This window comes from Klebsiella sp. 28, from assembly GCF_018223905.1.
Lineage (GTDB): Bacteria > Pseudomonadota > Gammaproteobacteria > Enterobacterales > Enterobacteriaceae > Klebsiella > Klebsiella pneumoniae.
The window spans coordinates 1-57671 of record NZ_JAGRQY010000011.1; the positions used below are offsets into that span (position 1 = coordinate 1).

Here is a 57671-nt window from a genome sequence, read left to right on the forward strand (position 1 = left end):
CGGGCAGGACTCGACGCAGATCGGCTTTTTCCCCTCGGCGACGCGCTCGTGACAGCCATCGCACTTGGTCATATGGCCTTTGTCGGCGTTGTACTGTGGGGCGCCGTACGGGCAGGCCATATGGCAGTAGCGGCAGCCAATGCATACCTCTTCGTTGACCACCACAAAACCGTCTTCGCGCTTATGCATCGCGCCGCTCGGACAGACCTTGGTGCAGGCCGGATCTTCACAGTGGTTACAGGCGATGGAGAGGTAATAGGCAAACACGTTCTGCTGCCAGACGCCGTTGTCCTCCTGCCAGTCGCCGCCGGCATATTCATAGATGCGGCGGAAGCTGACCTCCGGGGTCAGGTTCTTGTAGTCCTTACAGGCCAGTTCGCAGGTTTTGCAACCGGTGCAACGGGCGGAATCAATAAAAAATCCATACTGAGTTGTCATCGGTTACTCCTTACAGCTTCTCAACCTGAACGAGGTTGGTATGCGACGGGTTTCCCTTCGCCAGCGGCGACGGACGCTGGGTGGTCAGCACGTTGATGCTGCCCGCCTGATCCACACGCGAGGCGTCCGGGTTGTACCAGGCCCCTTCCCCCAGCGCGACGACGCCCGGCATCATGCGCGGCGTCACCTTCGCTTCGATATGCACTTCACCCCGATCGTTGAAGATGCGAATACGATCGCCGTTGGCAATGCCGCGCTTGCGGGCATCGATCGGGTTAATCCACATCTCCTGCCGACAAGCGGCCTTCAGCACATCGACGTTGCCGTAGGTCGAGTGGACGCGAGATTTATAGTGGAAGCCGGTGAGCTGTAGCGGGTATTTCGCTGTCAGCGGATCGTTGTAGTTTTCGAAACCCGGGGTGTAGATCGGCAGCGGATCGATAACATCCCCTTCCGGCAGCTCCCAGGTGGCCGCGATTTTCGCCAGATCCTGCGAGTAAATTTCGATCTTGCCCGAAGGCGTGGTCAGCGGATTAGCCTGCGGATCCTCACGGAAGGCTTTGTAGGCCACATGATGACCTTGCGGATCGCGCTGCTTATAGATGCCCTGCTGACGGAAGGTGTCGAAATCCGGCAGGTCGGGAATCGCTTTGCGCGACTGCTCATACAGATAGCGCATCCAGCCTTCCTGGGTACGGCCCTCGGTAAACTGCTCTTCGACGCCCAGACGCTTTGCCAGTTCGCTGGTCATCTCATAGATGGTTTTGCATTCAAAGCGCGGCTTGATGGCCTGATCGGCAAAGATAACGTAGGACATGTTGCCGCAGGAGGCATCCAGCGCGAAATCCATCTGCTCGGAGGCGGTACAGTCCGGCAGCAGAATATCAGCGTATTTCGCCGAGGAGGTCATATGGCAGTCAATGACCACAATCATCTCGCATTTCTTGTCGTCCTGCAGGATTTCGTGGGTCCGGTTGATCTCAGAATGCTGGTTAATCAGACAGTTGCCCGCATAGTTCCAGATCATTTTGATCGGCACGTCGAGCTTATCTTTACCGCGTACGCCGTCGCGCAGAGCGGTCATTTCCGGGCCGCGCTCAATCGCATCGGTCCACATAAACATCGAGATACTGGTCTCAACCGGATTCTCCAGCGTCGGCATACGCTCAAAAGGCAGACTATACGAGCCCTCGCGCGCCCCGCTATTGCCGCCGTTGATCCCGACGTTACCCGTCAGAATGGCGAGCATTGAGATGGCGCGGGTGGCGATCTCACCGTTGGCGTGACGCTGCGGACCCCAGCCCTGGCTAATATAGGCCGGTTTGGCGGTGGCAATTTCGCGCGCCAGTTTAACAATGCGTTCGCGCGGAATACCGGTAATTGTCGAGGCCCACTCCGGCGTTTTGGCGATACCGTCAGTGCCCTGGCCAAGAATGTAAGCTTTGTAATGACCATTGGCTGGCGCACCGGCGGGCAGCGTTTTCTCGTCGTATCCCACGCAGTATTTATCGAGGAAAGGCTGGTCGACCAGATTCTCGGTGATCATCACCCACGCGAGGCCCGAAACCAGTGCCGCATCGGTCCCAGGACGAATCGGGATCCATTCATCTTCACGCCCGGCGCCGGTGTCGGTATAGCGCGGATCGATGATTATCATCCGGGCATTGGATTTCTGCCGCGCCTGTTCAAGGTAGTACGTCACCCCGCCGCCGCTCATCCGCGTTTCGCCGGGGTTATTGCCGAACAGCACCACCAGCTGACTGTTTTCAATATCCGATGGGCTGTTGCCGTCCGCCCAGCCGCCGTAGGTGTAATTCAGACCGGCAGCAATCTGCGCTGATGAATAGTCGCCATAATGGTTGAGATAGCCACCGCAGCAGTTCATCAGACGGGCAATCAGCGTTTTCCCCGGCGGCCAGGAGCGGGTCAGCGTCCCGCCGAGCGTGCCGGTGCCGTAGTTCAGATAGATGGATTCGTTGCCGTACTCTTTAATCAGCCGCTGCATATTGCTGGCGATGGTATCCAACGCCTCTTCCCAGCTGATTTGCTCGAACTTGCCCTCACCGCGTTTACCAACGCGCTTCATCGGGTACTTCAGACGGTCCGGATTATAGACCCGGCGGCGCATTGAACGCCCACGCAGGCAGGCGCGGACCTGGTGCAAACCGTCATAGTTATCATCACCGGTATTATCGGTTTCGACGTATTTAATCGCGCCATCCACCACGTGCATGCGCAGCGGGCAACGGCTACCGCAGTTGACGGTGCAGGCGCTCCAGACCACCTTCTCACTGGCGGGCGCCGGCGTATCGGCAGCATGCGACAGTCGGGTAAAGGGTAACGTTAGTGCGTTGCTGGCCAGCGCCAGGCCGCCTATTGCCGTGGTTTTCATCAGACCACGGCGGCTTACCTCAGCAGCCAGTAAAGCATCAGGGGCTTTAATTTTCATGGATACTCGCTTTGGTTGCTCACAATAAACTGACAAGCGTTATATAGACATATATATAATGCTTTGCGATATTATTGGTTTTTTATGCTGGTTTAATCCAAAGGGAGTATCACTGTATTCGCGAAAAGGATTATTGCCCGGTATCAATAAGGGCGTAAAAAAAGCGCCCGCAGGCGCTTTTAAAAGAAGGAGTGAGAAGTTTAGCCGATATATTCGAGGCCGCGCATATACGGGCGCAGCACTTCCGGGATCTCGATACGGCCATCAGCCTGCTGATAGTTTTCCATCAGCGCCACCAGGGTACGACCTACTGCCAGGCCAGAACCATTCAGGGTATGAACGAGACGGGTCTTCTTATCGGACTTGCTGCGGCAGCGAGCCTGCATACGACGCGCCTGGAAATCCCAGACGTTGGAGCAGGAGGAGATCTCACGATAAGTGTTTTGCGCCGGAACCCATACTTCGAGGTCATAGGTTTTGCAGGCGCTGAAGCCCATATCGCCGGTGCACAACGCGACCTTACGGTACGGCAGGCCCAGCAGCTGCAGCACTTTCTCGGCGTGACCGGTCATCTCTTCCAGCGCGGCCATAGAGTCTTCCGGGCGGACGATCTGCACCATTTCAACTTTATCGAACTGGTGCATACGGATCAGACCGCGGGTGTCGCGGCCATAGGAACCGGCTTCAGAGCGGAAGCACGGCGTATGGGCGGTCATTTTGATCGGTAGGTCGTCTTCATCGATGATTTCATCGCGCACCAGGTTGGTCAGCGGCACTTCCGCCGTCGGGATCAGCGCGTAGTTGCTGCTGTCAGCCTCTTCTTCCAGCGGACGGGTATGGAACAGGTCGCCGGCGAATTTCGGCAGCTGGCCAGTGCCATACAGGGTGTCCTGGTTTACCAGGTACGGGACATAGTTTTCGCTGTAGCCATGCTGTTCGGTGTGCAGATCCAGCATGAACTGCGCCAGGGCGCGGTGCAGACGGGCCAGCTGCCCTTTCATCACCACGAAGCGCGAGCCGGTGAGCTTAACGGCGGCGGCAAAATCCAGCCCCCCGTGCATTTCACCCAGCGTCACATGATCGCGCACCTCGAAATCGAACTGACGCGGCGTACCCCAGCGGCTAACTTCAACGTTGTCGTTTTCGTCGCGACCAACCGGCACATCATCATGAGGAATATTCGGGATCGCCAGCGCGATATCGCGAATTTCCGCCAGCAGCGTTTCCAGCTCGGATTTTGCAGCATCCAGTTGTTCGCCAAGCTTGTTAACTTCCAGGCGTAATGGCTCGATGTCTTCCCCGCGCGCTTTCGCCTGGCCAATGGATTTCGATCGGGAGTTACGCTCCGCCTGCAGGTTTTCCGTTTGCACCTGCAGAACTTTACGACGCTCTTCAAGCGCGCGAAGTTTATCTACATCCAGCTTAAAGCCCCGGCGTGCCAGTTTTTCTGCGACTGCGTCTGGCTCGGTACGCAGCAGATTGGGATCGAGCATGCTTATCCTGTGCTTATCGAATTAAAAAAGAAAAGTGGCCGCAGACTACGACCACGGAAATAGTGTAATAACCTTACCGCAACGCCTCAATTAGCGGTAGCGTTTTATCGGGCTATTTTGATCCTGTTCAGCGAGCCAGGCGAGCTTTTCGCCAATTTTACCCTCAAGCCCCCGGTTTGTCGGGTGATAATAGCGCGTTTGCGCCATTTCCTGCGGGAAATACTGCTCGCCGGCGGCATAGGCGTTGGGTTCGTCATGAGCGTAACGATACTCCTGGCCGTAGCCCATCTCTTTCATCAGCTTCGTCGGCGCATTGCGCAGATGCACCGGAACGTCGTAGTCAGGACGATCCCGCGCGTCGGCCAGCGCCGCTTTGAAGGCGGTGTACACCGCGTTGCTTTTCGGCGCGCAGGCCAGATAGACGATGGCCTGGGCAATCGCCCGTTCGCCTTCCGCCGGCCCGACGCGGGTAAAGCAGTCCCACGCCGAAATGGCGACCTGCATCGCCCGCGGGTCGGCGTTGCCGACATCTTCCGAGGCAATCGCCAGACAGCGGCGGGCAACATACAGCGGATCGCCGCCGGCGGTGATGATCCGCGCGTACCAGTAAAGTGCCGCATCCGGCGCGCTACCGCGCACCGACTTATGCAAGGCGGAAATCAAATCGTAGAACCGGTCGCCTTTGTTATCAAAGCGCGCGCTGCGCTCGCCAGCGATCTCGGTCAGCAGTTCCGCCTTCAGCACCCGCTTGCCCGAGTCATCGCTTTCGGCCATATCGGCCATCATTTCCAGGGTATTCAGCGCTCGCCGCGCGTCGCCATTCACTAGCTCGGCAATGGCCCTGCGGGTCTCATCCGGCAAAACGATATCCTGGCCGCCGTAGCCGCGGGTTTTGTCGTTCATCGCCTGGTCAAGCACCCGCTCGATATCGTCGGTGGTGAGCGATTTCAGTAAGTAGACGCGAGCGCGGGAGAGCAGCGCCGAGTTAAGCTCAAAGGAGGGGTTTTCGGTGGTCGCGCCAATAAAAGTAATGGTGCCGTCTTCAATATGCGGCAGAAAGGCATCCTGCTGGCTTTTATTAAAGCGATGCACTTCGTCAACAAACAGGATGGTTCGCCGGCCGGCGTTGCGATTTTGCCGCGCGCGCTCAATAGCCTCGCGAATCTCTTTCACCCCGGAGGTTACCGCTGAGATCCGTTCGACATCGGCGCTGGCGTAGCGGGCAATCACTTCCGCCAGAGTGGTCTTGCCGGTACCCGGCGGCCCCCAGAGGATCATCGAATGCAGGTGCCCGGCCTCAATGGCCCGCGGCAGGGGTTTACCCGGCGCCAGCAGGTGCTGCTGGCCAATATACTGCGCTAAATTTTCTGGCCGCATGCGAGCGGCCAGAGGTTGAAACGAGTTGTCGGAAAAATCGAGCGACAGATTGCTCACTTTCGCCTCTACTTACGTTGATCGTCCACCGTCACCCCTTTCGGCGGCGTAAAGGTGAACTTAGCTGCGTCGACGGCGCCGTTCTGCTGCGATTTCAGCTGATAGCTGCTGCGCTGATCATCCTGCTCGACGGCGCTGAACTGATGGATAGTGCCGTCCCGACCGACGTTGATCGTGAACTGCTTGAGGTTGCCGCTGCCGCTTTTTGGCGTCAGCACAAAATCATCGCCATTTTGCTTGATATTATATTGCTGCCAGTCGCTGGACTGGTTGCGGGCAATCAGCATAAACGGCGTGTTGCTGGTGGCGTCTTTCAGCCAGGTCGCCGTGGCCTGCTCGACGAACGGGTTATAGAACCACAGCGTTTTACCATCCGAAACGAGGACGCTCTCATCCGGCTGGGTCATATGCCAGTTAAACAGGTTCGGGCGTTTCACCCACAGGTCTCCCTGCCCGTCCTGCACGGCGTTACCGCTACCGTCGGTGACTTTTTGCGTGAAGCTGGCATGGAAGCTGCTCACTTTATCAAGACGGCTTTTTAAGTCGCTGGCCGCATCTGCCCAGACCTGGCTGACGACCATACCAGACAGTAATGCACAGGTGATTGCGAGTTTTTTCATTGTTCTTCCTTAATGTGCGTCACTCCCGACGCGGGAGCCTCTTCTGCCCCTACTGTAGGACCGCCGGCGGCGGCGGGACAGAAGAATTGGCTGATTTTGCGCTTATTTACCCAACTTTGCACTCATTCAAAGGGCGGCGGCGCCAGCACTTCGCGGTTACCGTTATGGCCCTGCTCGCTGACGATACCCTGCGCTTCCATCTGTTCGATAATACGCGCGGCACGGTTATAGCCGATGCGGAACTGACGCTGAACCCCGGAAATCGACGCTTTGCGCTTCTCGGTCACAAAGTTGACTGCCTGATCGAACAACGGATCCAGCTCTTCCCCGCCGTCGAAGCCGCCACCGCCGCCTTCGCTTTCGCTGTCGGAGGTAATGCCATCCACATATTGCGGGCGACCGCGGGCTTTCCAGTCCTGAACCACGGCGTGGACTTCCTGGTCGCGCACAAACGCCCCGTGGACGCGCACCGGCGTGGTAGAGTTCGGCCCGGAGTAAAGCATATCCCCCATACCCAGCAGCGATTCCGCGCCGCCCTGATCGAGAATGGTACGTGAGTCAATTTTACTCGACACGGTAAAGGCGATGCGCGTCGGGATGTTGGCCTTAATCAGGCCGGTAATAACATCTACCGACGGACGCTGTGTCGCCAGCACCAGGTGGATCCCCGCCGCGCGCGCTTTCTGCGCCAGGCGAGCGATCAGCTCTTCCACCTTTTTGCCGACAGTCATCATCAGATCGGCGAATTCATCCACCAGCACCACGATGTACGGCAGTTTTTCCAGCACCGGATGTACGGCGTCCATGCTGTCGCCAGGCTTCCAGTACGGATCCGGGATCGGACGTCCCATGCGCGCGGCTTCGGCGATCTTCTCGTTGTAGCCCGCCAGGTTACGCACGCCCAGCGCCGACATCAGCTTGTAGCGGCGCTCCATCTCATTGACGCTCCAGCGCAGCGCATTGGCGGCGTCTTTCATGTCGGTGACCACTTCCGTCAGCAGGTGCGGAATTCCTTCGTAGACCGACAGCTCGAGCATTTTCGGGTCGATCATAATGAAACGCACATCTTCCGGCTGCGCCTTGTAGAGCATGCTGAGGATCATGGCGTTGACGCCAACAGACTTACCGGAACCGGTGGTACCGGCCACCAGCAGATGCGGCATTTTCGCCAGATCGGCTACTACCGGATCGCCAGCGATGTCTTTACCCAGCACCACGGTGAGCGGAGATGGGTTATCACGGAACTTGGCGTTGTCGAGCACTTCACGCAGGTAGACGGTCTGGCGTTTTTTATTCGGCAGCTCAAGCCCGACATACGGTTTGCCCGGGATCACCTCCACCACGCGCACGGCGACCGTTGACAGCGATCGCGCCAGGTCCCGTGACAGGTTAGAGATCCGTGCGGCCTTAACGCCAGGCGCCAGATTCAGTTCGAAGCGGGTGATCACCGGCCCCGGTGAGTAGTTCACCACATCCGCTTTAATGCGGAAATCGGCGAGTCGCGCTTCCACCAGGCGTGCCATCTGCTCGAGAGCAAAGGTATCCACCGGCTCGACTTCACTCGGCGGCGGGGTAAGCAGATCCAGCGACGGCAGTGGCGTGGTCGGCTTTTGCAGCGGTCGACTATCGCCATTGCGCATCAGCAGCGGGTGGATCAGGCTCTCCTGCGGCTCAGGGGCGGCAGGCTGATGCCCCTGAGGGGCAACCGGTTGTTGCGGCTGTACGGGCTGCGACGCAGTCGGATAGGACTGCGGCTGCGGCGGCACAGGCTGATGGTGTATCGGCTGATGCTGCGCAGGCTGATAACTCTGCTGCGGAGCGGCCGCCGGTTGTTGATAGCGCTGGGCCGGCTGCTGCGGCTGGACTTCCGGCGTCGGCGTAAACAGCGGTTCGCTCGGGCCGTCATTGACCAACGTTTTCATCGGCGAGAATTCATAATCTGCCGGCGAGAACGGGTTGGCGCCCGGCGGCTGCTCGGTAGCGTACCGCTGCTGCTGGGTAGCGGCAAACTGACGCGCCAGCTCCGCTTCCGCCGCGGCGTCGGCCTCATCGTCATCAGTCGCCTTATCGTCTTCCCAGCGATGACCGTAGCGCTGCTGCTGGGTGGCGGCGAACTGGCGAGCCAGTTCATCCTGCTCCATAGCATCCGCTTCCTCATCCGAGAGCAGCTCATCATCATAATGCGGATCGCGCTCCGCCTGCCGCGCGCGCTGTTCCGCCTCCCGCTGCGACGGTAGCTTGATGCCGTAGGAGGCCAGTTCCCGACGCGTAGGAACACGCACGCGATTAGGCCGCGGTAGTTTTGGACCGATGCCCTCTTTCACCTGAACCCGTGGGCCGCTGGACGCCGGGCTGAACAATGGCGTAGCCGCAGCGGATGCGGCAGTGGACGAGGTTGCTGCCGCCGCGCCGCCGCTGGCGGCGGTAGCCTGATGCACCCCAGCCGCTACCGCAGAGACTACGGTTGTCTCCACTGGCGGTTTGGACGCAGTGGTCGGCGGCGTCAGCGGTTTAGTGGCAATCGGACTTTCCGGCTCAGGAATTGGCTGATACCAGGAGGCCAACAGCTCGCGTTCGCGCGCCCGCTTCTCTTCCACTTCCTCGAAATAATAGAGCGGCGGACGTTTCACTTCCTCCTGCACAACCTCGGGCTCTGGCTCCGGTGGGGGAACTGGCGCGCTTTGCGGCTGATACGCCGCTGGCTCCGGCTGATACGGCTGCGGCGCGGGCTGGCCGGCATGCGGGTCGTAAGCCGGCTGCTGGTAGGTCTGCGGCGCGGGCTGACCGGCATTCGGATCGTAAGCCGGCTGCTGATAGGTCTGAGGCGCAGGCTGACCGGCATAGGGATCGTAAGCCGGCTGCTGATACGGCGCTGGCTCAGGCTGATAGGCCTGCGGCGCAGGTTGACCGGCATCGCGGATCGTAAACCGGCTGTTGATACGGCGCTGGCTCAGGCTGATACGCCTGCGGTGCGGTTTGCCCCGCTGGCGGCTGATAAGCAGCCTGCTGGAACGGAGCGGGTTCAGGCTGATAGGCCTGCTGCGGCGGATAGCTGGCTTCCGGCTGATAAGCTGGCGCAGCGCCGTGATGGCCCACCGGTGATTCTGCCCACGCCTGCGGCGCGGCAGTAGCCGCCGCCGCTGCGCTTACCGGCTCAGCGATACTGTGGCCATTCAACAACGGATCGTAAGGGTCGAAATCGCCCGGGCGCACGGCGCTGGCGCCGGAGAACAGCACATCATCCTCTGCGGGACGCGCGGCGCTGGCGCCGGAAAACAGTACATCGTCGGCGGCAACAGGGGCCCCGCTGGCGCTGTATTGCACCACCTCTTCGCCGTCATCCATCCGTTTGCCGGAGAAAAGCGCAGCGTCGGTTTTACGCCCCATAGGGTTGGTAAACTTCTCGGCCAGACGCTTACGCCGCGCCAGCGCGCTGCGTAAGATACGGGCGCGACGCGATTCCTGCGGCCTGGCCGCCTCTTCGTCGTCGTACTCTTCCTCGTCGTCTTCGTATTCGCCTTCATCGACCCAGGTATCATCCCGACGGGTACGGTTGCTGGCAAAGGTGAGAACGGACAGGATGCCGCCGCCCAGCTTTTCCGCAATGCTGACCCACGACCAGCCGGTGAACAGCGTCAGCCCGGCCGCCCAGATACACAACAGGGCGATGGTGCCGCCGCTGCTGTGCAGCAGGGGTTGCAGCGTGGTGCTCAGCAGGCTGCCGATCACCCCGCCGGAGGCGAAGTACCAGATATCATCGGCGTTAATCGCCGCCAGACCACAGGAGGTCAGGATCAGGGCTAACGCACCGATGAGGCGAAGGGAAACGGCAAAATAATCAATGTATTCGTCGTTTTCCTGATGCCGCCAGGCAAACCAGCATCCGCCGATGATGATCACCGGGATGGTGTAGGCCATGACGCCAAAAATGAAAAAGAGGGTATCGGCAAGCCACGCGCCGGGGGCGCCGCCTAAATTATGAATAGGCTCATGCCATGCCGTTTGCGACCAGCTGGGGTCCGAGGGGTTAAAGCTCAGTAGTGCCGCCATCAGCCAGATGGCGAAGAGGGAGCAAAGGATGAGCATCGCCTCAAGGAGTCGGCGCCCGCTGCTGAGTTTGGTTAGTTTGACTTCTTTGTCTTCGGTGTATTCCTGGCTCAAGAAAGGCTCTCCAGGTATCAGGCTGTTTCCTGCCTGCTGCTAAAACGGACAACAGCGCCGGGTCTCCCCGGCACTGTTGCTGTATGGATTAACAGGAGTGTAATCAAACTACGTCGAGTTTGCACCTGTTCCGTGTTAGCGCGTCTTAATAACCAGACGATTACTTTGCTTGACTTCTTCCATTACCACGTAGGTACGGGTGTCGTTAACGCCCGGCAGGCGCAGCAAGGTCTCGCCCAGTAATTTACGATACGCTGACATATCCGGTACACGGGTTTTCAACAGATAGTCGAAATCACCGGAAACCAGATGACACTCTTGAATTTCTTCAAGTTTTTGCACTGCGGCGTTAAATTGCTCAAACACATCCGGTGCGCCACGATTCAGAGTAATCTCAACAAATACCAGAAGTGATGCATCCAGATAATGCGGGTTGAGCAGCGCCGTATAGCCCTGAATAAAACCCTGTCTTTCAAGACGACGCACACGCTCAAGGCAAGGCGTCGGAGAAAGTCCCACCCGTTTAGAAAGCTCGACGTTAGAAATTCGCCCATCTTTTTGCAATTCATTCAGGATGTTACGATCAATGCGGTCGAGATCTTTGCCAGGGCGCTTCTTGCTATCTACCATTATTATTGTCTCTCTGTATTCCTTCCCTACTCCTGTTCCGGCTCTGAGCCTTCACTGCCAGAGCCCATCCTGTTATCACCCGTACGACATTGGGTAACCCAGGGGTACGTGAGAAGCCCGTTGCCTGACGGCAGTCACCGACATCACGCATGGCGTCTGTCCACACCATGCGTAGATTTCGTTAACCCGGATAAAAATGGCATTTGCGTGCATGAAAATTCGCCGCACGCTAAATACTGCTTTTCTTCTTCCTTGAATGTTTTCGCAAAAGCACAGGTGATTGTCAAAGCAAAACATCGATTTTTAGTACAAGATGCCAGATATTCATCATCCGCCCTGGTTGATTCTCATTTTTTCGTCTTATAATTGTCCCGCCGACAGTAGAAATAGTTATATTCCTTGCCGGGAAAATCACCAATTCATTGGCAGCTTCTATTGCACACATCGTTAACAAAATCGCTGTGCTCTTTTTTTACGACAACAAATTCCCTACAATCCCAGCCCAATGTATGCCAATTATTATGGGGATCTCATGGGCACAGCCAAACACAGTAAACTGCTTATCCTTGGTTCTGGACCTGCGGGATACACCGCGGCGGTCTATGCCGCACGCGCCAACCTGCAGCCGGTGCTGATCACCGGGATGGAAAAAGGCGGTCAGCTGACCACCACGACGGAAGTGGAAAACTGGCCAGGCGATCCGAACGATCTCACCGGTCCGCTGCTGATGGAGCGCATGCACGAGCATGCCGCAAAATTCGAAACCGAGATCATTTTCGACCATATCAGCCGCGTCGATTTGCAAAACCGCCCGTTCCGTCTGACAGGCGACAGCGGCGAGTACACCTGTGACGCGCTGATCATCGCCACCGGCGCTTCCGCCCGTTACCTGGGCCTGCCTTCCGAAGAAGCCTTCAAAGGCCGCGGCGTTTCCGCGTGCGCTACCTGCGACGGATTCTTCTATCGCAACCAGAAAGTGGCGGTGATCGGCGGCGGCAACACCGCAGTGGAAGAGGCTCTGTATCTGTCGAATATCGCCTCTGAGGTACACCTGATCCACCGTCGCGATTCCTTCCGTGCGGAAAAAATCCTCATCAAACGCCTGATGGATAAAGTGGCAAGCGGCAACATCGTGCTGCATACCGATCGTACCCTCGAAGAGGTGACCGGCGACCAGATGGGCGTCAGCGGCCTGCGCCTGCGCGATACCAAAAACAGCGACAATGTCGAGTCCCTGGAAGTGGCTGGTTTATTTGTCGCCATCGGCCACAGCCCGAACACCGCCATCTTTGAGGGCCAGCTGGAGCTGGAGAACGGCTACATCAAAGTGCAGTCCGGTATCCACGGCAATGCGACCCAGACCAGCATCCCGGGCGTGTTCGCCGCCGGCGATGTCATGGACCATATCTATCGTCAGGCCATCACTTCTGCGGGCACCGGCTGCATGGCGGCGCTGGATGCGGAGCGTTACCTCGACGGTTTGGCTGACGCTTGCAAATAATCTTTACAAGTCAGTAACAAAGGTAAAGAAGGCGACGAAAAGTCGCCTTTATTTTTGCTGCGATGTAACATTGCCGTGCCCAATACTCCGATAACGACACCTGCAAAGCGCGCAATGAATAAAACCCGTCAACAAGAGTTAACCCGCTGGTTAAAACAGCAAAGCATTATCTCCCGTCGCTGGTTGATGATTTCTCGCCTGCTTGGCGTGGCGAGCGGTCTGCTGATCGTGGCGCAGGCCTGGTTCCTGGCGCGGATCCTGCACCGGATGGTGATGGAGAATATTCCAGCGACCGCCCTGCTGCTGCCGCTCACGCTGCTGGTGCTGATCTTTGTACTACGCGCCTGGGTGGTCTGGCTGCGTGAGCGGGTCGGCTTTCAGGCCGGGCAGCATATTCGCTATGAAATTCGCCGCCAGGTTCTTGACCGCCTCCAGCAGGCAGGCCCGGCGTGGATCCAGGGCAAACCGGCCGGCAGCTGGGCAACGCTTATTCTTGAGCAAATCGACGACATGCACGACTATTATGCCCGCTACCTGCCCCAGATGACGCTGGCGGCCTGCGTACCGCTGCTGATCGTTATTACTATTTTTCCGATTAACTGGGCCGCCGCGCTAATCCTTCTCGGCACCGCCCCGCTGATCCCGCTTTTCATGGCGCTGGTCGGGATGGGCGCCGCCGACGCCAACCGGCGTAACTTCCAGGCGCTGGCCCGCCTCAGCGGCCACTTCCTCGACCGCCTGCGCGGCATGGAAACCCTGCGTATTTTTCATCGCGGTCAGGCAGAAACCGATAATATTCGCGACGCCTCGCAGGATTTTCGCCAACGCACCATGGAAGTCCTGCGTCTGGCCTTCCTCTCCTCCGGGGTTCTGGAGTTTTTCACCTCCCTCTCCATTGCGCTGGTAGCGGTGTATTTTGGCTTTTCTTACCTTGGCGAGCTGAACTTCGGCCACTATGGCGCGGGCGTCACGCTGATGGCGGGATTCCTGACGCTGATCCTCGCCCCGGAATTTTTCCAGCCGTTACGTGACCTGGGTACCTTCTACCATGCCAAAGCTCAGGCCGTGGGCGCCGCAGACAGCCTGAAAACGTTTATGGAAACGCCGCTGACCCAGGTAGAGCGTGGCGAGAAAACGTTAAATGACAACGATCTGATTAGCGTGGAAGCGCGCGACCTGGTGATCAAATCTCCGGAAGGTAAAGTTCTGGCGGGGCCGCTTAATTTTGCGCTGCCCGCCGGCGCTCGCGTGGTGCTGGTCGGCCAGAGCGGATCCGGGAAAAGCTCTTTGCTGAATACACTGCTCGGCTTTCTGCCCTATGAGGGGTCGCTGATGGTCAACGGCGTAGAGCTGCGCGAGCTGGACGCTGAGCGCTGGCGCCGCCTGCTGAGCTGGGTAGGACAGAATCCGCAGTTGCCTGCCGCCACGCTGCGGGAAAACGTGCTGCTGGCGTGGCCCGAAGCTAGCGAAGCACAGCTTCGGCTGGCGCTGGACAAGGCCTGGGTCAGCGAGTTTATCGCCCTGCTGCCGCAGGGGATCCATACCGCCGTAGGCGATCAGGCGGGTCGTCTGTCGGTAGGCCAGGCGCAGCGTATCGCGGTCGCCCGCGCGCTGTTGGTGCCGTGCCGCCTGCTGCTGCTGGATGAACCTGCCGCCAGCCTTGACGCCCATAGCGAACAGCGAGTCATGCAGGCCCTGACCCACGCCTCCAGTGAGCAAACCACGCTGCTGGTCACCCACCAGCTCGAGGGGCTGGCCGACTGGGACGACGTCTGGGTGATGCAGGACGGACAGATTATCGAACAAGGCGACTACGCCACGCTGGCCCGTGCTGGTGGGGTCTTCTCGGCGCTGCTGGCCCATCGTCAGGAGGAGATTTAAATGCGCGCACTTTTACCCTATCTGGCGCTCTATAAACGCCATAAATGGATGCTGCTGCTTGGCGTCGTGCTGGCCATTGTGACCCTGCTGGCCAGCATCGGCCTGCTGACGCTCTCCGGCTGGTTCCTCTCCGCCTCAGCGGTGGTGGGCGTCGCCGGGATCTACAGTTTTAACTATATGCTGCCTGCCGCGGGCGTTCGCGGCGCGGCAATTATCCGTACCGCCGGGCGCTACTTTGAGCGGCTGGTCAGCCACGACGCTACCTTTCGCGTGCTGCAGCACCTGCGCGTTTTCACCTTCAGCAAACTGCTCCCCCTCTCTCCGGCGGGGCTGGCGCGCTTTCGCCAGGGTGAGCTGCTCAACCGGGTGGTGGCCGACGTTGACACCCTGGATCATCTCTACCTGCGGGTCATTTCGCCGCTGGTCGGCGCGCTGGTGGTGATTGTGGTCGTCACCTGCGGATTAAGTCTGCTCGACGTCACCCTCGCGCTGACGCTCGGCGGTATCATGCTGGCGACCCTGCTGGTTATGCCGCCGCTGTTCTATCGCGCAGGTAAGCCAGCCGGCGAAAGTATGACGCAGCTGCGCGGCCAGTATCGCCAACAGCTCACCGCCTGGCTGCAGGGTCAGGCGGAGCTGATGGTATTTAACGCCAGCGACCGCTACCGCGCACAAATGGAAAAGACCGAGCTGAGCTGGCAGGATGCACAGCGGCGCCAGGCCGAGCTGACCGCGCTTTCGCAGGCGGTAATGCTGTTAATCGGTGGCATCGCCGTGGTGGCCATGCTCTGGCTGGCCTCAGACGGCGTCGGCGGCAATAGTCAGCCCGGGGCGCTGATCGCGCTATTCGTATTCTGCGCGCTGGCGGCTTTTGAAGCCCTGGCGCCGGTTACTGGCGCTTTCCAGCATTTAGGCCAGGTGATCGCCTCCGCGCGACGGATCTCGCAGATTACCGACCAGCAGCCGGAGGTCACCTTTGTCGATGATGAAGCCAGTTCGCCAGCGCAGGTGGCCCTAACGCTTCAGGAGGTCACCTTCCGCTATCCTCAGCAGCCCTCCCCTGCCCTGGAGAATATTTCCCTGCAGATTGCCGCCGGAGAGCACATCGCCATTCTTGGCCGGACCGGCTGCGGAAAATCGACGCTGTTGCAGTTGCTTACCCGCGCCTGGGACCCGTCACAGGGAGAGATTCTGCTCAACAATCAGCCGCTCTCCGGCCTCAGCGAAGCCACTCTGCGGCAGGCAATGAGCGTAGTGCCGCAGCGCGTGCACCTGTTCAGCGCCACCCTGCGCGACAACCTGCTGCTGGCGGCGCCTGAAGCGGATGACGCTCATCTCAGCGCTACCCTTGAGAAGGTGGGCCTCGAAAAACTGCTACAAGATGGTGGTCTTAACGGCTGGCTGGGCGAAGGCGGGCGTCAGCTCTCCGGCGGCGAACTGCGCCGACTGGCCATTGCCCGCGCGCTGCTCCATGATGCGCCGCTGATGCTGCTCGATGAACCGACAGAAGGTCTGGATGCGGCCACCGAAAGCCAGATCCTGCATCTGTTGGCAGATGTCATGCGCGACAAAACCGTGCTGATGGTGACCCATCGCCTGCGGGGCCTGGCGGGTTTTAATCAGATAATAGTCATGGACAACGGCCAGATAATTGAGCAAGGTAGTCACGCGGAGCTGCTCGCTAAACAGGGCCGGTACTTCCAGTTTAAACAGCGTCTGTAGGCTATTCTATTATCTAATTTTTGCTGATGCGTATTGAGGTTAAAATGCGTCTGGTTCAGCTCTCCCGGCACTCTATCGCCTTCCCCTCTCCGGAAGGCGCCTTGCGAGAACCTAATGGCCTGCTGGCGCTCGGCGGCGATCTGAGCCCCGCGCGGCTGCTGATGGCCTATCAGCGTGGTATTTTCCCTTGGTTTTCCCCTGGCGACCCGATCCTCTGGTGGTCGCCCGACCCCCGGGCGGTACTTTGGCCAGAGCAATTCCATCTCAGCCGCAGCATGAAGCGCTTTCATCAGCGTTCGCCCTACCGGGTCACGCTCAACCACGCCTTTGGCGAAGTGATTGAGGGCTGCGCCAGCGATCGTGACGAAGGCACCTGGATAACCAGCAGTATCGTTCGCGCCTATCACCAGCTGCATGAGCTGGGTCATGCCCACTCCATTGAAGTCTGGCAGGAGAATACCCTGGTGGGAGGAATGTACGGCGTAGCGCAGGGAGCGCTGTTTTGCGGCGAATCGATGTTTAGCCGGGCAGAAAATGCCTCCAAAACCGCGCTGCTGGTATTTTGCCAGGACTTTGCGCACAGCGGCGGTAAATTAATTGACTGCCAGGTACTGAACAACCATACCGCGTCATTAGGCGCAGTGGATATTCCCCGCCGCGATTATCTGGACTATCTGTCGGTATTACGCGGCTACCGACTGCCCGAGCGATTTTGGGTGCCGCGGGTGCTATTTCCTGGCGGATAATAAAATGTTTTCAGCACATTTTGCGTCAGGATGGTATAATTGCGCGGTAGAGTAGCTTCTGCCTGTTGCCCCGCCGCCGTTTGGGAATAATAAGAGTCAGATAACGCCCATCGTTCTGTCACTCCCCTTTACGTTTGCGCCTGTCACGCGGCATGGCCGTGTGTGTCCCGGGCAATGCGCCAAAACTACTTCGGCGATTCATACCCGTCATATTTCCGTAGCCGCTGCGCTGACTATGCGCCTTGCGGCAAGGTGAATGATTCAGGGTAGATACGTAAAACTTTACTTACATGATGAACTTCGGCATTATCTTGCCGGTTCAAAACTACGGTAGTGATACCCCAGAGGACTAGATGGCCAAAGAAGACAATATTGAAATGCAGGGCACCGTACTTGAAACGTTGCCTAACACTATGTTCCGCGTAGAACTGGAAAACGGTCACGTGGTAACCGCGCATATCTCCGGTAAAATGCGTAAAAACTACATCCGCATTCTGACGGGCGACAAAGTGACTGTTGAGCTGACCCCGTACGACCTGAGCAAAGGCCGCATTGTCTTCCGTAGTCGCTGATTGTTTTCGCCCCTAAGGCGTCAGATGCTGAAGGCCGGGATAATTCCCGGTCTTTTCATTTCTGCCGTCATCTGCCGTCAGCAAAAAAAAACCGGCCCCTGGCCGGTTTTTTTACATTGAAGATATCGCCTTAGTGGGCCGCTTCCGGTTTGTGCTTCGGCGCGCTCTGGAAGTCGTAAGTCAGCGTATTTTTGTCGCTGTCCAGAGAGACAGTGACCTGACCACCGTCGACCAGCGAGCCAAACAGCAGTTCGTTCGCCAGCGGTTTTTTCAGGTTGTCCTGAATGACGCGTCCCATTGGACGTGCCCCCATCGCCCGATCGTAGCCTTTCGTCGCCAGCCAGTCGCGCGCTTCCTGACTCACTTCCAGGGAGACGCCTTTCTGGTCCAGCTGGACCTGCAGCTCGACGATAAACTTGTCGACAACCTGATGGATCACCGTGGTAGACAAATGATCGAACCAGATGATGTTGTCGAGGCGGTTACGGAACTCCGGCGTAAAGATCTTTTTGATCTCATCCATCGCATCCGGACTGTTGTCCTGCTGAATAAGGCCAATCGATTTACGCTCGGTTTCCCGCACCCCGGCGTTGGTGGTCATCACCAGCACCACGTTGCGGAAGTCCGCTTTACGGCCGTTATTATCGGTCAGCGTCCCGTTATCCATCACCTGCAGCAGCAGGTTGAACACGTCCGGATGCGCTTTTTCGATCTCATCAAGCAGCAATACCGCGTGCGGATGTTTAATCACCGCATCGGTCAGCAGCCCACCCTGATCGAAGCCGACGTAGCCCGGAGGCGCCCCGATCAAACGGCTGACGGTATGACGTTCCATATATTCGGACATGTCAAAGCGCAGCAGCTCAATACCCAACGCCTTCGCCAGCTGGACGGTCACTTCGGTTTTCCCGACCCCGGTCGGCCCGGCGAACAGGAACGATCCCACCGGCTTGTGCTCATGGCCCAGCCCGGCGCGCGCCATTTTAATAGCCTCGGTCAGCGCCTCGATGGCTTTATCCTGTCCAAAGACCAGCATTTTCAGACGGTCGCCCAGGTTTTTCAGCGTGTCGCGATCGCTGCGGGAGACGCTCTTCTCAGGGATCCGCGCAATGCGCGCCACCACTGATTCGATATCCGCCACGTTAACCGTTTTCTTACGCTTGCTGACCGGCATTAAGCGCGCCCGCGCGCCCGCTTCGTCAATGACGTCAATCGCCTTATCCGGCAGATGACGATCGTTAATGTATTTCACCGCCAGTTCTACCGCCGCACGCACCGCTTTGGCGGTATAACGCACATCATGGTGCGCTTCGTACTTCGGCTTCAGGCCGTTGATAATCTGGACCGTCTCTTCCACCGACGGTTCGGTAATATCGATCTTCTGGAAACGGCGGGCCAGCGCACGATCTTTTTCAAAGATGTTGCTGAACTCCTGGTAAGTGGTGGAGCCGATCACCCGGATCTTGCCGCTGGAAAGCAGCGGTTTGATCAGGTTAGCCGCATCGACCTGGCCGCCAGACGCCGCCCCCGCACCGATAATGGTGTGGATTTCATCAATAAACAGGATGCTGTTGGTATCCTGCTCCAGCTGTTTGAGCAACGCTTTGAAGCGTTTTTCAAAATCGCCACGATATTTGGTCCCTGCCAGCAAAGAGCCAATGTCGAGCGAGTAGATAGTGCAGTCGGCCATCACTTCCGGCACATCGCCCTGCACAATACGCCAGGCAAGGCCTTCGGCGATCGCGGTTTTACCGACGCCGGATTCCCCCACCAGCAGCGGGTTATTTTTCCGCCGACGGCACAGGACCTGAATCGCGCGCTCCAGCTCTTTTTCACGGCCGATCAGGGGATCAATGCCGCCGACGCGAGCAAGCTGATTGAGGTTGGTGGTGAAGTTTTCCATACGTTCCTCCCCGCCGGCTTGCTCTTCATTGCCAGGCTGGCTTCCGCTGTTATCGGAAGACTGGCTCGGCTCGTCTTTGCGTGTACCATGAGAAATGAAGTTCACCACATCAAGACGGCTCACTTCATGTTTACGCAGCAGGTAGGCGGCCTGCGACTCCTGCTCGCTGAAAATCGCCACCAGCACGTTGGCGCCGGTCACTTCGCTGCGGCCAGAAGATTGTACGTGGAAGACGGCGCGCTGCAGCACACGCTGGAAGCTTAGCGTCGGCTGGGTGTCGCGCTCTTCTTCCGTGGCTGGCAGAACGGGTGTGGTTTGTTCGATGAAGGCTTCAAGTTCCTGACGCAATGCCACCAGGTCCACTGAACACGCTTCCAGGGCCTCACGGGCCGAGGGGTTGCTTAGCAGAGCCAGCAGCAAGTGCTCGACGGTCATAAACTCATGACGGTGCTCGCGCGCTCTGGCGAAAGCCATATTTAAACTGAGTTCCAGTTCTTGATTGAGCATAGGCACCTCCCCCAATTTTCATGCCTGTATTCAGGCTTTTTCCAGCGTACACAGCAATGGATGCTCGTTCTCCCTCGCGTACTGATTCACCATAGCGACTTTGGTCTCCGCCACTTCCGCGGTAAACACGCCACAAATCGCCTTACCTTCATAGTGAACCGTGAGCATCAGTTGCGTTGCACGTTCAACATCATAAGAAAAGAATTTTTGTAACACGTCAATAACAAACTCCATCGGAGTGTAGTCATCATTGACCAATATCACTTTATACATAGATGGCGGTTTAATCGCATCACGAACTTCGTCGTCAACCAGGTGCTCGAAGTCCAGCCAATCTCTCTTACTCATCGTCAGTGTTCATCATCGGTTGCTGTTGCCAACAGGCGGAGGCCTGTCGATGACCAGAGGTTATGCTCATCACAAATCTACAATAGATCATAGATAACTATCATCTATCGCTTCTATCCGCGACGGCTGTCACATTCCCCGGCAATAGCGTTAACTGCTTCAAATTTTGACGCATTTTTCGCCGTTCCCCCTCCTCAATCGCTTGACGCGTTTTCGTATTTCTCTAAATTGTAGTGGCGAGAGTTGGCGAGCAATTGAACAACTCGTCACTCCACCACCGGTTCATTCCATCTTACTAATAAAGATTTACGAAGGATGTCGAAGTATGGAAATGGGTACTGTTAAGTGGTTCAACAATGCCAAAGGGTTCGGTTTTATCTGCCCTGAGGGCGGCGGCGAAGACATTTTCGCCCATTACTCCACCATCCAGATGGATGGTTACAGAACGCTAAAAGCCGGACAAGCCGTTCGGTTTGATGTTCACCAGGGGCCAAAAGGCAATCACGCCAGCGTGATCGTCCCTGTGGAAGCGGAAACGGCTGCATAACTCTTTTGCTTCATTGTGTACATCCTGCTAATAAAATGCCAGTCCTTCTGACTGGCATTTTTATTTCTCGCCCCGCCTATTCTCGCGCCAGGGCATCCACCGGATCGAGCCGCGCCGCGTTGCGCGCAGGCAGCCAACCAAACAGCACCCCGGTCAGCGTCGAACAGAGAAACGCCGTCAGCAGCACCAGCGGAGAAAAACCAATCTCCCAGCCGGGGAGAAACAGCTGTAAAATAAAGGCGATCATCAGCGACAATGCTACGCCCAGCGCGCCACCGACCAGGCAAACCAGCACCGCTTCAATGAGAAACTGCTGCAGCACATCGCTGGCCCGGGCGCCAACCGCCATGCGGATGCCGATCTCCCGGGTTCGTTCGGTCACCGACACCAGCATAATATTCATTACGCCAATCCCGCCGACCACCAGGGCAATCACCGCCACCAATGTCAGGAACAGCTGTAAGGTATGTGTGGTCCTTTCGGCGGTTTTCAAGACGCTGTCCATATTCCAGGTGAATACATCTTTTTTACCATGCCGCAGCTCCAGCAGACGCAGCAGCTGTTTCTCTGCGGTTTCACTGTCGTAGCCTTCATGAACGCGCACAGTGATGGAGTTCAGCCACGACTGGCCCATTACTCTTCCCGCCATGGTGGTGTAGGGCAACCAGACGCGGAGAATTTTGCTGCTGCCGAACATCGACTGCTTTTCATCCGCAACGCCAATCACCGTGGCCGGCATATTGCCCACCAGAATCACCTCTCCCACCACTTTCGCTTTATTGGGAAACAGCTGCCGACGGGTATTGCTGTCGAGCACTACCACCTGTGCCCGACTGTTGAGCTGCAGTTCATTGAAGGTATTACCTTCGCTAAAGGTCATGCCGTAGACATTAAAATACTGCGGACCGACCCCCTCCGCGCTGGCGGCAACGTCAATATTGTTGGCGCGCAGGCGCAGGCTTTTTGAAACCGCTGGCGTGGCGGAGCGCACCCACGGCTGCTTCTGGATCGCCAGCAAATCGTCATACTTCAGCGCCTGCTGATAGCGCGGGTCGTCGTCGCCAAAATCCTTACCAGGATATACATCAATGGTATTGGTGCCGATGGCGCGAATATCTGCCAGCACCATCTGCTTGGCGGCATCCCCCACCACCACGATCGACACCACCGAGGCAATACCGATAATAATGCCGAGCATGGTCAGCAGGGTACGCATTTTATTCGCCGCCATCGCTCGCCAGGCCATCACCAGCGCTTCGCGAAAGCCGCTGGTAAACTGACGCCACGCCGAAGGCTCCGCCTGCGGACGGGCGCGCAGTCCGCCGCCCTGGCGGCTGGCGGGCGGGTTGCGGACGATCTCGCCATCGCGGATCTCGACGATCCGCTCCGCCTGAGCGGCGACCTGCGGATCGTGGGTCACAATGATGACCGTGTGCCCCTGCGCTTTTAGCTGGTGCAGGATCGCCATTACCTCTTCGCCGGAATGGCTGTCCAGCGCGCCGGTCGGTTCATCAGCGAGGATCACCTCCCCGCCATTCATCAGGGCGCGGGCGATACTGACCCGCTGCTGCTGACCGCCAGACAACTGTGACGGTTGATAGTCGGCGCGCTCGCCCAGCCCCAGCCGCACCAGCAGCTCATGAGCGCGCGCCAGGCGCGCGCGCCGTTCACTGCCGGCATACACCGCCGGCACTTCGACATTCTGCGCGGCGGTCAGATGGGACAGCAGATGGTAGCGTTGAAAGATAAAGCCAAAGTGTTCCCGCCGCAGACGGGCCAGCGCATCGCCATCCAGCTGCGCGATATCGGTTCCCGCCACCCGATAGGTGCCGCTGGTGGGTTTGTCGAGGCAGCCAAGGATATTCATCAGCGTCGATTTTCCCGAGCCGGAGGCCCCGACGATCGCCACCATCTCACCCGCATGGATGCTGAGGGTGATCCCCTTCAGGACCTCAACGCTGCCGTCGCCGGAAGGATAGCTGCGACGTATATCTCGCAGCTCAAGCAGCGCCGTCATTTTGCCGCCCCGCTCGCGCTCTCGCCGACGATCACTTCGTCGCCCTCTTCCAGACCTTGCACCACTGCGACGTCGGTATCATTGCGGGCGCCAATGATAACCTCACGCTCTTTGACCTCACCGGTGCGCAACAGTCGAACGTGGTAGCGGTTATCGCCTACCGCGTCGCCCAGGGCGCTCAGCGGGATAGTAATCACGTTCTTCACCTCAGCCAGCTGAATGTGCACTTGCGCGGTCATGTCGAGGCGCAGGATCCCCTGCGGGTTCGGTACCTCGAAGCGGGCATAATAGAAGATGGCGTCATTCACTTTTTCCGGCGTCGGCAGAATGTCTTTCAGTTTACCTTCATAACGGGTAAGCGGGTCGCCCAGCACGGTAAACCACGCTTTTTGCCCAGGTCTGAGGTGGATGACATCCGCTTCAGAGACCTGCGCTTTAACCAGCATGGTGCTGAGATCTGCCAGCGTCAGAATGTTAGGCGCCTGCTGGGCGGCGATCACTGTCTGTCCCTGCAGGGTGGTAATTTGCGTCACTTCGCCGGCCATCGGCGCCAGGATCCGCGTGTAATCGAGGTTGGTCTTCGCCGTATCGAGCGTCGCCTGGTTACGCTTTATTTGCGCTTCAATAGTGCCGATCTGCGCCTGTTTCACCGCCAAATCGGTGGCCGCGGTATCAAGGTCCTGCCGCGAGACCAGTTGGCGCTGCGCCAGCTGCTGCTGACGGGCCAGAGTCACTTGCGCCAGTTTGCTCTCCGCGCGCGCCTGATTGAGCTGGGCGCGCAGCTCCATGAGCGTCGCTTCCACCTCTTTAATCTGGTTTTGCGCCTGCTCCGGATCGATAACCCCCAGCAACTGATCCTTTTTAACCTTATCGCCAATATTGACGTGCAGCGTTTTCAGCTGTCCGCTGACCTGGGCGCCGACGTCAACTTTTCGCAGGGCATCCAGTTTGCCGGTGGCCAGCACGCTCTGCTGGAGATCCCCTTTGCGAACTACCAGCGTCTGGTAGTTCGGCAGCGGCGCATTGAGGATCCGCCATCCCCAGATAGCCAGCCCCAGCACAACGATCGCCAACAGCCACCAGACGGTCCTGCGTTTTCCCTTCACTTTCATATTCCGATTCCTGCTGTTTCCCTGCCGCTCCAGGCGGTGATTCTATCGAAACCCGTTGGCAACAGGACACCCATTTTTCTCGTCAATGAGGTTTTGTTTAGCTGCCGGAGAGCTTTGTGCCGCCGTAAATGACGACGGCGGTGAGATTAATCGGCACGACCGCGGGCTAGCCACAGCACCCGTGAGAACATTTTCTTCAGCAGCGTCGGCACAGCGTCCACGCCACGGCGGCCGGCCTCCATCGCCACCTCAATCGCCAGGTCCGGCTTGGATGAGCGATGGATGGCTTTAGTGATCACCCGCCGCATATTCATCGGGACATTATCCGGGATCTGCGCCACCCGATGATAAACGTCATCAAATCCCTGACGATACATAAAGTGTTCCATATCCAGCGCCGGCAGACTGGTCAGATGGTCGCGCTCCAGCTCGCGATCGTTATTAAGCAGACCTCGTACCGTCGCGGCATATTTTTTCCCCGCCTCATCGCCGTCCACCAGCACGTGCCACTGGATCCCCATCCGGCGGGCAAATTTGATCAATGGCTTCAGGCCGGACTGGGCGAATTCGATCACCTTAACCCCTTCAGCATCAAAATGATGACCGCACTGCCGGGCCAGTTCGTTGATAACCCAGGTTTCCGTCTCTCCCTCCACCAGCAGCCAGCAGCGGGCGAAGAGCGATGAGGCGCGATTGAAGCGGATGTGAAAAGCAATGCGCCGGCTCTCTTCGGCATTCATTCCGCCCGGCCCCAACCGCCACGCCGATACCCGCGTCGACTCACGCACCAGCCGGCAGACCTGCTCTACCGGCGTCAGGGACAGCAGCTCTCCGGAGTTGGTGGTGGTCACACGCTGCAGCGGCAACAAATTCAGCAGGTGCCAGGCGACGGAAAGCATGATCGGATGCAGACGGGTCTCGGGATCTTCAATCAACAGCAGCGGTCGCGCGTCGCGATCGAGGCGCACCGTCCCTTTCGCCTGCAGGAGGGTGGCAAACAGCCCCAGCAGGATCACCCGATGGCTGCGCCCGCCGGGCTTGTCGATCATCCGGTTGATAATATCCAGATAACGCCAACTGCGCTGTTCATCATGGGAGCGCCGCCGCATCAGGCGATGCCGCGTCTGAGCGCTGCTTTGCTCGGCAAAGTAATGCTCAAGCAGTTGCACCATGGCCGATAGCCCCTGACGGATCTGACCGTCCGATAAATTTTGCGGATGGCTGACCAGTTCGCGGGAGAGAAAATCCAGCTGACGGGCGGTGATCTCTATCTGCGGCGAGTGCGGTACCGTCCCGTTATGGATGCGGCGCATAAAGCGCGCATCGCGCAGGCGCAGCACCGGCATCAAACGCACCAGGTGTCGGGCCAGCTCATCAATCTCCTCCAGCACCAACGCTTCGCCTTCACCATCGATAAAGCTCCGCAGGGTCATCACGCTGTCATCTTCGGCGAGCTCGCCCTCCAGGCGATAGAACACCCGGTGATACCCGTCATCGCAAGGCACCCAGCAGCGCTGAAGCGGACGGAAACGCCGGACCCGATGGCGGCCTGGCTCCGTTTCGCGGAAGGTCAGGATAATATGCAAATGGTGTTCGCGCCCCTGGATGTCGCCCGGGGGAAACCAGAAATCATCGCGAACAAAGTGATAAAGATCGAACTCCGGCGACAAAAGCAGGGTCAGCGCATCAAGCAGACTGGACTTCCCCCACGCGTTCTCCCCGATCAGGACGTTATTTTGCTCCAGCATCAACGACAAACGATTGATACCGCGAAAACCGACGATTTCTACGCGCTCAAGAAGCATATCCCCTCCGCTACACCACCACTCTCCTTCAGTAATCAACAGTATAGCGAGGGCGGAGGCAAGATGACACTCTGCTTAATCGCATCCGTGGCTCATATTCAGCGGATTAAATATATTCATAAAATTACTCACTTATCGCCTATTACCGACTGTTGATTATTCATCAAGCAAAATAGTTTTATTTCAGGCGTTATGATCTACACTATTGATAATCTTCCATGGATAAAGGAAAGGCTAAACTGGCAAAAGGAATCCACTCACCTTGCCCTAAATCAAATAATATCAATATATTTAACTGGCTCCGGGATGGCGATTATCTCTAGAATAACGCCGCTTTATTTTTATCGTCATCCCTTATCACGATAAATAAAGACCGGCACGGTCCGCTCGTGCGCGTAAACAATTTAATTGAGGTGGTTATGTTCAGAAAATTAGCAGCCGAATGCTTCGGCACCTTCTGGCTTGTATTTGGCGGCTGCGGTAGCGCCGTGCTCGCCGCGGCTTTCCCCGAGCTTGGTATTGGTTTTGCCGGCGTCGCGCTGGCATTTGGCTTAACGGTATTAACCATGGCGTTTGCGGTCGGCCATATTTCCGGGGGGCATTTCAACCCGGCGGTCACCTTAGGCCTGTGGGCCGGCGGCCGTTTTCCGGCAAAAGAGGTCATTGGCTATATTATCGCTCAGGTGGTCGGCGGAATTATTGCCGCGGCGGTGCTGTACGTGGTTGCCAGCGGTAAAGCCGGCTTTGATGCCGCCGCCAGTGGCTTCGCCTCCAACGGCTATGGCGAACACTCCCCGGGCGGCTTCTCCATGCTGTCGGCTATCGTCATTGAAATTGTCCTGACCTGCGGCTTCCTGCTGGTTATTCATGGCGCGACCGATAAACATGCGCCGGCGGGCTTTGCCCCCATCGCCATCGGCCTGGCGCTGACCCTCATCCATTTGATCAGCATTCCAGTCACCAACACCTCGGTCAACCCGGCGCGCAGCACCGCGGTGGCAATTTTCCAGGGCGGCTGGGCGCTGCAGCAGCTGTGGCTGTTCTGGGTCATGCCAATCGTCGGCGGGATCCTCGGCGGCGTGCTGTATCGCACCCTGCTGGAAAAACGCGATTAACGCTTTTCAAAGCCCGGGTCTCCGGGCTTTTTCTTTCTGGCGACAGCTTTACTCGGCCCGGTGATTTGGGTAGTGTCATGGGCGCTATTCTCATCATGCAAGGGCTGCATCGTTCATGTTTTCGGGACTCTTTATTATTCTGTTGCCGCTGGTCGTCGGCTATTTACTGCCTCTTCGTCACTCCTCCGCGCTAAAGCTGATAAACCGCATGCTCAGCTGGATTGTCTATGTAATCCTTTTTTTTATGGGTATCAGCCTGGCGTTCCTCGACAATCTGGCCAGCAACCTGCTGGCAATATTGCATTACGCCGCGGTGAGCGTGGTTATCATTTTACTGTGTAATATCGCCGCCCTGCTGTGGCTGGAAAGTAAAATGCCATGGCGCAGTCAGCATCGTCAGGAGAAATTACCCTCGCGCCTGGCCATGGCCCTGGAATCGCTGCAGCTGTGCGGTGTGGTCGTGCTCGGTTTTCTGCTCGGTCTGACCAGACTGCCTTTTTTACAGCACGCGACAGAAGCCAGCGAATATACGTTGATCTTTCTCCTGTTCCTCGTCGGTATCCAATTACGCAATAATGGAATGAGTCTGCGACAAATAGTCCTTAACCGCCGGGGAATGATCGTCGCCGTGGTGGTTACGGCCAGTTCATTACTCGGCGGGATACTTAACGCCTTTATTCTCGGTCTGCCGTTAAAGACCGGTCTGGCAATGGCCAGCGGTTTCGGCTGGTATTCGCTCTCCGGTATTTTACTCACCGAATCCTTTGGCCCGGTCATCGGTAGCGCGGCGTTCTTTAACGATCTCTGTCGCGAGCTGCTGGCCATCATGTTAATTCCGGGCCTTATTCGCCGCAGCCGCTCCACGGCGCTGGGGCTGTGCGGCGCCACCTCGATGGACTTCACCTTACCGGTACTGCAGCGTTCCGGCGGCGTCGAAATCGTCCCTGCCGCCATCGTGCACGGTTTTCTGCTTAGTTTGCTGGTCCCGATCCTGATCGCCTTTTTTACCGCCTGAGCACCCGCTGGCGGCAGCCCTCCTGCCGCCAAATTTGCGCTAAATCAATCTCCCTTTAAGTTGTCTGAGAAATACCTTTTCACCCGTTGCCGCGCGGCATAACCTTAAACATGTATATCAAATATAACTTTAAAGGTGTGACCATGTTTTGTGTGCAATGTGAACAAACCATTCGTACCCCAGCCGGCAACGGCTGCTCTTACGCGCAGGGGATGTGCGGTAAAACAGCGGAAACCTCGGACCTGCAGGATCTGCTGATTGCGTCACTGCAAGGCCTGTCCGCCTGGGCGCTTAAAGCGCGCGAATATGGCATTATCGATCATCAGGTCGACAGCTTTGCCCCCCGCGCCTTCTTCTCCACCCTGACTAACGTTAACTTCGATTCCCCGCGCATCGTCGGCTACGCCCGCCAGGCAATTGCCTTGCGTGAGGCGCTGAAAGCGCAATGCCTGGCGATCGATGCCAGCGCCGCGGTCGACAGCCCGGTCGCCGACCTGCAGCTGGTCAGCGACGATCTGGGCGACCTGCAGCGTCAGGCGGCGGACTATACCCCGAATAAAGATAAAGCCGCCATCGGCGAAAATATTCTCGGTCTGCGCCTGCTGTGCCTGTACGGTCTGAAGGGTGCGGCGGCCTATATGGAGCACGCCCACGTGCTCGGCCAGTACGACAACGCTATCTATGCCCAGTACCATAAAATCATGGCATGGCTGGGCACCTGGCCTGCGGATATGAATGCGCTGCTCGAATGTTCGATGGAAATCGGCCAGATGAACTTCAAAGTGATGAGCATCCTCGACGCCGGTGAAACGACCAAATACGGCCATCCGACGCCGACTCAGGTCAACGTTAAAGCCACCGAAGGGAAGTGCATCCTGATCTCCGGCCACGATCTGAAGGATCTGTCTAACCTGCTGGAGCAGACGGAAGGCACCGGCGTCAACGTCTATACTCATGGCGAAATGCTGCCGGCTCACGGCTATCCGGAGCTGCGTAAATTCAAACATCTGATTGGCAACTACGGCAGCGGCTGGCAAAACCAGCAGGTGGAGTTCGCCCGCTTCCCGGGCCCCATCGTGATGACCTCTAACTGCATCATCGACCCGACCGTCGGCGCCTACGACGACCGCATCTGGACTCGCAGCATCGTCGGCTGGCCGGGTGTGAACCATCTGGAAGGCGAAGACTTCTCCCCGGTCATTGCCCAGGCGCAGCAGATGGCGGGCTTCCCGTACAGCGAAATCCCGCATCTGATCACCGTCGGCTTTGGCCGTCAGACCCTGCTTGGCGCGGCGGATACGCTGATCGATCTGGTCAGTCGTGAAAAACTGCGCCATATCTTCCTCGTCGGCGGCTGCGACGGCGCCCGCGGGGAGCGTAACTACTTCACCGATTTCGCCACCAGCGTGCCGGATGACTGCCTGATCCTGACCCTGGCCTGTGGCAAATACCGCTTCAACAAACTGGACTTTGGCGATATCGAAGGGCTGCCGCGCCTGGTCGACGCCGGGCAGTGTAATGACGCTTACTCGGCGATTATTCTGGCGGTCACGCTGGCGGAGAAACTGGGCTGTGGCGTCAACGATCTGCCGCTGTCGCTGGTGCTCTCCTGGTTCGAACAGAAAGCGATCGTCATCCTGCTGACGCTGCTGTCGCTGGGTGTGAAAAACATCGTCACCGGTCCGACGGCGCCTGGTTTCTTCACCCCGGATCTGCTGGCGGTCCTCAATGAGAAGTTTGGTCTGCGTTCCGTGACCACCGTGGAACAAGATATGCAGCAGCTGCTGAGCGCTTAAGGAGTCCCTGATGACTATGCCAACCTCCCAGTGCCCGTGGCGGATGCAGGTTCACCACATTCACCAGGAAACCCCGGACGTGTGGACCCTTTCGCTGCTGTGCCACGATTACTATCCGTACCGCGCTGGCCAGTACGCTCTGGTTAGCGTGCGTAACTCGGCGGAAACGCTGCGCGCCTATACCCTCTCCTCGACGCCGGGGGTCAGCGAATACATTACGCTGACCGTTCGCCGTATTGACGAGGGTACGGGTTCGCAGTGGTTGACCCGCGAGGTCAAACGCGGCGATTACCTTTGGCTGTCCGATGCGATGGGCGAGTTTACCTGCGACGATAAAGCGGAAGATAAATTCCTGCTGCTGGCCGCCGGTTGCGGTGTGACACCGATCATGGCGATGCGCCGCTGGCTGGCTAAGCATCGACCGCAGGCCGACGTACAGGTGATTTATAACGTGCGTTCGCCGGAAGATGTAATCTTTGCCGAAGAGTGGCGCAACTACCCGGTCACCCTGGTAGCGGAGCACAACGCGACGCACGGTTTTGTCGCCGGCCGTCTGACCCGGGAGCTGCTGCAGAGCGTGCCGGATTTAGCCAGCCGCACCGTGATGACCTGCGGCCCGGCGCCTTATATGGAGAAGGTCGAGCAGGATGTTGCCGCCCTGGGCGTCACCCGCTTCTTTAAGGAAAAATTCTTCACCCCGGTGGCTGAGGCCGCCACCAGCGGGCTGAAATTTACTAAACTGCAGCCGGCGCGCGAGTTTTACGCGCCGGTGGGCACTACGCTGCTCGACGCGCTGGAGAGCAATAAAGTGCCGGTGACCGTCGCCTGCCGCGCCGGCGTCTGCGGCTGCTGCAAAACCAAAGTGGTTTCCGGGAAGTACAGCGTCACCAGCACCATGACGCTGACCGACGCCGAAATCGCCGACGGCTATGTGCTGGCCTGCTCCTGTCATCCGCAGAGCGATCTGGTTCTCGCCTGAGGTCAAAATCCCCGGTGGCGCTACCGCTTACCGGGGCTACAGCGCTGTGCGATTTGGTAGCCCGGATAAGGCGCAATGCGCCTTATCCGGGAAAATCCCTGCGCCACCAGGCATTCAAGCACCTTACAGCTTGGCAAATACCCGACGCGCGGCGTCGATGGTGTTGTCGATATCTTCTTCGCTGTGGGCCACGGACATAAAGCCGGCCTCAAACGCTGACGGCGCGAGGTACACGCCTTCCTCCAGCATCAGATGGAAGAAGCGCTTGAAGCGTTCAACGTCGCACTTCACCACGTCCTGATAGCAGGTGACGGTTTCGGCATCGGTAAAGAAGATGCCGAACATGCCGCCGACGTTATTGACCACCAGCGGGATCCCGGCGTCACGCGCCGCATCCAGCAGGCCTTGCGCCAGCTGGTTAGTCAGTTCAGTCAGGGTTTCATGGACCCCCGGCTGCGCCACTTCGTTCAGGCAGGCGAAGCCAGCCGCCATGGCGATCGGGTTGCCGGAGAGGGTGCCCGCCTGATAGACCGGACCGGTGGGCGCCAGAGCGTCCATCACCTCACGGCGGCCGCCGAAGGCGCCTACCGGCATCCCGCCGCCGATGATTTTCCCCAGACAGGTCAGATCCGGCTCCACGCCGTAGTAAGCCTGAGCGCCTGCCAGCGCCACGCGGAAGCCGGTCATCACTTCGTCGATAATCAGCAGGGCGCCAAATTCGTCGCACAGGGCGCGCAGGCCCGGCAGGAATTCCGGCTGCGGCGGAATGCAGTTCATATTTCCGGCCACCGGCTCGACGATGATGCAGGCGATCTCCTGCGGATACTGCTCGAACGCCGCGCGCACCGAGGCGAGGTCGTTATAAGTGCAGGTCAGGGTATGTTTGGCGAAATCGGCCGGGACGCCCGGCGAGTTCGGCTGGCCGAGGGTCAACGCGCCGGAACCGGCTTTCACCAGCAGGCAGTCGGCATGGCCGTGGTAGCAGCCTTCGAACTTAATGATTTTGTCGCGCCCGGTGAAGCCGCGCGCCAGGCGAATGGCGCTCATGGTGGCTTCGGTACCGGAGTTCACCATCCGCACCATATCCATGGTCGGCACCAGCTCGGTCACCAGGGCCGCCATTTTCACTTCCATTTCGGTCGGCGCGCCAAAGCTCAGGCCGCGGGATGCCGCCTCGATCACCGCATTGCGGATAGCCGGGTGGTTGTGGCCCAGCACCATCGGACCCCAGGAACCGACATAATCGATATAGGCTTTCCCATCCACGTCATAGAGGTAAGCGCCATCCGCGCGTTCGATAAACAGCGGTGTGCCGCCGACGCCGGTGAAAGCGCGCACCGGCGAGTTAACGCCGCCGGGGATCAGTTCGCGCGCAGCGTGATACAGATTTTCAGATTTGCTCATGGCCAGGGTCCTGGTTCGTGAAAAATGTTTTATCGGCTATTCTAAGTTATTCCAGGATGGTTATGAAAGTTTTGCCCAATTGAAACAATGTGCCGCAATGGCATTTTTTTGACGACGCAGCGCGCCGGGACGGCTAAAATGCCGCTCTCTTCATTTGTATTACCAATAATTGATAACGGCATGAAAGCAGAAACTCCCTCTTTTGAAGCACATCAGTTTGTGCGGGTGCGTCGCGGCGATGCGGTGCGCCGTCTGATTCAACGCGATAAAACGCCGCTGGCAGTGCTGTTTATGGCGGCAGTGGTCGGCACGCTGGCGGGGCTGGTGGGCGTCGCCTTTGAAAAGAGCGTGAACTGGGTGCAGAACCAGCGGATCGGCGCGCTGGCGCAGGTGGCGGACCACTGGTATCTGGTCTGGCCGCTGGCGTTTATCCTGTCGGCGCTGCTGGCGATGGTCGGCTATTTTCTGGTGCGTCGCTTTGCGCCGGAAGCCGGCGGCTCCGGGATTCCGGAAATTGAGGGCGCGCTGGAGGAGCTGCGGCCGGTGCGCTGGTGGCGCGTGCTGCCGGTGAAATTCGTTGGCGGCATGGGGACCCTTGGCGCCGGGATGGTGCTGGGTCGTGAAGGACCGATGGTACAGCTTGGCGGCAACATTGGGCGCATGGTGCTGGACGTTTTCCGCATGCGCAGTCCGGAAGCGCGGCATACGCTGTTGGCGACCGGTGCGGCGTCGGGGCTTTCGGCGGCCTTTAATGCGCCGCTGGCCGGTATTCTGTTTATCATCGAAGAGATGCGCCCGCAGTTCCGCTACAACCTGATCTCCATTAAAGCGGTGTTTACCGGCGTGATCATGTCGAGCATTGTGTTTCGCATTTTCAACGGCGAAGCGGCGATCATTGAGGTGGGTAAACTAAGCAACGCCCCGGTAAATACCCTATGGCTGTATCTGGTGCTGGGCATGCTGTTTGGCTGCTTTGGCCCGCTGTTTAATTTTCTGGTGCTGCGCACTCAGGATCTGTTCCAGCGCATCCACGGCGGCAACATCAAAAAATGGGTGTTGATTGGCGGATTAATCGGCGGGCTCTGCGGTCTGCTGGGGCTGATGCAGCCCTCCGCGGTGGGCGGTGGCTTTAACTTGATCCCTATCGCCGCTGCCGGTAACTTCTCCGTCGGACTGCTGCTGTTTATCTTTATTGCCCGCGTGGTGACCACGCTGATCTGCTTCTCTTCCGGCGCGCCAGGGGGCATTTTCGCGCCTATGTTGGCGCTCGGCACGCTGCTGGGCACGGCGTTCGGCATGGCGGCTATTCCGCTGTTTCCGGCCTACCATCTCGATGCCGGCACCTTCGCGATTGCCGGTATGGGGGCGCTGCTCGCCGCCTCGGTGCGTGCGCCGCTGACCGGGATCGTGCTGGTGCTTGAGATGACCGATAACTATCAGCTCATTTTGCCAATGATTATTACCTGCCTTGGCGCAACACTACTGGCGCAATTCCTCGGCGGTAAGCCTTTGTATTCGACCATTCTGCAGCGTACTCTGGCGAAGCAGGAAGCCGAGCAGGCGGCAAAAGCGCAGCAGGCTCCCCGGGAGAATACTTGAACGATTTACCAGGGTATTAGATAATGGCTCAAAAGGTCCGGTTATTCTTTAACCGGCCGGAAGTATCAATGGGAGCAGAAAATGAGTGATGACGTAGCGTTGCCGCTGGAGTTTACCGAAGCCGCAGCCAATAAAGTAAAACACCTGATTGCGGATGAAGATAATCCGAACCTGAAACTGCGCGTGTATATCACCGGCGGCGGTTGCAGCGGTTTCCAGTATGGCTTCACCTTTGACGATCAGGTGAACGAAGGGGATATGACCATTGAGAAACAGGGCGTCGGCCTGGTGGTTGACCCGATGAGCCTGCAGTATCTGGTCGGCGGCTCTGTCGACTATACCGAAGGGCTGGAAGGTTCGCGCTTTATCGTGACCAATCCGAACGCGAAAAGCACCTGCGGCTGCGGCTCCTCGTTCAGCGTTTAAAGCGAGTTCTCCCCCAGCGGGAGGGAGCAAACCCTAAAAACGGTAACCTTAAGGTTACCGTTTTGCTTTTGTTACCGACCGTTATCGTCCAGGGCAAACGTCGGCAGCTTCAGATGCCAGCGAATAGCCGCCAGACGAATTACCAGGGTGACCACCATCCCCATCATTGCCGAATTCTCCAGCGGGAGATGAAAGGTGTCGTGTGCCGTGGCGTGGACAATACCGCCGACGATACAGGCGGTGGCGTAGATTTCGGTACGCAGAATCATAGGAATTTCCCGCGCCAGCACGTCGCGAATAATCCCGCCGCCGACGCCGGTCACCACCCCCATGCACACCGCGACCAGCGGGCCGCTGCCAGCAAGAAAAGCTTTATTGACGCCAATGCCGACAAACACCGCCAGACCGACGGCATCAAGAACGGGCAGGATCCATTTCGGCAGCCGGCGAGGCTGGCGGACCAGCAGGATGGTCAGCATGCTGGTGACCATCGCCACCACCAGATCGGTGGGATCTTTGACCCAGAATACCGGGCCATTCGCCAGCGCCATGTCGCGGATGGTCCCGCCGCCTACCGCCGTCACTACCCCTAACACCAGCACGCCGAATGGGTCCATACGCAGTTTTCCGGCTAGCAGTACGCCGGAGATCGCGAAGACAGCTGTGCCAATAATATCCAGCCAATAGACAAGCATCGTTGATTCCCACTGAACATCCGGTGTGCCGGATGATTATTTTACCTGGTCAAGCGCCGCACAAAGTTGTTTGGCGGCGAGGATAATACGTGGGCCGGCGCGTTCAAACCAGTCGCTGTGTAACGCAATCAACGAAATGGTGAGCTGATGTTGCCAAAAGCGCTGCGCTTCGGCAATGCGGCTGGCATCCCCGGTCACCACGATCGCCTGCGGCTGGCGGGCCAGCACCTGTTCGCGGCTCACCTGCGGCCAGGGAACGCGGCTGGTGGCGAAGATATTCTCGCCGCCGCAAAGCCTTAGCACCTGATCCTGAATCGAACCGGGGCCGCTGGTGAACAGCGGTGCGGAGCCGAACTGCAGGAAGACGCGTTTCTTCGGCGCGTTGGCATAGCGCGCTTTCAACGCATCGTATTCCTGCTGCATCGCCTGCGCCGCCTGCTGCGCTTTTTCCGGCTGCGGGCTCCACTGCGCCAGCTCACGCAGGGTAGCGATGATCTCTTCTATGGTCGAGGTCTGTACCCACAGGACATGAATACCCAGAGACTGCAGCTGGTTAACCTGGCGTTCGGCATTGCCCCCGCGCCAGGCCAGCACCACGTCTGGCTTGAGCGCCACGATGCGTTCCAGGTTCATTCCCTGCCAGCTGGCAACCTGTTCGATCGTTTTGGCCTGCGAAGGATAATCGGAATAGCTGCTGACGCCGACCGGCGTGATCCCGGCGGCAAAGGCCAATTCGGTATTGGCGGGGGAGAGGGTGATCACCCGCGGCGCGGCCAGCAGCCACGCCGGGGCGAGTAACAGCAGCGCGGCAAGCGCGAAGGATAGCGACTTAGCCACGTGCCAGGTTCTGTACCAGATTCTCCACCATCAGGGTGGACTGTCTGGCGGCGACCGCAAGGAACTCCTCAAAGCTGAGGTGGGACTGCTGGTCGGCCACGTCGGAGATAGCGCGAACCACCACGAAGGGAACCTTAAAGTTATGGCAGACGTGGGCGATGGCGGACGCTTCCATTTCCACGGCGATCGCCTGCGGGAAGTTATGGCGGATCTTCGCCAGACCGACAGAGCCGTTAATGAAGGCATCCCCGCTAACGATGAGGCCGCGAACGGCGTTGAGATCTAACGCTTTAATGCAGCTCTCTGCGGCGGCCACCAGTTTTTCATCCGCCTTAAAACCCGCCGGGCAGCCAGGGAGCTGGCCGTATTCATAGCCGAAGGCGGTGACGTCGGCGTCGTGGTAGCGCGCTTCATCGGAGACGACGATATCGCCGACCTTCAGCGTCGACGCCAGGCCGCCGGCAGAACCGGTATTAATGATCACGTCAGGCTGGCAGCGCTCCAGCAGCAGGGTCGCGCCCATCGCCGCCGCTACTTTTCCGATACCAGACTTCAGCAGAGCGACGTCAACGCCGTGAAGTTGGCCGGTATAGATTTCGCTTCCGCCAATGGTGATGGTCTGGCGGTTTTCGATTTTGTCGCGCAGAAGGGTAACTTCCTCTTCCATAGCGCCAATAATGCCAATTTTCATAGATTTACTCGCGATGTGTCAGGTTTAGTTGCATAGTCTATCATGCGCTTAAGGGGAAGCGTATTGCTCGCGCGGGAGAGGCTATGGCAAAGATTGATTTTCGCAACAAGATAAACTGGCGTCGACGCTTCCGTTCGCCGCCGCGGGTGGAGACGGAGCGCGACATCCTGCGGATCTTTGAAAGCGATCGGGGACGGATCGTCAACTCGCCGGCAATCCGCCGCCTGCAGCAAAAAACTCAGGTCTTCCCGCTCGAGCGCAACGCGGCGGTGCGCACTCGCCTGACCCACTCGCTGGAGGTGCAGCAGGTGGGGCGCTATATCGCCAAAGAGGTGCTGAGCCGGCTGAAAGAGCTGAGGCTGCTGGAAGAGTATGGCCTGGAAGAGCTGACCGGGCCATTCGAGAGCGTGGTGGAGATGGCCTGCCTGATGCACGATATCGGCAATCCCCCGTTTGGCCATTTTGGCGAAGCGGCGATTAACGACTGGTTCCGTCAGCGCCTGGCGCCCGGCGATGCGCTCGGGCAGCCGCTGACCGACGATCGCTGCGAAGTGCAGGCCTTACGACTGCATGACGGAGAGACATCGCTTAATGCGCTGCGCCGTAAAGTGCGCCAGGATCTCTGCAGCTTTGAGGGCAACGCGCAGGGCATTCGTCTGGTCCATACGCTAATGCGTATGAACCTGACCTGGGCGCAGGTGGGATGTATCCTGAAATATACTCGTCCGGCGTGGTGGTCTGAGGAGACGCCGGCCAGCCACAGTTATTTAATGAAGAAACCTGGCTATTATTTAGCCGAAGAAGAGTATGTCGCGCGTTTGCGTAAAGAACTGGATCTCGCGCCTTACAATCGGTTTCCATTAACCTGGATTATGGAGGCTGCGGATGACATCTCATATTGCGTCGCGGATCTCGAGGACGCGGTGGAAAAACGTATTTTTAGCGCAGAACAGCTCTATCAGCATCTTTACGAGGCCTGGGGCAGTCATGAAAAAGGCTCGTTATTTTCGCAGGTAGTAGAAAATGCCTGGGAGAAATCGCGAGCCAATTATCTGAAGCAGAGCGCGGAAGATCAGTTTTTTATGTATTTGCGGGTGAATACGCTGAATAAGCTGGTGCCCTACGCGGCGCGCCGATTTATTGACAACCTGCCGGCAATCTTCACCGGGGACTTTAATCATGCGTTGCTGGAGGACGACAGCGATTGCAGTCAGCTACTGGAACTCTATAAAAATGTGGCGATGAAACAGGTCTTTAGCCATCCGGATGTTGAGCAGCTGGAATTGCAGGGCTACCGGGTGATCAGCGGCCTGTTGGATATCTATCAGCCGCTGCTGAAATTATCGCTGGAGGATTTCAGCGAATTAGTAGCGCAGGAGCGGGTACGACGTTTACCCATTGCCTCCCGGCTGTATCAGAAACTTTCGACCCGTCACCGGCTGGCCTATATTGAAGCGGTAAATAAACTGGCGCGTACGGCGCCCGAATTTGCGCTGATGGAATACTATTATCGCTGCCGTCTGATTCAGGACTATATCAGCGGGATGACGGATTTGTATGCGTGGGATGAATATCGGCGACTCATGGCGGTGGAATAGGCTGGAGTTTTGTAAAGATGGACAATAAATTTTTACTTTTTCCAGAAACTTAATTCCGGAACTTAGCGTTATAAAATGACTCTGATAGTCACGTACACAGCAACTTTCGTTACCTGATATTGAGATTGAAACTGATGAAAAAAACCACGTTAGCAATGAGTGCACTGGCTCTGAGTTTAGGTCTGGCGTTGTCCCCGCTCTCTGCGAGCGCGGCAGAAACGGCATCTTCGGCCACTAATGCACAGCAGATGCCAAGCCTGGCCCCGATGCTGGAGAAGGTGATGCCGTCGGTGGTGAGCATTAACGTTGAAGGTAGCACCACCGTTAATACCCCACGGATGCCACGTAACTTCCAGCAGTTCTTTGGCGATAATTCGCCGTTCTGCCAGGATGGGTCTCCTTTCCAGAGTTCGCCGTTTTGCCAGGGCGGCGGACAGGGCGGTCAGCCTGACGGCGGCCAGCAGCAGAAATTTATGGCGCTGGGCTCCGGCGTCATCATTGATGCCGCCAAAGGGTATGTGGTGACCAACAACCACGTCGTGGACAACGCCACCACGATTAAGGTTCAGCTGAGCGATGGCCGTAGGTTTGATGCCAAAGTCGTCGGCAAAGATCCGCGCTCTGATATCGCGCTGATTCAGATTCAGGATCCAAAAAACCTGACGGCGATTAAGCTTGCCGACTCCGATGCGCTGCGCGTCGGTGATTACACCGTGGCTATCGGCAACCCGTTCGGTCTGGGCGAAACCGTGACCTCCGGGATTGTCTCCGCGCTGGGCCGTAGCGGCCTCAATGTGGAAAACTACGAAAACTTTATCCAGACCGATGCGGCGATTAACCGCGGGAACTCCGGCGGTGCGCTGGTGAACCTCAACGGCGAGCTGATCGGTATCAACACCGCCATTCTGGCGCCGGACGGCGGCAACATCGGTATCGGTTTTGCTATCCCGAGCAACATGGTGAAAAACCTGACCGAGCAGATGGTGAAATATGGCCAGGTGAAACGCGGTGAGCTCGGCATTATGGGCACCGAACTGAACTCTGAGCTGGCGAAAGCGATGAAAGTCGATGCCCAGCGCGGGGCCTTCGTCAGCCAGGTAATGCCAGGTTCGGCGGCCGCGAAAGCGGGCATTAAAGCCGGCGATGTCATCACCTCCCTCAACGGGAAAGCGATCAGCAGCTTCGCCGCGCTGCGTGCCCAGGTCGGCACCATGCCTATCGGCAGCAAAGTTGAGCTTGGTCTGCTGCGCGACGGCAAACCGGTGACCGTGACCGTCGAACTGCAGCAGAGCAACCAGACCCAGGTTGACTCCAGCACCATCTTCAACGGGATTGAAGGGGCGGAAATGAGCAATAAGGGTCAGGATAAGGGCGTGGTGGTCAATAATGTGAAAGCCGGTACCCCGGCGGCACAGATTGGCCTCAAGAAAGGCGACGTCATCGTCGGGGCGAATCAGCAGCCGGTGAAAAACATCGCCGATCTGCGGAAAATCTTCGACGCCAAACCGTCCGTACTGGCGCTGAACATTCAGCGCGGCGACGCCTCTATCTATCTGCTGTTGCAGTAACCGCCAGCACTCGCTTCCCAGCCCCTTCCCTCGCCGAGGGCAGGGGCTTTTTTCGTTCTGTGACCGCCCCCACAACTCCACATATCTCACCCCGGCTTAGTGCAAATGCACAATGCAGCGCGACGATGACTCTTTTATGCTGGTGCCCAGCAAAGGGGAGGACTACATGGCTGGCTGGCATCTTGATACCAAAATGGCGCAGGATATTGTGGCGCGGACCATGCGCATCATCGATACCAATATCAACGTGATGGATGCCCGCGGGCGGATCATCGGCAGCGGCGATCGGGAAAGGATTGGTGAATTGCACGAAGGCGCGCTGCTGGTCCTCTCCCAGGGGCGGGTGGTGGATATCGACGACGCGGTCGCTCGCCATCTGCACGGGGTTCGCCAGGGGATTAACCTGCCGCTGCGCCTGGAGGGGGAGATCGTCGGGGTGATCGGCCTGACCGGCGAGCCGGAGTCGCTGCGAAAATATGGCGAGCTGGTGTGCATGACAGCAGAGATGATGCTGGAGCAGTCGCGGCTGATGCATCTCCTGGCCCAGGACAGCCGTCTGCGCGAAGAGCTGGTGATGAACCTGATTCAGGCGGAAGAGCATACCCCGGCGCTGAACGAATGGGCTCAGCGTTTAGGCATCGATCTCAATCAGCCGCGCGTGGTGGCGATGATTGAGGTAGACAGCGGTCAGCTCGGCGTGGACAGCGCGATGGCGGAACTGCAACAGTTACAGAACGCGCTGACCACCCCCGATCGCAATAATCTGGTGGCCATTGTCTCGCTCACGGAAATGGTGGTGCTGAAACCGGCGCTGAACAGCTTTGGCCGCTGGGACGCTGACGATCACGTCCGGCGCGTCGAGCAGCTTATCGCCAGGATGAAAGAGAATGGCCAGCTGCGCTTTCGCGTGGCGCTGGGCAATTTCTTCACCGGCCCAGGAAGTATCGCCCGCTCTTACCGTACCGCACGGACGACGATGATGGTTGGCAAGCAGCGGATGCCGGAGAGCCGCAGTTATTTCTATCAGGATCTAATGCTGCCGGTGCTGCTTGACAGCCTGCGCGGCGGCTGGCAGGCCAATGAGCTGGCCCGTCCGCTGGCGCGTTTGAAGGCCATGGACAACAACGGGCTGCTGCGGCGGACGCTGCAGGCGTGGTTTCGCCATAACGTGCAGCCGCTGGCGACGTCAAAGGCGCTGTTTATTCATCGCAATACGCTGGAGTACCGGTTGAACCGTATCTCGGAGCTGACCGGCCTGGATCTCGGTAGCTTTGACGACAGGCTGCTGCTGTATATCGCGCTGCAGCTGGACGAACAACGCTAAGACGTGGAGGCAAAAAAATGCCGGGTAGCGACGCGCCATACCCGGCCTGGACGATGCATGCTGTCTGGAGTGGATAGAGACCACCAGCCCGGCCAGGCAACGCGCCGCCGGGATGCTCTTACTTACGGGTGAGCTTTTCCAGATCGGCTTCGATTTCGCTGATCTTATTGGTGACCACGCTTTCCAGATGGCGTAAATCGTCGAGGATTTTACGCTTGAGATCGATTTCAGTGCGATCGCGCTGGCAGATCTGATCCAGCTCGTCGATAACGTAGCGCAGATTGGGGCTGATCTCCTGGACCTCTTTGTAGCCCTGGCCGACGCCGTCGGCGACGACGGTTTTGCGCTGACGCGGATATTTGAACTTCACGCTCTTGGCGAAGAATTCGCCTTTGTCTTTCTGAAAATAGATTTTCAGAATGTCGTTGTTAGCTTCCTGCCGCAGGCTATAGCGATCGATCTCATCAGGGTTGGTAATGCCAAGACTTTTCAGATTATCGTACATAACGGTACCTTTGATAGCATCATAACCATTGAATAATTAACGAAAAAATCCATTTTCGCCAGCATCAAATATAAAAAAAGCGGGATATCTCCCGCTTTTTATTTGCTTTAGTCGATGGTGCGCAGCAGTTCGTTAATGCCGACCTTGCCGCGGGTTTTGGCATCGACTTTCTTCACAATCACCGCGCAGTACAGGCTGTATTTACCATCTTTCGACGGCAGGTTGCCTGAGACTACCACCGAGCCAGCCGGTACGCGGCCGTAGAAGACTTCGCCGGTTTCGCGATCGTAGATTTTGGTGCTCTGACCGAGGTAAACGCCCATGGAGATGACGGAGCCTTCTTCGACAATCACCCCTTCAACCACTTCAGAGCGCGCGCCGATGAAGCAGTTATCTTCGATGATGGTCGGGTTCGCCTGCAGCGGCTCCAGTACGCCACCGATGCCGACACCGCCGGACAGATGCACGTTTTTACCGATCTGTGCGCAGGAGCCGACGGTGGCCCAGGTATCAACCATGGTGCCTTCGTCAACGTAGGCGCCGATGTTAACGTAGGACGGCATCAGCACAGTGTTGCGGGCGATGAACGCGCCCTGGCGCACGGCGGCCGGCGGCACCACGCGGAAACCTTCTTTCTGGAAACGCGCTTCGTCGTAGTCAGCGAATTTCATCGGCACTTTATCGAAGTAGCGGCTTTCCGCACCATCGATAACCTGGTTATCGTTAATACGGAAAGAGAGCAGTACCGCCTTCTTCAGCCACTGATGCGTCACCCACTGACCGTCGATCTTCTCAGCGACGCGCAGCGCGCCGGAATCAAGAAGGGCGATAACCTGGTTAACCGCTTCGCGGGTCACGGTATCCACATTAGCCGGCGTAATGTCGGCGCGACGCTCGAAAGCGGACTCAATAACGTTCTGTAACTGCTGCATTGTTTCTTTCCATTCACTAAAAAAAATACGTCACCCTTTATCGTTTGGATTGAGGGCCGCTGTCAACCGTTGTTGCACTTCTTGTTGCAGCTCATTATTAAGGGCACGCCGGTCGGCGGTGGCGATTATAAATAAATCTTCTACTCGCTCACCAATTGTCGTAATTCGCGCCCCGTGAAGCGATATCCCGAGGTCGGCGAACACCTGCCCGACGCGGGCGAGCAGCCCGGGCTGGTCGAGCGCTATCAGCTCCAGAAACGATTTTCGGTCGGTATGGGTCGGCAGGAAATTCACCTCGGTGTCCACGGAAAAATGGCGTAGCTTTGCCGCCTGACGACGCGGGGCCGGAGGCTGCCAGCTGCGCTGAGTGATGGTCTGCTCCAGCCCCTGGCGGATCGCCTCGTGGCGGTCGGCGGAAAGGGGGCTGCCGTCGGGCTCAAGGACGATAAAGGTATCCATCGCCATACCGTCGCGGGTGGTGAAGATCTGCGCGTCGTGGACGCTGAGGTTGCGACGGTCAAGTTCGCCACACACCGCGGCGAACAGGTAAGGGCGATCCGGGCTCCAGATAAAAATCTCCGTACCGCCGCGGGTGGCCTGCGAGCTCAGCAGGATCATCGGCTTATTCAGATCGTGGCGCAGCAGGTTGCGGGCGTGCCAGGCGAGCTGCGTCGGCGTATGTCGCACGAAATAGTTGGCGCGGCAGCGGTTCCAGATCTGATGCAGCGCCTCTTCATTAATATTGTCCATCCGCAGCAGGGCCAGCGCCTGCAGCTGATGGTGACGCACTCGTTCGCGCATGTCCGGGGTGCTTTGCATGCCGCGACGCAGCTGCTTCTCGGTGGCGAAATAGAGTTCACGCAGCAGGCTCTGCTTCCAGCTGTTCCACAAGGTTTCGTTGGTGGCGCAGATATCGGCGACGGTCAGACACACCAGATAGCGCAGACGATTTTCCGTTTGCACCTCCTCGGCGAACTGCTTAATCACCTCCGGATCCTGAATATCGCGCCGCTGGGCGGTGACTGACATCAGCAGGTGGTGACGCACCAGCCAGGCGACCAGCTGCGTTTCGCGCGAGTTCAGCCCGTGCAGCTCGGCAAACTTCAGCACATCCTGCGCGCCGAGGATCGAGTGGTCGCCGCCGCGCCCTTTGGCGATGTCGTGGAACAGGGCGGCAATTAAGATCAGCTCCGGGTGCGTTAAGCGCGGCCACAGCTCCACGCACAGCGGGTGGCGGCTGCGGGTTTCTTCTTTGGCAAAGCTTTCCAGCTTGAGCATCACCCGGACGGTGTGTTCATCGACGGTGTAGGCGTGAAACAGGTCGAACTGCATCTGGCCGACGATATGCGACCACTGCGGCATATAGGCCCACAGTACGCTGTGGCGATGCATCGGCAGCAGCCCGCGACTTACCGCCCCCTGATGGCGCAGCATACTAAGAAAGAGCGTGCGCGCCTCCGGGATATAGCACAGCGGCTGGGTGAGATGACGGCGGGCGTGGCGCAGATGGCGCAACGTCGTTGAGTAGATGCCGGTGATGGTGCTATTGCGCACCATGATATAAAACATGCGCAGAATGGCCTGCGGTTCGCGAATAAACAGCGTGTCGTCACGCAGATCGATAAGGGTGCCGCGCAGCTGGAAATCATCATCGATCGGGCGTGGTTTTTCATCCTCGGTCAGGGCGAGGATAGCCTCCTCAAACAGCTGAAGCAGCATCTGATTCAGCTCGCTCACCCGGCGGGTAACGCGGAAGAAGTCCTTCATCATGTGTTCAATCGGCTGGTTGCCGTCGCCTTCATAGCCTAGCCGGCGGGCCACGCTGAGCTGGCGGTCGAAAAGCAGACGGTTGTCATAGCGCGTGAGTTCAAGATGCAGCGCGAAACGGATGCGCCACAGCTGATGCAGACACTCATTGAGTTCATTGCGCTCGGCTTCGGTCAGAAAGCCGAAGCCGACCATCTCATCCATTGAGGTGGCGCCGAAATGGCGGCGAGCCACCCACTGTAGCGTATGGATATCGCGCAAGCCGCCGGGGCTGCTTTTCACGTCCGGCTCGAGGTTATAGCTGGTGCCATGATAGCGCTGATGACGGACGTTCTGCTCTTCGACCTTGGCGGCGAAGAACTTTTCCGATGGCCAGAAGCCGTCGCTAAAAATATGTTTTTGCAGTTCAAGGAACAGCGCGACGTCGCCGATCAGCAGGCGCGATTCGATTAAGTTGGTGGCAACGGTCAGATCCGAGAGACCTTCCAGCAGGCACTCTTCGAGGGTGCGTACGCTGTGGCCCACCTCCAGCTTGACGTCCCACAGCAGGGTGAGCAGTTCGCCGACTTTTTGCGCCTGGTCGTCCGGCAGTTTTTTACGACTGAGGATCAGCAGATCGACGTCTGAGAGCGGGTGCAGTTCGCCACGGCCATAGCCGCCGACGGCGACCAGCGCCAGGTCGCTGACGGATTCAAAACCGCAGGCGATCCATAATCGCTGCAGCAACTGGTCGATAAATTCGGTGCGCGCCGCGATGAGCTGCTCCGCGACGATGCCGGAGTCAAACGCCTCGCCCAGCCAGTGCTGGAAGGTATCGATGTGCGCCTTGATTGCGGCACAGTTCAGATCGCCCTGCGGCCAACTCACCGGGTGTTCCGGCGGGACGGGCAGGAGAGGGGAGGCTGTGTCAGGTAATGAGTTGCTCATCGCGTCACCATAAGAAAAAACTATCTAATAAAAAAGCCGGCGGGCGCCGGCTTTTCATCATTCATCGTGCGAGATTATCGCCGGGATGGTGTCATCCTTGCGTAGCGTCAGAATTTCGCAGCCGTTGTCTGTCACCACAATAGTATGCTCGTACTGCGCAGACAAGCTCCGGTCTTTGGTTTTCACCGTCCAGCCGTCTTTCATGCTGCGGATCTCTTTTTTACCGGCGTTGACCATCGGCTCGATGGTGAAGGTCATGCCTGGTTTGAGTACGACGTTGGTCTCCGGCGAATCGTAGTGCAGCACCTGAGGTTCTTCATGGAAGCCGCGGCCGATACCGTGCCCGCAGTACTCGCGAACCACGGAGAAACCTTCCGCTTCCACAAATTTCTGGATCGCCGCGCCGATCGCGCGCAGGTTGATCCCCGGTTTAACCATCTTCAGCGCCAGGTACAGGCTTTCCTGAGTGATGCGGCACAGGCGCTCGCCGAGAATCGTCGGTTTGCCAACGATAAACATTTTGGAGGTATCGCCATGGAAATCATCTTTAATGACGGTCACGTCGATATTCACGATATCGCCATCTTTCAGCAGCTTGCCGTCATCAGGGATACCGTGACAGACCACTTCATTGACCGAAATGCAGACGGATTTCGGATAGCCGTGATAGCCGAGGCAGGCGGAAATGGCCTTCTGCTCGTTAACGATATAGTCGTTACAGATGCGGTCCAGTTCGCCGGTGCTGACGCCCGGTTTGACGTAGGGTTCGATCATTTCCAGCACTTCGGCGGCCAGACGGCCGGCAACGCGCATTTTTTCGATGTCTTCAGATGTCTTAATAGAGATAGCCATGGAGTATGTCCAGCAGTGTCGATTTTTTCGACAATAATAGAGTAAGTCCTGTCAATGGTAACAGTCTGGGCAGGCTGGTGCCAAACTGAGAATCATTAACAGCACGCGACGTCAACAAGAGTTGGTGTCTGGATGGATTTTGTGGTATAAAGCGCGCCGGACTTCCGTTCCATCTCAGATACACAAGGATGGACGTAAGCGACATAGCTCACTTTGTGTAATAACACACACGTATCGGCACATATTCCGGGGTGCCCTTCGGGGTCGGTAATATGGGATACGTGGAGGCATAACCCCAATTTAATCTATAGAGGTTTTAAACATGGCAACTGTTTCCATGCGCGACATGCTCAAGGCTGGTGTTCACTTCGGTCACCAGACCCGTTACTGGAACCCGAAAATGAAGCCTTTCATCTTCGGCGCGCGTAACAAAGTTCACATCATCAACCTTGAGAAAACCGTACCGATGTTCAACGAAGCTCTGGCTGAACTGAACAAGATCGCTGCTCGTAAAGGTAAAATCCTTTTCGTTGGTACTAAGCGCGCTGCAAGCGAAGCGGTAAAAGACGCTGCTCTGAGCTGCGATCAGTTCTTCGTGAACCATCGCTGGCTGGGCGGTATGCTGACTAACTGGAAAACCGTTCGTCAGTCCATCAAACGTCTGAAAGACCTGGAAACTCAGTCCCAGGACGGTACTTTCGACAAGCTGACCAAGAAAGAAGCGCTGATGCGCACTCGTGAGCTGGACAAGCTGGAAAACAGCCTGGGCGGTATCAAAGATATGGGCGGCCTGCCGGACGCACTGTTCGTTATCGACGCTGACCACGAGCACATCGCTATCAAAGAAGCAAACAACCTGGGCATCCCGGTATTTGCTATCGTTGATACCAACTCTGATCCGGACGGCGTAGACTTCGTTATCCCGGGTAACGACGATGCAATCCGCGCAGTAAGCCTGTACCTGGGCGCTGTTGCTGCTACCGTTCGTGAAGGTCGCTCTCAGGACCTGGCTTCTCAGGCGGAAGAAAGCTTCGTAGAAGCTGAATAATAAGGTTTAAGCCCTTATTAGTACCGTGTATGAATAGGGGCCAATTATCGGCCCCTTTTTTCAATTTACGCTGTTTGGCCGTTGGCCGGGCAGTATCCACATCTCCCGAGGATTTTAGAATGGCTGAAATTACCGCTTCCCTGGTAAAAGAGCTGCGCGAACGTACTGGCGCAGGCATGATGGATTGCAAAAAAGCGCTGACTGAAGCGAATGGCGACATCGAGCTGGCAATCGAAAACATGCGTAAATCCGGCGCGATCAAAGCGGCGAAGAAAGCAGGCAACGTGGCTGCTGACGGCGTGATCAAAACCAAAATCGAAGGCAACTACGGTTACATTCTGGAAGTTAACTGCCAGACTGACTTCGTTGCTAAAGATGGTGGTTTCCAGGCATTTGCCGACAAAGTACTGGACGCCGCTGTTGCAGGTAAAATCTCCGACGTTGAAGTTCTGAAAGCGCAGTTCGAAGAAGAACGTGTTGCGCTGGTTGCTAAAATCGGCGAGAACATCAACATCCGTCGTATCGCTGTTCTGGAAGGCGACGTTCTGGGCAGCTACCAGCACGGTGCGCGTATCGGCGTTCTGGTTGCCGCTAAAGGCGCTGACGAAGAGCTGGTTAAGCAGCTGGCAATGCACGTTGCTGCAAGCAAGCCGGAATTCGTTAAGCCGGAAGACGTGTCTGCTGAAGTGGTAGAGAAAGAGTACCAGGTTCAGCTGGACATCGCGATGCAGTCCGGTAAGCCGAAAGAAATCGCAGAGAAAATGGTTGAAGGCCGCATGAAGAAATTCACCGGCGAAGTTTCTCTGACTGGTCAGCCTTTCGTTATGGAGCCGAGCAAATCTGTTGGCCAGCTGCTGAAAGAGCACAACGCTGACGTGACTGGCTTCATCCGCTTTGAAGTGGGCGAAGGCATTGAGAAAGTTGAGACTGACTTTGCAGCAGAAGTTGCTGCGATGTCCAAGCAGTCTTAATTTTTAAAAAAAGGAGCCGCCTGAGGGCGGCTTCTTTTTGCGCCCATTTTGTAAATTCAGCCAACTGCTTATAGTGGCCGCGCTGAAATGCGACATACAATGTCGCCGGAATTATCACATCTCATTCGTTGACAGTCTCAGGAAAGAAACATGGCTACCAATGCAAAACCCGTCTACAAACGTATTCTGCTGAAATTAAGTGGCGAAGCGCTGCAGGGCTCAGAAGGCTTCGGTATTGATGCAAGCATACTTGACCGCATGGCTCAGGAGATCAAAGAGCTGGTTGAGCTGGGTATTCAGGTTGGCGTAGTAATTGGTGGCGGTAACCTGTTCCGTGGTGCTGGTCTGGCGAAAGCGGGTATGAACCGCGTTGTGGGCGACCACATGGGCATGCTGGCAACGGTCATGAACGGCCTCGCAATGCGTGATGCGCTCCACCGCGCCTATGTGAACGCTCGTCTGATGTCCGCCATTCCGCTGAACGGCGTATGCGACAACTACAGCTGGGCAGAGGCGATCAGCCTGCTGCGCAACAACCGCGTAGTGATCCTCTCCGCTGGTACCGGCAACCCGTTCTTTACCACCGATTCCGCAGCCTGCCTGCGCGGTATCGAAATTGAAGCCGATGTGGTGCTGAAAGCCACCAAGGTTGACGGCGTATTCACCGCTGACCCGGCAAAAGATCCTTCTGCCACCATGTACGATCAGCTGACCTACAGCGAAGTTCTGGAAAAAGAGCTGAAAGTCATGGATCTGGCGGCCTTCACCCTGGCGCGTGACCATAAATTACCGATTCGCGTCTTCAACATGAACAAACCTGGCGCCCTGCGTCGCGTGGTGATGGGCGAAAAAGAAGGCACATTGATCACGGAATAATTCCCGTCAGCGCCAAATCCGGGTAATATTCCGCTTTACTTTCGCGGGGATATTGCCCGGTGATTTTCATTAAATCTGACTATACTTAGCTCATTTTCCGACGGGTGCCCCGTCTGGTCTGACTGAGACAAGCTTTCAAGGATTCGTAACGTGATTAGCGATATCAGAAAAGATGCTGAAATCCGCATGGAAAAATGCGTCGAAGCATTCAAAAACCAAATCAGCAAAATTCGCACGGGTCGTGCTTCTCCGAGCCTGCTGGACGGGATTGTTGTTGAATACTACGGTACTCCGACCCCGCTGCGCCAGCTGGCCAGCGTCACCGTCGAAGACTCCCGTACCCTGAAAATCAACGTCTTTGACCGTTCTATGTCCGCGGCCGTTGAAAAAGCGATCATGGCGTCAGACCTCGGTCTGAACCCAAGCTCTGCCGGCAGCGATATTCGTGTCCCGCTGCCGCCGCTGACCGAAGAGCGTCGTAAAGACCTGACCAAGATCGTGCGTGGTGAAGCCGAGCAGGCGCGCGTTGCCGTGCGTAACGTTCGCCGTGACGCCAACGATAAAGTCAAAGCGCTGCTGAAAGAAAAAGAGATCAGCGAAGATGACGATCGCCGTTCTCAGGACGACGTGCAGAAAATGACTGACGCCGCCATCAAAAAAGTTGACGCGGCGCTGGCAGACAAAGAAGCGGAACTGATGCAGTTCTAATGCTCTGCCCTTACTCGGGCCAGACAGGCTCTGGCCTGAGTAAAATCTGAAACGCCGTACAGAAGACTGTACGCTCAATTCTCGGGATTGCGTTGCGACCGCTGGCCTTGTAGCCTTTAGCGCTTAGTTGAAGGCCTAATGCCGCCGTCTCATCCCCGATAGTTGCTGCGTAGGGGCTTGCTGGCGGCGTTTTGCTTTTTATTCTGTTTCCACTCTTCTGGACGTCTCATGAAGCAATTAACCGTTCTCGGTTCGACCGGCTCCATTGGCTGTAGCACGCTGGACGTGGTGCGCCATAACCCTGGTCGCTTTTCCGTCGCCGCGCTGGTCGCGGGGAAAAACGTTGACCGTATGGTTGAACAATGCCTGGAATTTACCCCCCGTTACGCGGTGATGGACGATGCGCAAAGCGCTGAGCGGTTGCGCACCCGTCTGCATGAGCATGGCAGTCGCACCGAGGTGCTAAGCGGCCAGCAGGCGGCGGCCGAGGTCGCGGCGCTGGATGAGGTCGATCAGGTCATGGCGGCAATCGTCGGCGCGGCGGGACTGGTGCCGACGCTGGCGGCGATCCGCGCCGGGAAAACGGTATTGTTAGCGAATAAAGAATCGCTGGTGACCTGCGGTCGCTTATTCATGGAGGCGGTGCAACAGTCGGGGGCGCGATTGCTACCGGTCGATAGCGAGCATAACGCTATTTTTCAGAGTATGCCGGAGACAATTCAGCAGCATCTGGGATACGCTGATCTTGCCCGGAATGGCGTCTCGTCAATCCTGCTGACCGGCTCCGGTGGGCCTTTCCGCGAGACGGCCGTGGCTGAACTGGCGGCGATGACCCCGGATCAGGCCTGCCGTCATCCCAACTGGTCGATGGGGCGCAAGATCTCCGTCGATTCGGCCACGATGATGAACAAAGGCCTGGAATATATTGAAGCGCGCTGGCTGTTTAACGCCTCGGCCCAGCAGATGGAAGTGCTGATCCATCCGCAGTCGGTGATCCACTCGATGGTTCGCTATCAGGATGGCAGCGTGCTGGCCCAGCTTGGGGAGCCGGATATGCGCACGCCGATCGCCCATACCATGGGCTGGCCGCAGCGACTGAATTCCGGCGTTAAACCGCTGGACTTCTGTCAGTTGAGCAATCTGAGCTTCTCCGCGCCGGACTATACGCGATATCCGTGCCTGAAGTTGGCGATGGACGCGTTTGACGTCGGCCAGGCCGCGACCACGACGCTGAATGCGGCTAATGAAGAGTCGGTTGCCGCGTTTCTGCATGGCGATATCCGCTTTACCGATATTGCGGCGGTTAACCTGGCGGTGCTGGATAAGATGGACCTGCAGGAGCCGCAAAGCATTGATGATGTTCTGGTTATCGACGCCGAGGCGCGCGCAATCGCTCACCAGCAGCTGCAGCGGTTGGTTGCGCAGGCGTAACGCGGTGATATTTGTGGGCGCAAGGCTTCGGTGATATAGTCTGCGCCACCCGATCGTTGCATTTTGTTGTTAAAGATTACGGTGGCCGTGACAAAACACGGCTTTTTTGCGTAAAGCTTTTGGTTGTTCTCTGCGATTGGCTGCAGCCCCGGCACCGGATAAAAATGCGTATCCAGCGCGGCCCGGTGGCCTCTGTTTGGTGGCTAGTTAATCCTTATTATGGACTTAAAACGCGTGATGTTGTCTGCTAATCAAACTGTCAGCGAAATATCGCCCACCCATGGCTGCCGTCATGTCGCCATTATTATGGATGGCAACGGCCGTTGGGCGAAACGGCAAGGTAAAATTCGCGCTTTCGGGCATAAGGCCGGGGCGAAATCCGTGCGTCGCGCGGTCTCCTTCGCGGCGAATAATGGGATTGAGGCGTTAACGTTATACGCGTTCAGCAGCGAAAACTGGAACCGTCCGGCTCAGGAAGTCAGTGCGCTGATGGAACTGTTCGTCTGGGCGCTGGATAGCGAAGTCAAAAGCCTGCACCGACACAATGTGCGTCTGCGGATTATTGGCGACACCACGCGCTTCAATGCGCGCCTGCAGGAGCGGATCCGCAAAGCGGAAGCGCTAACCGCAAACAATACCGGCTTAACGCTGAATATTGCAGCCAATTACGGCGGTCGCTGGGATATTACCCAGGGCGTTCGTTTGCTGGCGAAACAGGTACAGGACGGGACGCTGCTGCCTGAGCAGATCACGGAAGACATGCTGAGTCAGCAGGTCTGCATGCATGAACTGGCTCCCGTTGATTTAGTTATTAGGACCGGGGGAGAGCACCGAATAAGTAACTTTCTGATTTGGCAAATTGCCTATGCCGAACTTTACTTTACGGATGTTCTTTGGCCCGATTTTGCTGAACAGGACTTTGAAGGTGCACTCCATGCCTTTGTTAATCGAGAGCGTCGTTTCGGCGGCACTGAGCCGGGTGGCAGTCATGCCTGATGGGGGTCACTTTTGCTGAAGTATCGCCTGATATCTGCTTTCGTCTTAATCCCCATCGTCATTGCGGCATTGTTTTTATTGCCGCCGATGGGCTTTGCTATCGTCACCCTGGTGGTCTGTATGCTCGCCGCCTGGGAGTGGGGACAACTGAGCGGTTTTACCTCGACGTCGCAGCGGGTTTGGCTGGCGGTGCTGTGCGGCCTTCTGCTGGCGGCGATGCTTTTTCTGCTGCCTGAATACCATTATGACGTTCATCAACCGATGGTTGAAGGGTCGCTATGGGCCTCTTTTGCCTGGTGGATCGTCGCGTTACTGCTGGTGCTCTCATACCCGGCGTCGGCGGCATTCTGGCGCCACTCTAAGGTGCTGCGCCTCATCTTCGGCATTCTGACCATCGTCCCGTTTTTCTGGGGCATGCTGGCGCTGCGCGCCTGGCACTATGCCGATAACCACTATAGCGGCGCGCTGTGGCTGCTGTACGTCATGATCCTGGTGTGGGGCGCGGACTCTGGCGCCTATATGTTTGGTAAAATGTTTGGCAAGCACAAGCTGGCGCCGAAGGTCTCACCGGGTAAAACCTGGCAGGGCTTTTTTGGCGGTTTGCTGACCGCGGCAGTGATTTCCTGGGCCTACGGCGTGTGGGCCCATCTTGACGTCACGCCGACGGTGCTGCTGGTCTGTTCGGTGGTGGCGGCCCTGGCTTCGGTGCTGGGCGACCTGACGGAAAGTATGTTTAAGCGCGAGGCCGGCATTAAGGATAGCGGGCACTTGATTCCCGGACATGGTGGTATTCTCGATCGTATCGACAGCCTGACGGCGGCGGTACCGGTCTTCGCCTGTCTGCTACTGTTGGTCTTCAGGACGATTTGACGGAAGGTTATATGCTGAGCGTGCTCTGGAATCTGGCGGCTTTTATCATTGCGCTTGGCGTACTGATTACGGTGCATGAGTTTGGCCATTTTTGGGTGGCGCGCCGCTGCGGTATCCGGGTTGAGCGTTTTTCTATCGGCTTCGGCAAAGCGCTGTGGCGGCGGATGGATAAGCAGGGCACAGAGTTCGTCATCGCCCTGATCCCACTGGGCGGCTACGTCAAGATGCTGGATGAGCGTGTTGAAGCGGTGGCGCCGGAGATGCGTCACTACGCCTTCAACAATAAAACCGTCGGTCAGCGTGCGGCGGTGATTGCCGCCGGCCCCATCGCTAACTTCATTTTCGCTATCTTTGCTTACTGGCTGGTCTTTATCATCGGCGTTCCCGGCGTGCGGCCGGTGGTGGGTGAAATAACGCCCAATTCGGTTGCCGCGCAAGCACAAATTGCAAAAGGAACGGAACTTAAAGCGATAGATGGTATCGAAACGCCTGATTGGGATGCGGTGCGTCTGCAGCTGGTGGCCAAAATCGGCAACCCGCAAACAATAGTTACCGTCGCCCCTTTCGGGACCAATCAGCGCCAGGATAAAATCGTCGATCTGCGGCACTGGTCGTTTGAGCCAGACAAGCAAGATCCCGTGACCTCGCTGGGGATCCAGCCGCGCAGCGCGCAGATTGATACGGTGCTGGCTGAGGTTCAGGCGGGATCGGCAGCCCAGAAAGCGGGTTTGCAAGCGGGCGACCGGATCGTTAAAGTCGATGGTCAACCGTTAACGCAGTGGATGACGTTTGTTAATCTGGTGCGCGATAATCCGGGCAAAGCGCTGGCGCTGGAGATTGAACGGCAGGGGAGTGCGCTGCCGTTAACCCTGACGCCGGATGCGAAAACGGTGAAAGGTAAGGCGGAAGGGTTCGCAGGGGTGGTGCCAAAGGTCATCCCGCTGCCTGAAGAATACAAGACAGTACGTCAGTACGGACCGTTTGCCGCCATCGCTGAAGCCACGGATAAAACCTGGCAGCTGATGTCGCTGACGGTCAGGATGCTGGGTAAATTGATAACCGGTGATGTCAAACTGAACAACCTCAGTGGGCCGATCTCTATCGCTCAGGGGGCTGGAATGTCAGCGGAGTTTGGGTTGATTTATTATCTGATGTTCCTGGCGCTGATTAGCGTGAACCTCGGAATCATCAACCTGTTCCCTCTACCCGTACTGGATGGGGGACATCTGCTGTTTTTAGCGATTGAAAAGCTGAAGGGCGGGCCGGTATCCGAGCGAGTTCAAGACTTTAGTTATCGCATTGGCTCAATACTGCTGGTGCTGTTAATGGGGCTTGCACTTTTCAATGATTTCTCTCGGTTATAAGAGAGTTTGTTAGGAAGAACGCATAATAACGATGGCGATGAAAAAGTTGCTCATAGCGTCGCTGCTGTTTAGCAGCGCGACTGTATACGGTGCTGAAGGGTTCGTGGTGAAGGACATTCATTTCGAAGGCTTGCAGCGTGTCGCTGTTGGTGCGGCCCTCCTCAGTATGCCAGTGCGTCCTGGCGATACGGTGACCGACGATGATATCAGTAACACTATTCGCGCGCTGTTTGCCACTGGCAACTTCGAGGACGTCCGCGTCCTGCGCGATGGTGATACCCTGCTGGTGCAGGTGAAAGAGCGTCCGACGATCGCCAGCATCACTTTCTCCGGCAACAAGTCGGTGAAAGATGACATGCTCAAGCAGAACCTTGAGGCCTCAGGCGTTCGGGTGGGCGAGTCGCTTGACCGCACGACCATCGCGGATATCGAGAAGGGTCTTGAAGACTTCTACTACAGCGTCGGTAAATACAGCGCCAGCGTCAAAGCAGTCGTTACGCCGCTGCCGCGTAACCGTGTCGATTTGAAGCTGGTCTTCCAGGAAGGCGTCTCCGCAAAAATTCAACAGATCAACATCGTCGGCAACCATGCGTTTTCGACCGATGAGCTGATCTCCCACTTCCAGCTGCGCGATGAGGTGCCGTGGTGGAACGTGGTCGGCGACCGTAAATACCAAAAGCAGAAGCTAGCGGGCGACCTTGAAACCCTGCGCAGCTACTACCTGGATCGCGGCTATGCCCGTTTCAACATCGATTCTACCCAGGTCAGCCTGACGCCGGATAAGAAAGGGATCTACATCACCGTCAACATCACCGAAGGCGATCAGTACAAGTTTTCCGGAGTGCAGGTGACGGGCAACCTCGCTGGCCATTCCGCGGAAATCGAAGCGCTGACTAAAGTTGAGCCAGGCGAACTGTACAACGGTGCGAAAGTGACCAAGATGGAAAACGACATCAAGAAATTGTTGGGTCGTTATGGTTACGCCTATCCGCGCGTGCAGTCGCAGCCGGAGATCAACGACAGCGATAAAACCGTTAAGCTGCACGTTAACGTCGACGCAGGCAACCGTTATTACGTGCGTAAAATTCGCTTCGAAGGCAACGACACCTCTAAAGATGCCGTACTGCGCCGCGAAATGCGCCAGATGGAAGGCGCATGGCTGGGCAGCGACCTCGTCGATCAGGGTAAAGACCGTCTCAACCGTTTAGGTTTCTTTGAAACGGTGGATACTGATACCCAGCGCGTGCCGGGCAGCCCGGACCAGGTCGACGTTGTCTACAAGGTGAAAGAGCGTAACACCGGTAGCTTCAACTTCGGTATCGGCTACGGCACCGAGAGCGGCGTCAGCTTCCAGGCGGGCGTTCAGCAGGATAACTGGTTAGGTACTGGCTATGCTGTCGGGATCAACGGTACCAAAAACGACTACCAGACCTATACCGAGCTGTCGGTGACCAACCCGTACTTCACCGTAGACGGTGTAAGCCTCGGCGGTCGTGTCTTCTATAATGACTTTGATGCGAACGATGCGGATCTGTCTGACTATACCAACAAAAGCTATGGTACAGACATTACGCTGGGCTTCCCGGTCAACGAATACAACACGCTGCGCGCCGGCGTCGGTTATGTGCATAACTCCCTGTCCAATATGCAGCCGCAGGTGGCAATGTGGCGTTACCTTAACTCGATGGGCCAGTATCCGGACAACACCAACGACCGGAACTCGTTCAGTGCGAATGACTTCACCTTCAACTACGGTTGGACCTATAACAAGCTTGACCGCGGCTTCTTCCCAACGGAAGGTTCGCGCGTCAACCTGAACGGTAAGGTGACCATTCCGGGCTCAGACAACGAGTACTACAAAGCGACGCTGGATACCGCGACCTACGTGCCGATCGACAACGATCATCAGTGGGTAGTACTGGGTCGTACGCGCTTTGGTTATGGCGATGGTATCGGCGGCAAAGAGATGCCGTTCTATGAGAACTTCTATGCCGGTGGTTCCAGCACCGTGCGTGGCTTCCAGTCGAACACCATTGGTCCGAAGGCGGTGTACTTCCCGGCAAGCAGTCGTCATGATGATGACGATAGTTACGATAATGAATGTAAGAGCACCGAATCCGCACCGTGTAAATCCGATGATGCGGTGGGCGGTAACGCGATGGCGGTGGCCAGCCTTGAGCTGATTACCCCGACGCCGTTTATTAGTGACAAATATGCGAACTCGGTCCGTACTTCCGTCTTCTGGGATATGGGTACCGTATGGGATACTCACTGGGATTCGAGCGCGTACGCTGGTTATCCGGATTACAGCGATCCGAGCAACATCCGTATGTCTGCGGGTATTGCCGTGCAGTGGATGTCGCCGTTGGGGCCGTTGGTCTTCTCCTACGCCCAACCGTTCAAAAAGTACGATGGAGACAAAGCCGAACAGTTCCAGTTTAACATTGGTAAAACCTGGTAATTGTTGGCGGCAACGGAATGCAAGTGCAGTATAGCGCTGACTGTAGGCGATAACGCGTTTATCGCCTCGCCACGCAAATAACGGTACCCCTGGGTACTCATGGGATGGTAAGGAGTTTATTGTGAAAAAGTGGTTATTAGCTGCAGGTCTGGGTTTGGCAATGGTAACTTCCGCTCAGGCGGCAGATAAAATTGCCCTGGTGAACATGAACAGCCTGTTCCAACAGGTTGCCCAGAAAACTGGCGTTTCCAACACGCTGGAAAACGAGTTCAAAGGCCGCGCTAGCGAACTGCAGCGTATGGAAGGCGACCTGCAATCCAAAATGCAGCGTCTGCAGTCCATGAAGCCGGGCGCCGAACGTACCAAACTGGAAAAAGACGTGATGGCTCAGCGCCAGACCTTCTCCCAGAAAGCGCAGGCGTTTGAACAGGATCGCGCACGTCGTTCCAACGAAGAGCGTGGCAAACTGGTTACCCGTATCCAGACTGCCGTACAGAGCGTAGCGAAAGATCAGAGCATCGATCTGGTGGTTGACGCGAATGCCGTTGCATATAACAGCAGCGATGTAAAAGACATCACCGCTGATGTGCTGAAACAGGTTAAATAAGTAATGCCTTCAATTCGACTGGCTGATCTCGCGCAGCAGTTGGATGCAGAATTACACGGTGATGGCGATATCGTCATCACCGGCGTTGCGTCCATGCAGAGCGCGAAAACGGGCCAAATCACTTTCATGGTCAACCCTAAGTACCGTGAGCACCTGGCCGCTTGCCAGGCTTCTGCCGTTGTGATGACGCAGGATGATTTACCTTTTGCCCATAGCGCCGCGCTGGTAGTGCGTAACCCCTACCTGACCTACGCGCGCATGGCTCAAATTCTTGATACCACGCCGCAGCCGGCTCAGGATATCGCGCCGAGCGCGGTCATCGATCCGTCGGCGAAGCTGGGTAGCAACGTTGCCATCGGCGCCAACGCGGTTATCGAATCCGGCGTAGTGCTGGGCGATAACGTAGTTATCGGCGCAGGCTGC

The 57671-nt window shown here is 57.3% G+C and carries 45 protein-coding genes and 1 pseudogene (1 of these 46 running past the window's edge); 26 read left to right on the forward strand and 20 right to left on the reverse strand.

Features of this window, described 5'->3' with window-relative positions:
- The 7 genes and pseudogenes from KHQ28_RS02045 to lrp form a co-directional block, all read right to left on the reverse strand.
- On the reverse strand, positions 1-438 hold a 438-nt coding region (locus tag KHQ28_RS02045; RefSeq protein WP_211777560.1), incomplete at its 3' end, for a DMSO/selenate family reductase complex B subunit.
- A gap of 10 nt (positions 439-448) precedes the next feature.
- Positions 449-2887 carry a dimethylsulfoxide reductase subunit A gene (dmsA, locus tag KHQ28_RS02050; protein WP_004147794.1) on the reverse strand — a complete coding sequence of 813 codons (2439 nt, stop codon included), beginning with the start codon at positions 2885-2887 and terminating at the stop codon, positions 449-451.
- Between the two features lie 200 nt (positions 2888-3087).
- Positions 3088-4380, reverse strand: coding sequence for a serine--tRNA ligase (gene serS, locus KHQ28_RS02055; protein WP_002898139.1), 1293 nt, complete (start codon positions 4378-4380; stop codon positions 3088-3090).
- Between the two features lie 90 nt (positions 4381-4470).
- Positions 4471-5814, reverse strand: a complete 1344-nt coding sequence (gene rarA, locus KHQ28_RS02060) for a replication-associated recombination protein RarA (RefSeq protein ID WP_032419141.1) — start codon at positions 5812-5814, stop codon at positions 4471-4473.
- Between the two features lie 8 nt (positions 5815-5822).
- A complete protein-coding gene (gene lolA, locus KHQ28_RS02065; protein WP_002898132.1) occupies positions 5823-6434 on the reverse strand; it encodes an outer membrane lipoprotein chaperone LolA in 612 nt (203 codons plus the stop codon).
- Between the two features lie 122 nt (positions 6435-6556).
- Positions 6557-10595 (reverse strand): annotated as a pseudogene (ftsK, locus tag KHQ28_RS02070) (DNA translocase FtsK).
- 135 nt (positions 10596-10730) lie between these two features.
- Positions 10731-11225 (reverse strand): leucine-responsive transcriptional regulator Lrp, encoded by a 495-nt coding sequence (gene lrp / locus KHQ28_RS02075; RefSeq protein ID WP_000228469.1) that lies wholly within the window; start codon positions 11223-11225, stop codon positions 10731-10733.
- 532 nt (positions 11226-11757) lie between these two features.
- Here lrp and trxB point away from each other — a divergent pair.
- The 5 genes from trxB (at position 11758) to infA (ending at position 17647) form a co-directional block, all read left to right on the forward strand.
- Entirely contained in the window at positions 11758-12726 is a 969-nt protein-coding gene (gene trxB, locus KHQ28_RS02080; RefSeq protein ID WP_002898019.1) for a thioredoxin-disulfide reductase, read from the forward strand.
- A 114-nt stretch (positions 12727-12840) separates the two neighbouring features.
- Positions 12841-14607: a cysteine/glutathione ABC transporter permease/ATP-binding protein CydD gene (cydD, locus tag KHQ28_RS02085; RefSeq protein WP_002898017.1), complete on the forward strand. Its 1767-nt coding sequence runs from the start codon at positions 12841-12843 to the stop codon at positions 14605-14607.
- On the forward strand, positions 14608-16329 hold the full coding sequence (gene cydC / locus KHQ28_RS02090; protein WP_023158537.1) for a cysteine/glutathione ABC transporter ATP-binding protein/permease CydC: 1722 nt from the start codon (positions 14608-14610) through the stop codon (positions 16327-16329).
- Positions 16330-16373: 44 nt separating this feature from the next.
- Positions 16374-17075 (forward strand): leucyl/phenylalanyl-tRNA--protein transferase, encoded by a 702-nt coding sequence (aat, locus tag KHQ28_RS02095; protein ID WP_002898014.1) that lies wholly within the window; start codon positions 16374-16376, stop codon positions 17073-17075.
- A gap of 353 nt (positions 17076-17428) precedes the next feature.
- Positions 17429-17647 carry a translation initiation factor IF-1 gene (gene infA, locus KHQ28_RS02100; RefSeq protein WP_001040187.1) on the forward strand — a complete coding sequence of 73 codons (219 nt, stop codon included), beginning with the start codon at positions 17429-17431 and terminating at the stop codon, positions 17645-17647.
- A 130-nt stretch (positions 17648-17777) separates the two neighbouring features.
- Here the strand turns inward: infA and clpA are convergent, their stop codons facing one another.
- Both clpA and clpS read right to left on the reverse strand, forming a co-directional pair.
- On the reverse strand, positions 17778-20057 hold the full coding sequence (gene clpA / locus KHQ28_RS02105) for an ATP-dependent Clp protease ATP-binding subunit ClpA (protein WP_002896522.1): 2280 nt from the start codon (positions 20055-20057) through the stop codon (positions 17778-17780).
- 30 nt (positions 20058-20087) lie between these two features.
- The gene (gene clpS / locus KHQ28_RS02110; protein WP_002896520.1) at positions 20088-20405 is read right to left on the reverse strand and encodes an ATP-dependent Clp protease adapter ClpS; all 318 of its coding nucleotides are present in this window, start codon (positions 20403-20405) and stop codon (positions 20088-20090) included.
- Positions 20406-20730: 325 nt separating this feature from the next.
- On the opposite strand from clpS, the gene cspD reads away from it, so the two are divergent.
- The gene (gene cspD, locus KHQ28_RS02115; protein ID WP_002896516.1) at positions 20731-20952 is read left to right on the forward strand and encodes a cold shock-like protein CspD; all 222 of its coding nucleotides are present in this window, start codon (positions 20731-20733) and stop codon (positions 20950-20952) included.
- 76 nt (positions 20953-21028) lie between these two features.
- Here cspD and macB read toward each other — a convergent pair whose 3' ends face one another.
- The 3 genes from macB to KHQ28_RS02130 all read right to left on the reverse strand — a co-directional run bounded on the left by macB (position 21029) and on the right by KHQ28_RS02130 (position 25886).
- A complete protein-coding gene (gene macB, locus KHQ28_RS02120) occupies positions 21029-22969 on the reverse strand; it encodes a macrolide ABC transporter ATP-binding protein/permease MacB (RefSeq protein ID WP_032419142.1) in 1941 nt (646 codons plus the stop codon).
- Complete coding sequence (gene macA / locus KHQ28_RS02125; RefSeq protein ID WP_002896440.1) at positions 22966-24081, reverse strand: macrolide transporter subunit MacA; 1116 nt, start codon at positions 24079-24081, stop codon at positions 22966-22968. Before macA ends, macB begins: the two co-directional genes overlap by 4 nt.
- Before the next feature lie 146 nt (positions 24082-24227).
- Positions 24228-25886 carry an ATP-dependent endonuclease gene (locus KHQ28_RS02130; protein WP_004176693.1) on the reverse strand — a complete coding sequence of 553 codons (1659 nt, stop codon included), beginning with the start codon at positions 25884-25886 and terminating at the stop codon, positions 24228-24230.
- A gap of 419 nt (positions 25887-26305) precedes the next feature.
- On the opposite strand from KHQ28_RS02130, the gene aqpZ reads away from it, so the two are divergent.
- The 4 genes from aqpZ (at position 26306) to hcr (ending at position 30791) form a co-directional block, all read left to right on the forward strand.
- A complete protein-coding gene (aqpZ, locus tag KHQ28_RS02135) occupies positions 26306-27001 on the forward strand; it encodes an aquaporin Z (RefSeq protein ID WP_002896434.1) in 696 nt (231 codons plus the stop codon).
- A 115-nt stretch (positions 27002-27116) separates the two neighbouring features.
- Complete coding sequence (locus tag KHQ28_RS02140; protein WP_004147773.1) at positions 27117-28016, forward strand: lysine exporter LysO family protein; 900 nt, start codon at positions 27117-27119, stop codon at positions 28014-28016.
- A gap of 143 nt (positions 28017-28159) precedes the next feature.
- Positions 28160-29812 (forward strand): hydroxylamine reductase, encoded by a 1653-nt coding sequence (gene hcp / locus KHQ28_RS02145; RefSeq protein ID WP_032419489.1) that lies wholly within the window; start codon positions 28160-28162, stop codon positions 29810-29812.
- A 10-nt stretch (positions 29813-29822) separates the two neighbouring features.
- Positions 29823-30791, forward strand: a complete 969-nt coding sequence (gene hcr / locus KHQ28_RS02150) for an NADH oxidoreductase (RefSeq protein WP_004147771.1) — start codon at positions 29823-29825, stop codon at positions 30789-30791.
- Between the two features lie 123 nt (positions 30792-30914).
- On the opposite strand, the gene hemL is transcribed toward hcr, so the two are convergent.
- Positions 30915-32195, reverse strand: coding sequence for a glutamate-1-semialdehyde 2,1-aminomutase (hemL, locus tag KHQ28_RS02155; RefSeq protein ID WP_002889272.1), 1281 nt, complete (start codon positions 32193-32195; stop codon positions 30915-30917).
- A gap of 180 nt (positions 32196-32375) precedes the next feature.
- Between hemL and clcA the strand changes: the two genes are divergently transcribed.
- Positions 32376-33794 carry a H(+)/Cl(-) exchange transporter ClcA gene (gene clcA, locus KHQ28_RS02160; protein ID WP_004151932.1) on the forward strand — a complete coding sequence of 473 codons (1419 nt, stop codon included), beginning with the start codon at positions 32376-32378 and terminating at the stop codon, positions 33792-33794.
- Between the two features lie 81 nt (positions 33795-33875).
- Positions 33876-34220, forward strand: a complete 345-nt coding sequence (gene erpA / locus KHQ28_RS02165; RefSeq protein WP_002889275.1) for an iron-sulfur cluster insertion protein ErpA — start codon at positions 33876-33878, stop codon at positions 34218-34220.
- 71 nt (positions 34221-34291) lie between these two features.
- Here the strand turns inward: erpA and KHQ28_RS02170 are convergent, their stop codons facing one another.
- From KHQ28_RS02170 to mtnN, 3 genes are read right to left on the reverse strand one after another with little or no spacing between them, the layout of a single operon-like run.
- Positions 34292-34915 (reverse strand): TRIC cation channel family protein, encoded by a 624-nt coding sequence (locus tag KHQ28_RS02170; RefSeq protein ID WP_002889277.1) that lies wholly within the window; start codon positions 34913-34915, stop codon positions 34292-34294.
- A gap of 36 nt (positions 34916-34951) precedes the next feature.
- Positions 34952-35752, reverse strand: coding sequence for a vitamin B12 ABC transporter substrate-binding protein BtuF (gene btuF, locus KHQ28_RS02175; RefSeq protein WP_002889279.1), 801 nt, complete (start codon positions 35750-35752; stop codon positions 34952-34954).
- Positions 35745-36443 (reverse strand): 5'-methylthioadenosine/S-adenosylhomocysteine nucleosidase, encoded by a 699-nt coding sequence (mtnN, locus tag KHQ28_RS02180; protein WP_023279270.1) that lies wholly within the window; start codon positions 36441-36443, stop codon positions 35745-35747. The genes btuF and mtnN overlap by 8 nt, the downstream gene beginning before the upstream one ends.
- 83 nt (positions 36444-36526) lie before the next feature.
- Here mtnN and dgt point away from each other — a divergent pair, with 83 nt between their 5' ends.
- The 3 genes from dgt to cdaR all read left to right on the forward strand — a co-directional run bounded on the left by dgt (position 36527) and on the right by cdaR (position 40933).
- Entirely contained in the window at positions 36527-38041 is a 1515-nt protein-coding gene (dgt, locus tag KHQ28_RS02185) for a dGTPase (RefSeq protein WP_023279269.1), read from the forward strand.
- A 134-nt stretch (positions 38042-38175) separates the two neighbouring features.
- Positions 38176-39609 carry a serine endoprotease DegP gene (gene degP / locus KHQ28_RS02190; protein WP_002889286.1) on the forward strand — a complete coding sequence of 478 codons (1434 nt, stop codon included), beginning with the start codon at positions 38176-38178 and terminating at the stop codon, positions 39607-39609.
- Positions 39610-39775: 166 nt separating this feature from the next.
- The gene (gene cdaR / locus KHQ28_RS02195; RefSeq protein WP_002889289.1) at positions 39776-40933 is read left to right on the forward strand and encodes a DNA-binding transcriptional regulator CdaR; all 1158 of its coding nucleotides are present in this window, start codon (positions 39776-39778) and stop codon (positions 40931-40933) included.
- A 118-nt stretch (positions 40934-41051) separates the two neighbouring features.
- On the opposite strand, the gene KHQ28_RS02200 is transcribed toward cdaR, so the two are convergent.
- From KHQ28_RS02200 to map, 4 genes are all read right to left on the reverse strand, one after another.
- The gene (locus KHQ28_RS02200) at positions 41052-41438 is read right to left on the reverse strand and encodes a DUF3461 family protein (protein ID WP_002889292.1); all 387 of its coding nucleotides are present in this window, start codon (positions 41436-41438) and stop codon (positions 41052-41054) included.
- A gap of 107 nt (positions 41439-41545) precedes the next feature.
- Positions 41546-42370 (reverse strand): 2,3,4,5-tetrahydropyridine-2,6-dicarboxylate N-succinyltransferase, encoded by an 825-nt coding sequence (gene dapD / locus KHQ28_RS02205; RefSeq protein ID WP_002889295.1) that lies wholly within the window; start codon positions 42368-42370, stop codon positions 41546-41548.
- Between the two features lie 30 nt (positions 42371-42400).
- Positions 42401-45064 carry a bifunctional uridylyltransferase/uridylyl-removing protein GlnD gene (gene glnD / locus KHQ28_RS02210; protein ID WP_004151931.1) on the reverse strand — a complete coding sequence of 888 codons (2664 nt, stop codon included), beginning with the start codon at positions 45062-45064 and terminating at the stop codon, positions 42401-42403.
- Positions 45065-45121: 57 nt separating this feature from the next.
- Entirely contained in the window at positions 45122-45916 is a 795-nt protein-coding gene (gene map, locus KHQ28_RS02215; protein WP_004212705.1) for a type I methionyl aminopeptidase, read from the reverse strand.
- Between the two features lie 322 nt (positions 45917-46238).
- Between map and rpsB the strand changes: the two genes are divergently transcribed.
- The 11 genes from rpsB to lpxD form a co-directional block, all read left to right on the forward strand.
- The gene (rpsB, locus tag KHQ28_RS02220) at positions 46239-46964 is read left to right on the forward strand and encodes a 30S ribosomal protein S2 (protein ID WP_002889299.1); all 726 of its coding nucleotides are present in this window, start codon (positions 46239-46241) and stop codon (positions 46962-46964) included.
- A 119-nt stretch (positions 46965-47083) separates the two neighbouring features.
- On the forward strand, positions 47084-47935 hold the full coding sequence (tsf, locus tag KHQ28_RS02225) for a translation elongation factor Ts (protein WP_004151930.1): 852 nt from the start codon (positions 47084-47086) through the stop codon (positions 47933-47935).
- 150 nt (positions 47936-48085) lie between these two features.
- Positions 48086-48811 carry a UMP kinase gene (pyrH, locus tag KHQ28_RS02230; protein WP_002889306.1) on the forward strand — a complete coding sequence of 242 codons (726 nt, stop codon included), beginning with the start codon at positions 48086-48088 and terminating at the stop codon, positions 48809-48811.
- Between the two features lie 150 nt (positions 48812-48961).
- Entirely contained in the window at positions 48962-49519 is a 558-nt protein-coding gene (gene frr / locus KHQ28_RS02235) for a ribosome recycling factor (RefSeq protein WP_002889308.1), read from the forward strand.
- A gap of 228 nt (positions 49520-49747) precedes the next feature.
- A complete protein-coding gene (gene ispC / locus KHQ28_RS02240) occupies positions 49748-50950 on the forward strand; it encodes a 1-deoxy-D-xylulose-5-phosphate reductoisomerase (protein WP_002889310.1) in 1203 nt (400 codons plus the stop codon).
- 237 nt (positions 50951-51187) lie between these two features.
- Complete coding sequence (ispU, locus tag KHQ28_RS02245) at positions 51188-51946, forward strand: (2E,6E)-farnesyl-diphosphate-specific ditrans,polycis-undecaprenyl-diphosphate synthase (protein ID WP_002889316.1); 759 nt, start codon at positions 51188-51190, stop codon at positions 51944-51946.
- 12 nt (positions 51947-51958) lie between these two features.
- Entirely contained in the window at positions 51959-52816 is an 858-nt protein-coding gene (gene cdsA / locus KHQ28_RS02250; RefSeq protein WP_002889318.1) for a phosphatidate cytidylyltransferase, read from the forward strand.
- Positions 52817-52827: 11 nt separating this feature from the next.
- The gene (gene rseP / locus KHQ28_RS02255) at positions 52828-54180 is read left to right on the forward strand and encodes a sigma E protease regulator RseP (RefSeq protein ID WP_004177358.1); all 1353 of its coding nucleotides are present in this window, start codon (positions 52828-52830) and stop codon (positions 54178-54180) included.
- A 31-nt stretch (positions 54181-54211) separates the two neighbouring features.
- Complete coding sequence (bamA, locus tag KHQ28_RS02260; protein ID WP_004145860.1) at positions 54212-56641, forward strand: outer membrane protein assembly factor BamA; 2430 nt, start codon at positions 54212-54214, stop codon at positions 56639-56641.
- Between the two features lie 121 nt (positions 56642-56762).
- Positions 56763-57248: a molecular chaperone Skp gene (skp, locus tag KHQ28_RS02265; protein ID WP_004178645.1), complete on the forward strand. Its 486-nt coding sequence runs from the start codon at positions 56763-56765 to the stop codon at positions 57246-57248.
- 3 nt (positions 57249-57251) lie between these two features.
- Positions 57252-57671, forward strand: the 5' portion of a protein-coding gene (lpxD, locus tag KHQ28_RS02270) for a UDP-3-O-(3-hydroxymyristoyl)glucosamine N-acyltransferase (RefSeq protein WP_002889327.1). The gene runs 606 nt beyond the window's last position; 420 of the gene's 1026 nt are visible here — the first part of the coding sequence; its start codon is at positions 57252-57254; its stop codon lies off the right edge, out of view.

What these genes read in the sequence shown, in the direction of transcription:
- lrp (WP_000228469.1), bottom strand. Translation starts at nt 11,225, where the DNA reads ATGGTAGATAGCAAGAAGCGCCCTGGCAAAGATCTCGACCGCATTGAT.
- serS (WP_002898139.1), bottom strand. Translation starts at nt 4,380, where the DNA reads ATGCTCGATCCCAATCTGCTGCGTACCGAGCCAGACGCAGTCGCAGAA.
- lolA (WP_002898132.1), bottom strand. Translation starts at nt 6,434, where the DNA reads ATGAAAAAACTCGCAATCACCTGTGCATTACTGTCTGGTATGGTCGTC.
- glnD (WP_004151931.1), bottom strand. Translation starts at nt 45,064, where the DNA reads ATGAGCAACTCATTACCTGACACAGCCTCCCCTCTCCTGCCCGTCCCG.
- hemL (WP_002889272.1), bottom strand. Translation starts at nt 32,195, where the DNA reads ATGAGCAAATCTGAAAATCTGTATCACGCTGCGCGCGAACTGATCCCC.
- erpA (WP_002889275.1), top strand. Translation starts at nt 33,876, where the DNA reads ATGAGTGATGACGTAGCGTTGCCGCTGGAGTTTACCGAAGCCGCAGCC.
- dapD (WP_002889295.1), bottom strand. Translation starts at nt 42,370, where the DNA reads ATGCAGCAGTTACAGAACGTTATTGAGTCCGCTTTCGAGCGTCGCGCC.
- clcA (WP_004151932.1), top strand. Translation starts at nt 32,376, where the DNA reads ATGAAAGCAGAAACTCCCTCTTTTGAAGCACATCAGTTTGTGCGGGTG.
- cydC (WP_023158537.1), top strand. Translation starts at nt 14,608, where the DNA reads ATGCGCGCACTTTTACCCTATCTGGCGCTCTATAAACGCCATAAATGG.
- clpA (WP_002896522.1), bottom strand. Translation starts at nt 20,057, where the DNA reads ATGCTCAATCAAGAACTGGAACTCAGTTTAAATATGGCTTTCGCCAGA.
- aqpZ (WP_002896434.1), top strand. Translation starts at nt 26,306, where the DNA reads ATGTTCAGAAAATTAGCAGCCGAATGCTTCGGCACCTTCTGGCTTGTA.
- KHQ28_RS02200 (WP_002889292.1), bottom strand. Translation starts at nt 41,438, where the DNA reads ATGTACGATAATCTGAAAAGTCTTGGCATTACCAACCCTGATGAGATC.
- hcp (WP_032419489.1), top strand. Translation starts at nt 28,160, where the DNA reads ATGTTTTGTGTGCAATGTGAACAAACCATTCGTACCCCAGCCGGCAAC.
- aat (WP_002898014.1), top strand. Translation starts at nt 16,374, where the DNA reads ATGCGTCTGGTTCAGCTCTCCCGGCACTCTATCGCCTTCCCCTCTCCG.
- KHQ28_RS02140 (WP_004147773.1), top strand. Translation starts at nt 27,117, where the DNA reads ATGTTTTCGGGACTCTTTATTATTCTGTTGCCGCTGGTCGTCGGCTAT.
- dmsA (WP_004147794.1), bottom strand. Translation starts at nt 2,887, where the DNA reads ATGAAAATTAAAGCCCCTGATGCTTTACTGGCTGCTGAGGTAAGCCGC.
- trxB (WP_002898019.1), top strand. Translation starts at nt 11,758, where the DNA reads ATGGGCACAGCCAAACACAGTAAACTGCTTATCCTTGGTTCTGGACCT.
- macA (WP_002896440.1), bottom strand. Translation starts at nt 24,081, where the DNA reads ATGAAAGTGAAGGGAAAACGCAGGACCGTCTGGTGGCTGTTGGCGATC.
- degP (WP_002889286.1), top strand. Translation starts at nt 38,176, where the DNA reads ATGAAAAAAACCACGTTAGCAATGAGTGCACTGGCTCTGAGTTTAGGT.
- macB (WP_032419142.1), bottom strand. Translation starts at nt 22,969, where the DNA reads ATGACGGCGCTGCTTGAGCTGCGAGATATACGTCGCAGCTATCCTTCC.
- bamA (WP_004145860.1), top strand. Translation starts at nt 54,212, where the DNA reads ATGGCGATGAAAAAGTTGCTCATAGCGTCGCTGCTGTTTAGCAGCGCG.
- cspD (WP_002896516.1), top strand. Translation starts at nt 20,731, where the DNA reads ATGGAAATGGGTACTGTTAAGTGGTTCAACAATGCCAAAGGGTTCGGT.
- dgt (WP_023279269.1), top strand. Translation starts at nt 36,527, where the DNA reads ATGGCAAAGATTGATTTTCGCAACAAGATAAACTGGCGTCGACGCTTC.
- clpS (WP_002896520.1), bottom strand. Translation starts at nt 20,405, where the DNA reads ATGAGTAAGAGAGATTGGCTGGACTTCGAGCACCTGGTTGACGACGAA.
- map (WP_004212705.1), bottom strand. Translation starts at nt 45,916, where the DNA reads ATGGCTATCTCTATTAAGACATCTGAAGACATCGAAAAAATGCGCGTT.
- rseP (WP_004177358.1), top strand. Translation starts at nt 52,828, where the DNA reads ATGCTGAGCGTGCTCTGGAATCTGGCGGCTTTTATCATTGCGCTTGGC.
- KHQ28_RS02170 (WP_002889277.1), bottom strand. Translation starts at nt 34,915, where the DNA reads ATGCTTGTCTATTGGCTGGATATTATTGGCACAGCTGTCTTCGCGATC.
- cdaR (WP_002889289.1), top strand. Translation starts at nt 39,776, where the DNA reads ATGGCTGGCTGGCATCTTGATACCAAAATGGCGCAGGATATTGTGGCG.
- tsf (WP_004151930.1), top strand. Translation starts at nt 47,084, where the DNA reads ATGGCTGAAATTACCGCTTCCCTGGTAAAAGAGCTGCGCGAACGTACT.
- KHQ28_RS02130 (WP_004176693.1), bottom strand. Translation starts at nt 25,886, where the DNA reads ATGCTTCTTGAGCGCGTAGAAATCGTCGGTTTTCGCGGTATCAATCGT.
- infA (WP_001040187.1), top strand. Translation starts at nt 17,429, where the DNA reads ATGGCCAAAGAAGACAATATTGAAATGCAGGGCACCGTACTTGAAACG.
- pyrH (WP_002889306.1), top strand. Translation starts at nt 48,086, where the DNA reads ATGGCTACCAATGCAAAACCCGTCTACAAACGTATTCTGCTGAAATTA.
- rpsB (WP_002889299.1), top strand. Translation starts at nt 46,239, where the DNA reads ATGGCAACTGTTTCCATGCGCGACATGCTCAAGGCTGGTGTTCACTTC.
- ispC (WP_002889310.1), top strand. Translation starts at nt 49,748, where the DNA reads ATGAAGCAATTAACCGTTCTCGGTTCGACCGGCTCCATTGGCTGTAGC.
- mtnN (WP_023279270.1), bottom strand. Translation starts at nt 36,443, where the DNA reads ATGAAAATTGGCATTATTGGCGCTATGGAAGAGGAAGTTACCCTTCTG.
- cydD (WP_002898017.1), top strand. Translation starts at nt 12,841, where the DNA reads ATGAATAAAACCCGTCAACAAGAGTTAACCCGCTGGTTAAAACAGCAA.
- hcr (WP_004147771.1), top strand. Translation starts at nt 29,823, where the DNA reads ATGACTATGCCAACCTCCCAGTGCCCGTGGCGGATGCAGGTTCACCAC.
- ispU (WP_002889316.1), top strand. Translation starts at nt 51,188, where the DNA reads ATGTTGTCTGCTAATCAAACTGTCAGCGAAATATCGCCCACCCATGGC.